Here is a 56,356-nt window from a genome sequence, read left to right as displayed (position 1 = left end):
TTGGCGCTGGGCGGACCGCTGACCGCCCTGCTCGGAGCGCTGCTGCCGGCCGGTTGGGCGGCCAGGACCCGGACCGCGACGGCCCTACGCACCGAATAGCACGACCTGCCGGCCCTCGTCCCGGCCGGATCGGGGACCGCCTAACCTGGGCCGATGCCCGTCGAGTTCCACGTGGCCGGCTTCGCCGACCTGGACGCCCGCACCTTCCACGACCTGCTCCGGCTGCGCATCGACGTGTTCGTGGTGGAGCAGTCCTGCCCGTACCCGGAACTCGACGGCCGGGACGTCGAGCCCGACACCCGCCACCTCTGGCTGACCCGCGACGACGCCGTCCTGGCGTACCTGCGGATCCTGGCCGACCCCGACGGCGTGGCGCGGATCGGCCGGGTGGTGGTGGCCCCGACGGCCCGGGGCGCGGGCCTGGCCGGCGCGCTGATGGCCGAGGCGCTGGCCGCGGTGGGTGACCGGCCGTGCGTGCTGGAGGCACAGACGCACCTGGTCGGCTTCTACGCCGCTTTCGGCTTCACGGTCAGCGGCCCCGGGTACGTCGAGGACGGCATCCCGCACACTCCGATGCGCCGCGACCCATCTCATTGACGTTTGTCGCTTTTTGTGGCAGTGTGCGGGCCGAGCCGCCACGCGGGAGAGGGCAACTCCCGCCAGTCCGGGCGTCGTGATCGACATTCCCCTTCCCGGAGGCTTCACATGTCCACTCCGTACCGCCGGCGTGTCCCGCTCGCGGCGGCGATCCTCAGTGTCTGCGCGGTCGTCGCGGCGCTGCTCACCACCGCGTTCTCCGGCCCGGCCTCGGCGCACGGGTCGGTGGTCGACCCGGCCTCACGCAGCTACAGCTGCTGGCAGCGCTGGGGCGGTGACTTCCAGAACCCGGCCATGGCCACCCAGGACCCGATGTGCTGGCAGGCGTGGCAGGCCGACCCGAACGCCATGTGGAACTGGAACGGCCTGTTCCGCGAGGGTGTGGCCGGCAACCACCAGGGCGCCATCCCCGACGGGCAGCTGTGCAGCGGCGGCCGCACCCAGAGCGGCCGCTACAACGCGCTCGACACGGTCGGCGCGTGGAAGACCGTCCCGGCCACCACCAACTTCCGGGTCAAGCTGTTCGACCAGGCCAGCCACGGCGCCGACTACATCCGGGTGTACGTGAGCAAGCAGGGTTACAACGCGCTCACCTCGCCACTGCGCTGGAGCGACCTGGAACTGGTCGGCCAGATCGGCAACACCCCGGCCAGCCAGTGGACGCGCGAGGTGGACGGCGTGTCCATCCAGATCCCGGCGAATGCGCCGGGCCGCACCGGCCGGCACGTCGTCTACACCATCTGGCAGGCCAGCCACCTGGACCAGTCCTACTACCTGTGCAGTGACGTGGACTTCGGCGGCGGCGGCACCACGCCGACCGCGTCCCCGACGGCGTCGCCGACCGCGTCGCCGACCGTCTCCCCCACCACCAGCCCGAGCACCCCGCCGACCAGCCCGCCGCCGACCACGCCGACCCCGGCCGGTGGCTGCACCGCCACGTACTCGATCACCGGTTCGTGGGGCGGCGGTTTCCAGGCCGAGGTGAAGGTCACGAACGGCGGCTCGGCGATCCGCGGCTGGTCGGTCAGCTGGAACTACCAGAACGGCCAGCAGGTCACCTCGGCGTGGAACGCCACGGTGACCAGCAGCGGGTCGCTCGTGACGGCACGCAACGCCGCCTACAACGGCGCGCTCGCGTCTGGGGCGAGCACCTCGTTCGGCTTCACCGGCTCGTCCGGTGCCACGAACCCGGTGCCCGGCATCCTGTCCTGCACCACGAGCGCCTGAGCAACACCCGCCCACCGCACCGCACCGCCCGCACCCCGCCGCCGAGGCGGAGCGGGCGGTGCGGTGCGCGGCGCGGCGTTAAAAGGGGGCCCTTCCTCTACCGGAGGCGTTAAGAAGGGGCCCTTCCTTTCACACCAGGCAGTTGACGATGTCGGCGACCGGGCGGCGGCGACCGGTGTAGAAGGGGATCTCCTCCCGCACGTGCCGGCGCGCCCCGGAGGCCCGCAGGTCCCGCATCAGGTCGACGATGCGGTGCAGCTCGTCGGCCTCGAACGCCAGCATCCACTCGTAGTCGCCGAGCGCGAACGAGGCGACCGTGTTGGCCCGCACGTCCGGGTAGCCCCGGGCCATCTTGCCGTGCTCGACAAGCAGCTCCCGCCGCTCGGCGTCGGGCAGCAGATACCACTCGTAGGACCGCACGAACGGGTAGACGCACAGGTAGGGGCGCGGCTCCTCGTCGGCCAGGAACGCCGGGATGTGGCTCTTGTTGAACTCCGCCGGCCGGTGCAGCGCCATCTGCGACCACACCGGGGTCAGCGCGCGACCGAGCGTGGTCCGGCGGAACCGCAGGTACGCGTCCTGGAGCGCGTCGCTCGACGACGAGTGCCACCAGATCATCACGTCCGCGTCGGCGCGCAGCCCGGCCACGTCGTACGTGCCCCGGACGGTCACGTCCTTGCCGGCCAGCTCCGCGAAGAGCGACTCGACCTCGTCGACGACGTTGTCCCGCAGCGACGGCAGCGGGCTGCTCGCCCGGTACACCGACCACATCGTGTAGCGGATGCTCTCGTTGAGTTCCCGCAGCCGTGCCGCGTTGGTCTGCTCGGTCATGCTGCCGATCCTTCCAGTGCCGTGATGATCTCTTCGGCCGCCGTCTCGCCGGACCGGACGCAGACCGGGATACCCACCCCGTCGTAGCCCGCCCCGGCCAGGGCCAGCGTCGGGTGGGCGGCGCACAGCGCCGCCCGGACCGCCGCCACCCGGTCGGTGTGTCCCGGGGTGTACTGCGGCAGCGCCCCGCCCCACCGCTGCACGTGCCGGGCGACCGGGGTGGGCAGCGGCGCACCGAGCACCGCCGACAGCTCCCGGTGCACGGCGGCGGCCAGGTCGTCGTCGGTGAGCTGGAGCGAGGTCTCGTCGCCGTAGCGGCCCACCGAGGCGCGCACCAGCGCCAGCCCGTCCGGCCGGCGCAGGTGCCCCCACTTCGTGGTGAAGAACGTGGACGCCTTGATCATCAGACCTTCGGTGGCCGGCACCAGGAAACCGGACAGCTCCGGCAGGGCCGGGCCGGGCAGGGCCAGCGTGATCAGGGCGACGCTCGCGTAGTCCAACGCGCCGACCGGGTCGGCCACCTCGGGTGCGGCGCCGGCGAGCAGCCGGGCGGCCGGGCGGGCCGGCACCGCGAGCAGCACCGCGTCCGCGTCCACGTGCTCCTGCGCGCGGGTCGGCCCGACGGTGAGCCGCCAGCCGGTCGGGGTGCGACGCAGCTCGCGTACCGCCGCGTCCCGGCGGATCGTCGCGCCGCTGCCCGTGGCGGCCGCCTCGACGAGCGTGCTCAACCCGCCGGCCAGGGTGCCGAAGACCGGGGCGCCGGGGGCGCGCGGCGCGGCGGCCTGCGCGGCGCGTACCGCACCGACGAGCGTGTGCTCCACGCGCGCGGCGCGGGCCAGCGCCGGCATGGTCGTGACCAGCGACAGGTCGTCGGCCCGCCCGGCGTAGACACCGCCGAGCATCGGGTCGACCAGCCGCTGCACCACCGCGTCGCCGAACCGCTCGCGGACCAGCTCACCGACCGAGGTGTCCGCGCCGGGGGCCAGCAGCGGGCGACCCGCGTCCCGGTCGGCGTCCGCCGCCGGCCGGGCCACCGCCGCCGCCTTCGCCAGATCCCCGGGTACGCCGACGAGCGTGCCGCCGGGCACCGGGCGCAACGTGCCGTCGACGAGCAGGGCGGCCTGCCCGACGGTCGGGTGCACGATCTGGTCGGCCAGGCCGAGGCGGCGGACCAGTGTCACCGCCGCCGACTCACCGCCGGCCGGGTCGCGCATCAGGAACGACTCCGCGCCGAACTCCACCGGGCCACCGGCCAGCGCACCTGTGTACAGCTTGCCGCCGAGCCGGCCGGACTGCTCGTACACGGTGATCTCGGTGCCCTCGGGGGCCCGGTCACGCAACCGGACGGCGGCGGCCAGCCCGGTGATCCCGCCACCGACGATCGCCACCCGCCACGCCACGGTCTCCTCCTAGCCGGCCCGTCGCGCGGACAACTCGTGCACCAGCGCGACCACCCGGGTCAACACGTCGGGGTCGGTCTCCGGCAGCACGCCGTGACCGAGGTTGAACACATGCCCCGGGGCGGCGCGGCCCTGCTCGACGATGCGCCGCACCTCGGTCTCCACCGCCGGCCACGGTGCGAGCAGCACGGCCGGGTCGAGGTTGCCCTGCACCGCCTTGTCCGGCCCGATCCGGCCGGTGGCGACGTCGAGCGGCGTACGCCAGTCCACGCCGACCACGTCGGCGCCGGCCTCGCCCATCGCGGCGAGCAGTTCGCCGGTGCCCACCCCGAAGTGGATCCGGGGCACGCCGGCGTCGGCCAACCCACCCAGCACGTACGTCGAGTGCGGCAGCACGAAACGGCGGTAGTCGGCCTCGGAGAGCGCACCGGCCCACGAGTCGAACAGTTGCACCGCGGACACCCCGGCGTCGACCTGCACCCGCAGGAACGACAGCGTCACCTCGGCCAGCCGGGCGCACAGCGCGTGCCACAGTTCCGGGTCGCCGTACATCAGCGCCTTGGTCTTCGCGTGGGTGCGCGACGGCCCGCCCTCGACCAGGTAGCTGGCCAGCGTGAACGGCGCCCCGGCGAAGCCGATCAGCGGAGTGTCGCCCAGCTCGACGACGAGCTGACGGACCGCCTCGTCCACGTACGACACCTCGTCGCGGCCGATCAGGGCGATCCGCTCCACGTCGGCGGCGGTGCGCACCGGCTCGGCCACCACCGGGCCGGTGCCGGGCACGATGTCCAGGTCGATGCCGGCCGCGGCGACCGGCACCACGATGTCGCTGAACAGGATGGCCGCGTCCACGCCGTGCCGGCGCACCGGCTGGAGCGTGATCTCGGTGACCAGGTCGGGGCGGCGGCAGGACTCCAGCATCGGCACGTTCGCCCGGATCTCCCGGTATTCCGGCAGCGACCGGCCGGCCTGGCGCATGAACCAGACCGGGGTGTGCGGACCCGGCTCGCGCCGGCAGGCGCGGACGAACGGCGAGTCGGCCGGCCCGCCGCGGCGGGGTTCTCCGTCTCGGGCGGCAGTGCCCGTGGTGTCGGTGGTCATCGCGGCAATCGTGCCACGCCCTCGGGCACCGTCCACGCCCACCGTCACCTTTTGTGACGCAGGTGGAAGGAAGGGCCCTCTCTTAACGCCTCCGGTAGAGGAAGGGCCCCTTGTTAACACCCCAGCCGGTGGCAGCCGGCGCCGCGCCGGGTGCCGCGCACCCGCCGCGCGACGCGCCCGGCGCGCCCTCACGCGCCACGCGGCGGCGGCGGCATAGGCTGCCGGCATGGCCCCCCCGATCGCGCTCCCGGAAACGTTCGCTCGCGCGGTCGCGGGGCTCCGGTCGGTGACACCCCGCCCGGAGATCGTGCTGGAGGAGGTCGGCGCGCCGAAGCGGCTGGCCCCGTACGCGTTCGCGCTGTCCGCGGCCGTCCTGCGCGACGACGACGACGAGGTGGCGACCGGGCGGCTGATCCTGCTGCACGACCCGGCCGGACACGAGGCGTGGCAGGGCACGCTGCGGCTGGTCACCTACGTGACCGCCGAGCTGGAGGTCGACCTGGCAAGCGATTCGCTGCTGCCCACGGTCGGCTGGACCTGGCTGACGGACGCGCTGGATGCGCAGGGCGCGGGACACCGGGCGATCGGCGGCACCGTCACCCAGACGCTCTCCACCCGGTTCGGGGAACTGGCCGGGCCGCCCGCCGCCGGGGACATCGAGATCCGCGCCTCCTGGACGCCGCTGCGCGCCGACCTGGGCCCGCACCTGCTCGGCTGGTGCACGCTGCTCGCCTCGACCGCAGGCCTGCCCCCGCCCGGTGTGACCGCGCTGCCCACCCGCCGCTCCGCCGGCGCCGCCTGAACCCCGCTCGCCCGAACCGGCTCGTCCGCCGCCGGATACACGTCGGCCGCCCCGGGGTGAGCGGGACGGCCGGCGCGCGGGTTGTCAGAGGTACCGCTCGGCCTCGTTGCAGATCTTGTCCAGGCCCTTGCTGGCCGCGTCGAACGCCGCCTTGTCGCCACGTGACGCGGCGGACAGGGCCGTGGTCAGCTTCTCCAGGCAGTTCGCGATGATCCGCTTCTGCCGGGTCTGCTCGTCCCGGTCGTTCTTGGTGCCGGACAGGTCCTGCTCGGTGGTCGACAGCCGTTCCCGGACGGTCTTCAGCTCGCCCTTGAGCTTCTCGATCTCCTGCTGGTTCGTCGCGATGGTCCCGTTGCGCTGGCTGACCTGCTGCTTCGACCGGTCCAGGTCGCCGTTCGTGCTGACGTAGAGGAAGGTCATCACGCCGCCGAGCACGAACAGCAGCCCGGCGACGATGCCGAGGACCAGCGCGGCCCGGCCCCGGCCGCCACCGGTCGGGGCGGCGGACGGCCCGTACGGGGGCATCGCGCCGGGCGGCGCGGACATCGGCTGCTGCCCGTAGCCGGGCGCGGGCGGGACCGAGGTCGGCGGCGCGGACATCGGCTGCGGGTAACCGGCACCGGGCGGCGCCGACATCGGCTGGGTGTAGCCGGGGCCGGAGACCGGCGGGACGGACGCCGGCGGCGGTGTCGGGGCGGCGCCGGGGTGGTAACCGTGCTGGCTCGGAGCGGGCGGGTAACCCCCCGACGTGGGCTGCTGGTACGGGTGGGACTCGGGCTGGGGCGGGCCGTACTGCTGGGGCGCGGGTTGGCTGCCGTACTGGCCGCCGTAGACCGTGCCCCCCGGTGCCGGGGGATGCTGGTTGTCACCCGCTCCGTACGGTGGCTGGGACATGTCGTTCCTCCAGTTGTGCGGGCTTCGCCGCTGGACCGGCCCGGTGGGCCGGGGTCGAGACGCCGGTCAGCAGAGCCGGAACCGGTCGCAGGCGGTCTTGATCGGTACGGCCAACCCGATGCCCTCGGCGTTGCGGGCCTTGGCCGTGGCGATGCCGACGACCTCCTTGGCGCCGTTGATCACCGGACCGCCGGAGTTACCGGGGTTGATCGGTGCGTCGAACTGGACCACCGGGCCGGAGCCCCGGTCGTCCTCCCGGAACGCGCTGACCACGCCCGTGGTGACGCTGTCCTGCAACCCCAGGGGCGCGCCGACCACCACGATCTGCTGACCGGCCCGCACCGGGGCGGTGGCCGCGGTCAACCCGGTGAACTTGGCGGTGGTCCGCAGCTGCGCGATGTCCTTCTCCTTGTCGGTGTCGATGATCGTCGCCTCGAACCGCTGGTCCTTACGCTCCAGGAAGACCTTGCGCTCGCCGGCGGTGACGACCGCCTCCACCACGTGGAAGTTGGTGAGCAGGGTGGTGCCGCCGCCGGCGGGTGCCTTGCCGATGGCGAACGCGGTGCCGGTGAACTGGCCGGCCCGGACCCGGAACACGCTGGGCAGCACCGCGCTGGCCACCGCCTCCGGCTTGAACTGCGCGTCGGCCTGCTTCTCCAGGCTGCCGGCGCGCTGCTCCAGGCCGTCGAGCCGGCCGGCGTCCGCGCCCTGTCCCTCGGCGAGCCGCTTGTCGGTGGCGGCGAGCTGGTCGTCGAGCCGGTAGATCTGGTACGCCTGCAGGCCGGTGAGCAAGGTCAGCACGCCGGCCAGGACCAGCGCCACCACCGCCACCACGCTGCGCGGGCCGGTGCGCTGCGCTGGCCCGGCGGGCGGGGGGAAGCCGGCCGGGCCGGACTGCCCCGGGTACGCCGCGGCCGACGTCCCCTGGCCGGGGTGCGACGACCCGCTGCCCGGCTGACCCGGGTAGGTCGGGCCCGAGCCCGGCCGGGCGGCGTATCCGGTGCTCTGGGTCGGCACGACGGGGGCGGACGACGGGGCCGGGCCGAAGGGCGACGGCCGCGACTGGGGCGGCGCGGAGGACGGTTGCGCCGGATAGGCCGCGAGGCCGGACGCCGCCGCACGGCCCGAGTTCGGGTACGCCGGGTCGGGCCGGCCCGGGTAGGTCTGGCCGGCGGGCGGCGCGCCGCTGTCCTGAGCCGACGGGTAGCCCGGGCCGGTGGAGTGACCGGGGCCCGTGGAGTGACGCGGGCCCGACGGCGCCGGGTAGTTCCCGCCCGGGGACTGGTAGCCACCGGCGTTCGGCTGGCCGGCACCCCACGCCGGGGCGCCGCCGGCGGCGGGGGCGCCCCAGGCCGGGGCGGTGCCACCGGGCTGGGTCCCGGGTACCGGGGCCGATCCGCCGGGCGGGGCGAAGCGCGGCGGCAGCGGCCCTGGACGGTCGGCCGTCACGTCGCCGTCCTGCCCGGGGGTCCCGTCGCCGGTTCCGTACCCGCCTGCCATGCTCTACCGTCCTCCCCGTCGGCTTCGCCGACGCCCTGCCGCTGTCCGGCGGCCCGCCGCGTACGGCCCGCACGCCGCTTCGCGGCCCGATGGACCGTACCGGTGGGAACGGCCTTTGTCGCCCCCGTTGTCCCGACCCTCTCACGGGCGCGCAAGGGGACCCGCCGGGCGCCTGCGACGGTCCCGCCGACACGCACCGGACCGGCTGCGCACACCGGATCGGTTCGGCGCACTAGGGTTGTCAGGTGACCGACGAACCACCCCTGCGCCGTCGGGCCGCGGAAAGCCGTACGGCAGAGGTGTCCCCGCACCCGTCGTCGGCCGTGCCGGAGCCGGCGGACGCGGGGCCCGAGACCGATGCGGGGGCGGCCATGCCGCTGACCGCCCCGCGCGACGGCACGCCCGCGCCGGTGGCGACCCCCGCCGAGCTTGACCAGATCGTGGCCCGTTTCGGCGGCGGAACCGGCCCGGTGGCCCTGGACGCCGAACGCGCTTCCGGCTACCGCTACAGCCAGCGCGCCTATCTGGTGCAGTTGCGTCGGGCCGGCGCCGGCACCGCCTTGATCGACCCGCTGCCGCTGCCCGACCTGTCGGCTCTGGACGCGGCGATCGCCGACACCGAGTGGGTGTTGCACGCCGCCAGTCAGGACCTGGCGTGTCTGGCCGAGCTGGGGTTGCGCCCGCGCCGGTTGTTCGACACCGAATTGGCCGCGCGGTTGGCGGGGTTCGAACGGGTCGGCCTGGCCGCGCTGACCGAACAGCTACTCGGTTTCAGCCTGGAGAAGCACCACTCCGCCGCGGACTGGTCCAGCCGGCCGCTGCCGGAGTCGTGGCTGACGTATGCCGCGCTCGACGTCGAACTGCTCGTGGACCTGCGCGACGCCCTCGACGAGGAACTGCGCCGGCAGGGCAAGTCCGGCTGGGCGGCGGAGGAGTTCGCGGCGCTGGTGCGCGGGGGCGCCCGCGCACCGCGGGTCCGCCCCGAGCCGTGGCGACGCACCTCCGGCATCCACCGGGTGCGCGGCGCCCGCGCCCAGGCACGGGTCCGGTCCCTCTGGTACGCCCGGGATCAGATCGCCGCCCGGCGGGACGCCGCCCCGGGTCGGGTGCTGCCCGACTCGGCCATCGTGGCCGCCGCCGAGTTGGATCCGAAGGACGAGAAGACGCTGCTCACGCTGCCCGGGTTCGGTGGCCGGTCGGTGCGCCGGCTGGCGCGTACCTGGTTGGCGGCGCTGGACGACGCACGGCAGCTGCCGGACGACGCGCTTCCGGCGGGTCCGGTGGTGGAGGGGCCGCCCCCGCCGCACCGGTGGGCCGAGCGCGACCCGGTCGCGGCGGGTCGGCTGGCGCGGGCGCGTGAGGTGGTGGTCGGCACCGCCGGGGCGCACCGGCTCCCGGCGGAGAACCTGATCGCGCCGGACTCGATCCGCCGGCTGGCCTGGCAGCCGCCGGAGGAGATCACCGACGACACGGTCGCGGCGGCGCTGCACGCGCTCGGTGCCCGTGAGTGGCAGATCGGCCTGTTGCTGCCCGCGCTGGCGGAGGCGCTGCGCGTCCCGCCGTCCTGATGTCCCGTGTTCCGGACGCCCGGGTGTGGGACGGGCCACACTCGAGGTGGTGACGCGTTTGGTTACTGACGAGTAGCATCCGGAGAAATGCCCGTGCCGAGGGAGGCTCCAAGTGCCCCGTGAAGTCCGGGATGTCGTCTTTGTCGACGGCGTCCGCACCCCGTTCGGCAAGGCGGGTGGGATGTACGCCAACACCCGCGCCGACGACCTGGTGATCCGCTGCATCCGCGAGCTGATGCGCCGCAACCCGCAACTGCCGCCGGAGAAGGTGGAAGAGGTGGCCGTCGCCGCCACCACCCAGATCGGTGACCAGGGCCTGACCATCGGCCGCACCGCCGCCCTGCTGGCCGGCCTGCCCAAGACCGTGCCCGGCTTCGCCATCGACCGGATGTGCGCTGGCGCGATGACCGCCGTCACCACCGTGGCCAGCGGCATCGCCGTGGGCGCGTACGACGTGGCCATCGCCGGAGGCGTCGAGCACATGGGCCGCCACCCGATGGGTGAGGGCGTCGACCCCAACCCGCGCATCGTCGCGGAGAAGCTGGTCGACCCGTCCGCCCTGGTGATGGGCTCCACCGCGGAGAACCTGCACGACCGGGTCCCGCACATCACCAAGGAGCGCACCGACGCGTTCGCGCTGGCCTCCCAGCAGAAGACCGCCAAGGCGTACGCCAACGGCAAGCTCCAGGACGACCTGGTGTCGGTGGCCATCCGCGACGCCGACGGCGGCTGGGGTCTGGCCACCGTGGACGAGGCGCCCCGGGACACCTCGATGGAGAAGCTGGCCGGCCTCAAGACCCCGTTCCGGCCGCACGGCAAGGTCACCGCGGGCAACGCGGCCGGCCTCAACGACGGCGCCACCGCCGCCCTGCTCGTCGCCGAGGAGACCGCCCGCGAGCTGGGCCTGCCCATCGGCATGCGCCTGGTGTCGTTCGGCTTCGTCGGCGTCGAGCCCGAGGTGATGGGCGTGGGCCCGATCCCGTCGACCGAGAAGGCCCTGCGCATCGCCGGTCTGAGCATCGACGACATCGGCCTGTTCGAGCTGAACGAGGCGTTCGCCGTGCAGGTGCTCGCCTTCCTCGACCACTTCGGCATCGCCGACGACGACCCGCGGGTCAACCCGTGGGGCGGCGCCATCGCCATCGGCCACCCGCTCGCGTCCTCCGGCGTCCGGCTGATGACCCAGCTCGCCCGCCAGTTCGCCGAGCACCCCGAGGTCCGCTACGGCCTCACCGCCATGTGCATCGGCATCGGCATGGGCGGCACCGTGATCTGGGAGAACCCGCACTGGGAGGGTGGAGACAAGTGAGCCTCGCCGCACCGAACGAGGTCGTCACCAAGGCGCTGCTGCGCCAGGTGAATGTACCGGGGCTGGACCGCCCCGCCGCCCTGATCACCCTGGACAACGGCTTCGACCACACCAAGCCCAACACCTTCGGCCCGGGTGGCCTGACCAGCCTCGACGAGGCGATCACCGCCGCCCTCGACGCCCAGCCGGCGTTCATCGCGGTCACCGGCAAGCCGTACATCTTCTGCGTCGGCGCGGACATCACCAGCCTGCCCGCCCTGGAGAACCGGGAGCAGGCGCTGGAGATCGGCCGGCTCGGCCACCGGGTCTTCGCCCGGCTCAAGGACAGCAGCGTCCCCACCTTCGCGTTCGTCAACGGCGCGGCGATGGGCGGCGGTCTGGAGCTGGCGCTGCACTGCCAATACCGGACGCTGTCCGCGGGCGCGGCGGCCCTGGCGCTGCCCGAGGTCTCGCTCGGCCTGATCCCGGGCTGGGGCGGCACCCAGCTGCTGCCGAACCTGATCGGCATCCCGGCCGCGACGCAGGTCATCATCCAGAACCCGCTGATGCAGAACAAGATGCTCAAGCCGAAGCAGGCCGCCGAGATGGGCATCGCGGACGTGCTGCTGGAGCCGGCCGACTTCCTGGAGCGCTCGCTGGAGTGGGCCGCCGGCGTGGTCCGCGGCGATGTCACCGTCACCCGCCCCGAGGTCGACAAGGACATGTGGGCGGGCGTGCTCTACTTCGCCCGGCAGACCCTGGACCAGCGGCTGCACGGCGGGGTCCCGTCCGCGTACAAGGCGCTGGACCTGCTGGAGACGGCGAAGGACGCCGACTTCGCCACCGGCACCGCGGCGGAGGACGAGGCCCTCGCGGACCTGATCTTCTCCGAGGAGCTGCGCAGCGGCCTGTACGCCTTCGACCTGGTGCAGCGGCGGGCCAAGCGCCCGGCCGGCGCGCCGGACAAGGGCCTGGCCCGCCCGGTCACCAAGGTCGGCATCGTCGGCGCCGGCCTGATGGCCAGCCAGCTCGCGCTGCTGTTCGCCCGTCGGCTCCAGGTGCCTGTCGTCATGACCGACCTGGACCAGGGCCGGGTGGACAAGGGTGTCGGCTACGTGCACGCCCAGATCGAGAAGGCCGTCAGCAAGGGCCGGATGGACAAGGGCACCGCGGCCAAGCTGTACGGCCTGGTCAGCGGCTCGGTCGACAAGGCCGTGTTCGCCGACGCCGACTTCGTCATCGAGGCGGTCTTCGAGGACCTGGGCGTGAAGAAGCAGGTCTGGTCCGAGCTGGAGAAGATCGTCAAGCCGGAGGCGGTGCTCGCCACCAACACCAGCTCGCTGTCCATCACCGAGATGGCCGCCGACCTGGAACACCCGGAGCGCGTGGTCGGTTTCCACTTCTTCAACCCGGTCGCGGTGCTGCCGCTGCTGGAGATCGTCCGCGGCGAGCGGACCGACGACGTCACGCTGGCCACCGCGTTCGCGGTCGGCAAGCAGCTCAAGAAGTCGTCGGTGCTGGTGAAGGACGCCCCGGCGTTCGTGGTGAACCGGCTGCTGACCCGCTTCCTCGGCGCCGTGTTCGCCGCCGTCGACGCCGGCACCCCGCTGGAGGTGGCGAACAGCGCGCTGGACCCGCTGGGCCTGCCGATGCGCCCGCTGGCGCTGCTGCAGCTCGTCGGCCCGGCCGTGGCGTACCACGTGGGCGGCACCCTGCACGAGGCGTTCCCGGACCGGTTCGGGGTGAGCGAGAACCTCAAGCGCATCGCCGACTCGGGCCAGCCGATCGTGGTCGACGACCAGATCAACGACGAGGTGGCGAAGCTGCTGGTGGTCGGCGACCAGCCGCTCACCGGCGAGCAGGTCCGGCAGAACGCGCTCGACGCGCTGGCGCAGGAGATCCGGCTCATGCTCGACGAGGGCGTCGTCGCCGAGGCGCAGGACATCGACCTGTGCATGATCCTCGGCGCCGGCTGGCCGTTCCACCTGGGCGGCGTCACGCCGTACCTGGACCGGACCGGCACCTCCGAGCGGGTGACCGGCAAGCGGTTCCTGCCGCGCGGCGTGGCCAGCCTGCGCTGACCGATCCCGCCCCGATCGCGGTGGTCGGGCCGTCCATCCCGGACGGCCGGGCCACCGCGATCGGCTTTTCCGGCAGGTCACGGCTGGGTCGCGGTTTCGCCGGGGCCACCGAGGCGGGGCAGCGGCGAGCCGGTGACCCTGGCTACGATCACTCGTCCGGTCTTCACCACAGGAGCTGCCTCTCATGTCCCAACCGCCGTCCAATCCCCACCCCGGCAGCTATCCCCCGCCGCAGCAGGGCGGCTACCAGCCGCCGCAGCAGCCGCAGTACGGGGGTGACTACCAGCAGGGCCCGCAGCAGCCGCAGTACGGCGGCGCCCAGCTCGGCGCGCCGGTGCCGCCGAAGAAGTCCGGCGTCGGCAAGATCCTGCTGATCGTCCTCGCGGTCGTTCTGGTGCTCTGCGTCGGTGGCGGCATCGCCGCCTGGGTCTTCACCAAGGACACGGTCGACGATGTGGTCACCGCCACCAAGACCCGCGTCGTGGAGCCCACCACGCTCGGCGGTCGGCCGAAGATCACCGATTCGCAGATCCAGAGCACCGCGGCTCAGATGAAGTCTCAGCTCGCCAGCGACGTGCCGAAAGCGAGCAGCACGGCGGGCGCCTTCTACGGCGATCTGACGAAGAAGGATCTGGTCATGATCGCCGGTGTGTCCGGCGTGATCGCCGACCCGAAGAAGGAGCTGGACGACGCCGCCGCGGCGATCACGCCGAGCCTGGCCACCAACAACTTCAAGACGGTCGATGCCGGTCCGCTGGGCGGCGACGCCAAGTGCTCCGACGGCAAGGCGTCGGGCGAGCCGGTCGCCGTCTGCCTCTGGGCCGACCGGGGCAGCCTCGGCATGGTGGTGCTCTACTTCAAGTCCGCGGCCGAACTCCAGTCGCAGTTCGTGAGCCTGCGCGGCGAGGTCGAGAAGCAGGACTGACCCGTCGCACACCGGGCCCCCGCCGTCGGCGGGGGCCCGGTGTCGTTTCCGGATCAGGCGGACGCGGCCCGTTCAGCCGCGCTGCGGCAGACGCAGAACTCGTTGCCCTCCGGGTCGGCGAGCACGACCCAGCCGGTCCCGTCCGGCCGACGCCGGTCGGCGACCAGGGTCGCGCCCAGGTCGCGCAGCCGCGCCACCTCCTCGTCCCGGGTGCCCTCGGCCGAATGCAGGTCGATGTGGAACGCGCCCTTGCCGTGCCGCTCACCCACCTCCACGAAGAGCAGGTCGGGGCCGTGCCCGGCGGGCGCGACGAGGACCGCCTCCGGGTCGCCCGGGTGGTCGTCGTCGGCGCGCCGGCGGTCGAGCACGCGGCCCCACCATCCGGCCAGGGCGTACGGGTCGTCGGCTTCCACGGTCACGCAGTGGACATGTGCACTCACGGTGCTTCCTCCTGTGGGGAACGCGCCCCGCCGGAGTGGAGAGGTCAGCGGGGAACGCGGGGCGCGGGACGGTTCACGACGGACATCGACCACACCCCCTTCCACCTGTCGGGCTGACCCGGCGATCTTGCCACCCCACCCGCCCTCGGTGCAAGGAAGGGCCCCTTGTTGACACCTGGTGTTAACAAGGGGCCCTTCCTCTACCGGAGGCGTTAAGAAGGGGCCCTTCCTTACGGGCCGGGGAAGACGGCCTTCGCGCGCCAGTCGGTGCCGTCCACCGACGGGCCGCTGCGGACCGTGAACGTCGTCGACGGTGCGCCGCCGGCCCAGGCGGTGGCGGACAGGTCGCCGGTGTTGCGGTTCACCTTGTAGAGGGTGGCACCCGCGACGAAGACCGCACCCGCGTCGGCGAACCCGCTCGCCCCGGCGACGGTGAACCGGTCCGCGCCGACCACGCCGCTGTCCGGCGTGAACCAGCGCCAGAACAGTCCGTTCTGCCCGGTGAGCGTGTAGTAGAGCCGCCCGTCGGAGTAGAACATGCCGGTCACGTTCGGGATCTCCGCGTAGAAGCCGGTGGTCGACCCGACGTAGGTCTGCCCGGCCGGGCCGGAGTTCGTCACCACCGTGTCCCAGTAGGCGTCGTGGTAAGGGTCCACAAGTGCGGGCGTGCCGAAGGTGGTCCCGTCGAACGTGCGCCGCCACAACGCGCCGCCGGTGCCGTAGAACAACGTGCCGCCGACCCAGAAGGCGCCCCGCGCGGTGGACCAGGCGGTGCCGTCCGGGTTGGCCACCGGGTTCGGTGCGCCGACGCCGGTCAGCCCGTCGTACGAGCGGGACTGCACCTCCTCGCCCGTGCCGGCGGGCGGCGGACCGGTCCGCAGCACCTCGATGGCGCCGACAAGCGGGTTCTCCTTCACGTGCCGGAACTCGATGTCGATCGAGCCGTCACTGACCACCGTGAACTCCCGCATGGTGCCCACGTTGTGCCCGACCGTGGCGGACAGGTCCAGGTCGTCGAGGACCGTGCTCCCCTCCAGCGCCACGTCGAAGACGCGCGAGCCGGGGGCGGCGGTGCCGTCGTACCGGTTGGCCAGGTAGAGGCGTACGTGCACCTCCGCGCCGGCGGGCACCGGGAACTGCCAGGTCATCTCCGTCCCGCCGGCCGGGTCGTACCGTTCGTCGCTGTAGAGCGCGGCCGGGGTGCCGGCCGGCACGGTCGCGTCCAGCGACCCGACCGTGGGGAAGCTGGAGACGGAGCTGCCGGTGTTGTGGTACGGGCTGGGACTGGCGTTGGTGTCGGCCGCCCAGTCGGGTCCACCGTCGGTGGCGGCGACGGCCGGTCCACCGGCGTTGACCCGGTGGAGCACGTTCGTGGACTTCGGGACGCCGGCCTGGTAGATGGTGCCGGGCAGGGTGGCGGTGGTGGTGGGGTGCGGCGCCGCCCCACCGGCCAGCGGGAAGAACGCGATGCGCTCGCGGCGGTACTGGAAGTTGCCGATCCACAGCGTGTCCCCGCCGATCCACAGGCCATCGGGGGTGACCAGCATCTCGGAGGCGCCGATGCCGCGCGGATGCCGGCCCGGGTTCCAGGACAGCGGCAGGCCGTTGACCGGGTCGAGCGCGGCGATGCTGGCCCGGCCGACCGCGCCCGCGCGGGCGTTGTCGGTGCCGGCGGTGTTGTTCAGCCAGCGCAGGTGGCCGCCGACGTAGACCGCCTGCGCGCTGATGCCCACGGACAGGAAGGTGTCGCCGCCGCTGTAGTCGACCCAGGTCGGCTGCTGGTTCGCCCCGGTCGCGCCGGCTTCCCAGCGGGCCGCGGTGTCGCAGAGCGTGCCGCTGTACGGTGCGCCGGTGGTGACCACCACGAAGTAGCTGTTGTCCGGGGAGAACGCGACGTCGCGGACGTACGAGTCGAACGACTGCCACTTGCAGCGCGGCGTGTAGCGGGTGGTGTTCCAGTCGGCGACGGTGGCGGCGGTGGCGCCCAGGTCGAGCTTGACGATCTGGTCGTGCACCACCCCGTCGGCCTTCTTGAAGTTGCCGATCACCACGAGTTGCGTGCCGTCCGGGGAGACGGCCAGCTTCTCCGCGCCGACGCCGGCCTTGGCGCCGCTGACCCCGTCCCAGTTGTGGTTCTCGGTAAGCGTCGTGGTGAGGTAGCCGTCCACCGCGCCGGTGGTGGCGTTGAGCGAGGCGAGGCCGCCGCGCGGGTTGGGGTTGCCGGCGGTGGTGAAGATGCCGCCGACCAGCAGCCGGTTGCCCACCAGGGCGACGTCCTTGATCAGCCCGTTGAACGCCGGCGGGGCGAAGCTGGTGACGACCGCGCCGGTGGCGACGTTGAGCAGTGCGACCTTGCGCCGGGTCACCCCGTTGACGGTGTTGAACCTGCCGGCGACGAAGACGGTGCCGGCGGTGGGACCGGCCACGACCGCGGTCACCTCGTTGTCGAACGTGGGCGCGAACGCGGTGTCGACCTCGCCGGTGGCCTTGTCGAAGGCGAGCAGGTAGGTGCGGGGGATGTCGACGTCGGAGTTGCGGTTCTGCACGGCGGTGAACGAACCACCCGCGATGATCTTCGTACCGGCGTCGTGGATCGCAGCGACCGAGCCGTTCTGGATGTCCGGCGACGCGGCAGAGGGAACGGTCCGCACCACCGCGTCGTGGTCGGGTGCCGCGGCGGCCGGAGCGGCCGGGGCCAGCCCGGCTGCGGTGAACGCGACGGCGGTGAGGGTCACGAGGAGTCGACGGCCCCGCGGGGCCGGATGGTGTATCACGGGCAGCTCCGGTGGGTCGGCGGTGGGCTGGCTGCGCCCACTGTCCGTCGGCCACCGGCCCGGCGTCCAGCGTGCGCGGCGCATTGTGCCCGGCCACCGCCCGACCTGAGCCCGACCTGCGCCGGAGCCGGTCGGGACAGCCGAGGCGGACCATACGAAAAGGTGGGTCGGACCCGCCGGTCAGGTGGCTGCCGGCGGGTCGGTCGACGGAAGCGTGACGGTGACCTCCAGACCGCCGCCGGGCTGGGCGACGGCCTTGACCGTGCCGCCGTGGGCGTGACACACCGCCCGTACGATCGACAGGCCGAGGCCGGAGCCGCGCGCGCCGGTGCGTTCCTGGCCGCCGCGCCGGAACGGCTCGAACAGTCCGGGTACCTCGGCCGGGACGACCTCGAACCCGGTGTTCCCCACCACCAGCCACGACCGTTGCCCGTCGGTGCCGGTCCGCACCCAGATCCGGCCCTGCAGGTGGTTGTAGCGGACCGCGTTCTCGATCAGGTTGCCGGCCAGCCGGTCGAGCAGCCCGGGGTCGCCGACCACCGGCGCCGGACGCAGCGAGGTGTGCACCTTCAGGCCGATCCGCTCCACCTCCCGGGCCACCGCGGACAACGCGTTGGCGGTGCCGACGGCCAGGTCGGACTCGGCGCGGCGGGCCAGGAGCCGGCCGGCCTGCGCCTCGCTGCGGGCCAGCACCAGCAGCGCGTCGACCAGGCCGTTGGCCCGTTCCGAGGCGTCGCGCACCACACCGGCCATGCGCCGGTACTCGGCCAGGTCCGCCTCGTCGTCGCTGAGCGTCACGTCGATCTCGGTACGCATGACCGCCAGCGGCGTACGCAGCTCGTGGGAGGCGTTCGCCACGAACCGTTTCTGCGCCTCGAACGCGCCGGTGATCCGGTCCAGCATCGCGTCGAACGTCTCCGCCAGCTCGGCCACCTCGTCGTCGGCGCCGGACCAGCCGATCCGCTCGTCGAGCGTGGTCTCGCCGAGCCGGCGGGCGGTGGCGGTCACCTGGTGCAGCGGGCGCAACGCCCGACCGGCCAGCAGGTACGCCCCGGCCACCCCGACCACACTCGTCGCCAGCAGCGCGAGCAGCCCCTTGAGCAGCAGCTCATCTGCGGCGGCGTCGATGAGCTGCCGCTGCCACTGCCCCGCGTCGAGGGCCCGGCCGTCGGCGAGGATGACGGTGGTGCCGGGCCGCAACTCGTCGGTGGGACGCAACGCGTCGCGGACCAGCAGCCAGGCCAGCAGCACCAGGATCGCCCCGGCGCCGACCAGCAGGACACCGTTGAGCAGGGTCAGCCGTAGCCGCAGCGTCGGCCGCAGCCGACGCGCAGCCGGCTCACTCCTCGCGCTCACTGGACCATCTCCGTTCGCGACTGCGGGGCTCGCAGAACCGGCTCACTCCTCGCGCTCACTGGTGAACGCCGGCGATGCGGTAACCGGCGCCGACCACGGTGTCGATGAGCGGCGGGTCGCCGAGCTTCTTGCGCAACGTCATCACGGTGACCCGCACGATCGTGGTGAACGGGTCGGTGTTGGCGTCCCACACCCGTTCCAGCAGTTCCTCGCTCGACACCACCGCGCCGCGGGCCTTGAGCAGTTCGGCGAGCACACCGAACTCCTTGTTGGTGAGGTCGAGCGTCGCGCCGCCGCGGCTCACCACCCGACGGGCCGGGTCGAGCACCAGGTCGGCGACCGCCAGCACCGGTGGCGCGGCCGGGGTGGCCCGCCGGCCCAGCGCCTGCACCCGGGCCACCAGCTCGTCGAAGGCGAACGGCTTGGCCAGGTAGTCGTCCGCGCCGAGTTGCAGTCCCTCCACCCGGTCGGCGACCGTGCCGCTGGCGGTCAGCATCAGCACCCGGGTCAGCGCGCCGGAGGCGGCGAGGTCGGCGCAGATCTGGTCACCGTGCACCCCGGGCAGGTCCCGGTCCAGGATCACCACGTCGTAGCGGGTGACGAACGCCGCCTCGTGCCCGGCGTGGCCGTCGTAGGCGACGTCCACCGCCATTCCCCGCTTACGCAATCCGCGCGCGACCGCGTCGGCGAGGTTGCGCTCGTCCTCGACCACCAGTACCCGCATCCCGGCCTCCCACCTCGTGACCTCCCACAACCTAGTGCGGGCGACCAAACCGCCGGCACCGGCCGGCGTTGCAGAAATTCTTCGGGTAGGCGATGCTCGCCGGCAACGACCGACAACCCGCTCCGGCCGGCGGCCGGGGTCCAGCGAGCGGAGCCGCGATGACCGTCGTCGACCCAGGGCGCGACATCGCGTACCGGCGCTTCCGCTTCCCGGCCGACCAGCGGTCGGGCCGCAGCGACGGGCTGCGCGCCACGCCGGACGGGCTGAGGCTCGACGGTACGGCCGCGCCCCGCACCCACGGCGACGCGCACGCGCCGGCCACGACCGGGTACGCCACCGGCACGTGGACGTCCCCGGTGACGCCCGCCGGTTTCGCCGCCACCGAGCTGGTGCCGTCCTGGACGGCGGACACCCCGCCCGGGTGTTGGTTGACCGTGGAGTTGCGCGGCTGGCATGCCGACGCCGCCTCCACCGGCTGGTACGAGCTGGGCCGCTGGGCGGCCGACGACAGCGTCGTGCGTCGCTCGTCCGTGCCGGGCCAGGCCGACGACCGGGCGCGGGTGGCCGCCGACACGCTGCGGGTGACCGGCGCGACGGTCACCGGCTGGCAGGTGCGGGTGACGCTGCTGCGCCCAGTCGACACGCCCACCGGCCCGACGCTGCGTTCGGTGGGCGTGGTCGCCGCCACCGACCCGCCAGCCGACGCCGACCCGCCAGCCGACGCCGACCCGTCCGCCGACGCCGATCCGCCCGCCGACGCCACCGGCCCGCCCGCCGCCACCGACCCGGTGCCGGTCGACGCCCGGCGTGGTGGGAGCGGGGTGGCGCACGGTGGCGGGCTGGTGCTGGACGTGCCGCGTTACGCGCAACGGCTGCACGTCGGCGGGGAGTCCCGCTGGGGTGGCGGCGGCGACTCATGGTGCAGCCCCACCTGCGTGGCGATGGTGCTGGACTTCTGGGGCGCCGGCCCCACCCCGCAGCGGTACGCCTGGGTCGACCCGCCCGGTCCGCGCCCGCAGGTGGTGCACGCCGCCCGGCACTGCTACGACCACGCCTACGACGGAGCCGGCAACTGGCCGTTCAACACCGCGTACGCGGCGACGCACGGGGTGGACACGTTCGTCACCCGGCTGCGCTCGCTGGCCGAGGCGCAGCGGTTCCTGGCCGCCGGCATCCCGCTGATCGTGTCGGCGGCGTTCACCGCCGGGCAGGTGCCCGGCCTGGACTACGACACCCGTGGGCACCTCATGGTGCTTGTCGGCTTCACCGCCGACGGCGACCCGGTGCTCAACGACCCGTACGCCCCGGACGACGAGCGGGTCCGCCGGACCGTGCCGCGCGCGCCGTTCGAGACGGCCTGGCAGCGCGGCAGCGGCGGGATCGCGTACGTGCTGCGACCGGAGTCGGTGCCGCTGCCGCCCGCCCCGGCGCAGGCCAACTGGTGACCGACGGCCGCCAGGCCGACCAGCAGGGGTGACCGACGGCCGCCAGGCCGACCAGCAGGGTGACCGACGGCCGCCAGGCCGACCAGCAGGGTGACCGACGGCCGTGCCTCGCGACGAGTTCACCGCAGCCGCCACAGCTCGACGTCGGCGTCGCGGTTGCGGCAGGCCAGCAGCGTCGTGCCGGACTCGCAGTCACTGCCGGAGAACACATCGCGGGGCCGGGGTGGGTCGCCGGAGGTGTCCGCCTCGGCCAGGAGCAGCCGCCCACCACTGAGCGATCGGGTCACGAACAGCGGTCCGCCGACCTCGTACCCCGGTATCACCGACCATTGACCGAGGTCGGCGACCACCCGCCCGTCCGCGGCGTCGAGCACCGCCAGACCACCGCCGGCATCGGTGGCGCCGACGAGCAGCCGACCGGCCCCGGCCGTCACCACCCCCGACCAGCGGGCGACGGACCAGCGCACCGCCCCGGTCGCCGGGTCGAGGCCCCACATCCCGCCGGACTGCCGGACGGCACAGAGCAGGGCACCGCACGGGTCGACGTAACCGACCGACGGCAGCGTCACGGTCCAGCGGGGCCGCAGGGTGGTCAGGTCGTAGGCGTTGACCACCCCGGTGAGGGCGCCGAACTCCAGCAGCAGCCCGTCGGCGACCACCACCCGCCGCCGGCCGAGCGGTCCGCCCAGACGCAGGTCGCGGGCGGCGAGTCGGGTGCCGTCGTGAACGTCCAGCACCACCGCCCGCCCGGCCTCGGCGGTCAGCAGCAGCCGGTCCAGGCCCGCCGAACCGGAGCCGAACTGCAGCTCGCCGGTGGTGGGTGCGGTCCACAGGGTACGGCCGTCGACCGGGTCCACCCGGCGCACCGGCTGGCGGGCCGCGCCGGCGACCGGCTGGATCAGCAGCGCCTCCCCGACGCTGATCGCCGCGCCGGGCTGGCGCCAGGCCGGCGCGCCCGTGCCGGCGTCGTACGCGACCGTGTCCCAGGCCTGGTCGTCGCCGGTCTGCCGCAGGACCAGCACCCGTCCGGCGTACTCCCACACCGACACGACGGTGCCCGGCCCGGGCAGCCGGCGCCGCCACCGCTCCCGGTCGGCCCGGTACGCCACGATCTCCCGGGTGGCGTCCGCGCTCGGGCCGAGCAACCGCACCACGAACACCCCGTCGCCGGAGATGAAGACGGCGGCCCCGAGGCCGCCGGGCAGCGTCGAGACGCGGGGCCGGGCCGGCGGTGCCCCGGCGGTGAGCGTGGCCAACATCACCACAAGCGCCAGCAGGATGCGGAACGGCCGGCCGACGCTTCGCGGCGGCCGGCTCGCCTCGGGCGCGGGCTCGTCCCGCAGCTCACCGAGATCGATGAGGGTCACGCCCGTCCTCTCCCGCGCACCGGGCCGCCGCACGGCCGTGACCGGTCGGGTGCCAGCCCGCCTGTACGATGGCCCGTCGTGGCCGTGCCCGTGGTGGACCCTTCGCTGAACTCCTCGTCCGTCGAGGCGGACGCCGTCGTGGCGGATCCGCCCCGTCGGCCCCGTCGCCGACCGGCCCGCGCCGACGTGCTGGCCATCGGAGCCTATGTGCTGCTCGGCGTTCTCGTCTGCCTCAACTACTGGGTGGACGTGCAGCACCGCGTGTCCTCGCACCTGCCGACCGACCACAGTTGGTTCGAGTGGTTGTTCGCGCACGGGGCCTACTCGGTACAGCACCTGGAGAACCCGCTGTTCACCACCCGGCAGAACGCGCCGGACGGGGTGAACATGATGGCGAACACCTCGCTGCTCGGGGTGACGCTGCCGTTGGCGCCGCTGACCATGCTGCTCGGCCCGCAGGTGATGTACGCGCTCTACCTGGGGGCGGCGCTGTCCGCGACCGCCGCCACGTCGTACTGGATGCTCTCCCGGCACCTGGTCCGCTCCCGGGCCGCCGCGTTCGCCGGCGGCGCGTTCCTCGGCTTCGCGCCGGGCATCGTGCACCACGCCAACGGGCAGCCCAACTTCGTGTCGAACTTCCTGCTCCCGCTGATCGTGGTCCGGGTGCTGCGGCTCGGCGAACCGGGACGCTGGCGGCGCAACGGGCTGGTGCTGGGGTTGCTGGTCGCGTACCAGGTCTTCGTCAACGAGGAGATGCTGCTGCTGACCGCGCTGGCGTGCCTGGTCGTCGTGGTGGCGTACGCGGTGCAGCGGCCGCGCGCGGCGCGGGAGCGGGCCGGTGCGTTCCTGGCCGCGCTCGGCGTCGGCGGCGGGCTGGCCCTGCTGTTGACCGCCTACCCGATCTGGTTCCAGTTCAACGGCCCGCAGGCCTACCGGGGCCTGCAGGGCGGGGTGTTCCACAGTTGGGGCGAGGACCTGATGGCCTTCGTCACGTTCGCCCGGGACACCGTCGCCGGCACCGAGGCGGTGGAGAAGACCATCGGGCTGACCGAACAGAACACCTGGTTCGGCTGGCCGCTGGTGCTCGTCGCGCTGGCCGCGTTGGTGCTGCTGGTCCGCCGCTCCGTGCCGGCCCGGATCCTGGCCGTGCTCGTCGTCGTCTTCACGGTCGCCTCGATCGGCCCGACCGTGCGGTTCGACGGGCGGGAGACCGACCTGGCCGGGCCGTGGGCGTACCTGCCGGACGACCTGCCGCTTGTCGAGATGATGATGCCGACCCGGTTGAGCCTGGTGGTGGTCGCCGCCGTGGGTGTGCTGATCGCCCTGGCCTGGGATGCCCTGGCCCGCGACGGCCGACCGCCGGTGCCCGCCCCGCGCACCGGTGACGACACCGACACCGCCGCCGCCCCCGCCGGGCGGGCGACGGCCGGGCCGCGTCGCCGGGCGCTGCGCCTGGTCGGGTACGTCGCGATGGTGGCCGCCCTGCTGCCGCTGTTCCCCCGCCCGCTGCCGGCCAAGGAGATCGACCCGCCGCCGCGCTTCATCACCGCGGGCGGCTGGCGACCGTACGTGCCGGAGGGCCGCACCCTGGTGCCGGTGCCGATCCCGAGCAACGTGCACGGGCTGTCGACGCTGCGCTGGAGCGCTCTGACCGGCCACGAGTTCCCCGTCCCGGGCGGTTACTTCATCGGCCCCAACGAGCGCGGCGAGGGCGTCTTCGGCGCCCCGAACCGGCCCACCAGCACCCTGATCTACTCCACCATGGACGCCGGCACGCTCCCGGAGATCACCGACGAGAACCGCCGCCAGGCCGTCGACGACATGCGTTTCTGGCGGGCGTCGGTGGTGGTGCTCGGAGCCGGCCCGCGCGAGGCGGTGCTGCGCGACCTGATGACCGCGCTGCTCGGCCCCGCCCAACGGGTCGACGACGTGTGGCTCTGGGACGTCCGCGACCGGGTCTGACCACGCCGGCCCGGCCCGCGCCCGTCAGGTCCGCGCCCCGTCAGGCCGAGCGGTAGGTCAGTTTCCGCACGTCCCACAGCCAGACGTCCAGTTCCTGGCGACCCGGCCCGACCAGTTGCTCCACCGTGCGGCGCAACGGTTCGGCGTTCTGCTCGTCCACCGGCAGCACCAGGATCGCCGCGTTCCAGTGCCGCAGCTCGTCCAGGAAGCGGCGCCGCTGCCGGTCGTCGAGCTTCGGCGTACGGCCGGTGGACGCCACGTCCTTCAGCAGCTCACCGATGCCGCTGGGTCGGCCGCCGAAACGTCCCGGGTCGCCTGTGACACCGTTGCGCGGGGCCAGGAAGTAGCCGCCGGGGATCTTGAAGTCGAGGTTGGTGCTCGCCGCCCAGCGCATCGGGTCGGTGTTGCCCATCGCCGGCACCGGCACCGACACCAGCGTCTGGTCCGGGCCGAGGTACTGCCGCCACCGGTCGGCGGTGATGAACTGCGGCACCGGCTCCCGGGTGGTGACCCGCAGCGGCATCGGCGCGATGGGCAGCAGCGCGAAGGCCAGGCCGGCGACGGTGAGCTTCCGGGCGGCGGCGCGGTCCACGCCCGGCAGCGTCCAGGCGCGCCGCACCGCGTACGCGAGCAGCACCGCGACCATCACCCCGGTGATCAGGCCGAAGCGGGTCGGCACCACGGCGTCCAGCAGCGGCAGCCGTACCAGCAGCTCCCACGGCCCGGTGGCCAGTTCCCGGTCCCACCAGGAGATCCGCTCGCCGAGGGAAAGCACGGCGAAGAACAGTCCGGTCGCGGCCAGCGCCCGGACGATCACGTCCCGCCGCAGCCAGATCACGATGCCCACGGTCAGCAGGGACAGGCTCCAGCCGAAGAAGGCGTTCTCCTCCGAGTAGTTCGGGGCGAGGTTGACGTTGGCCCGCTCGTTGCCGCCGAACGTGGGCGAGCCGGGGGCGAAGAACGCCGCGATGTCGTTGCCGTAGTCGCGCACCGCGTCGCTGAGCCCGTGGTACGCCATCGGCCCGGCGAACTGCACCCACAGCGGGTACGCCAGCAGCGCCCCGGCGAGCGCCGCGCAGACCGCCAGCCCGGCGCCGAGCGGCCGCCAGGCGGCCTTCCACCGCCGGCGCTGCTGCACCAGCACGGCGAGCAGGAACACGCCCAGCGCCATCGCGGTGAACAGCAGGATCTCCTCGTTGATGAACGCCTGCGCGGTGACCAGCAGCGCCAGCAGCACTCCGTCGCGTACCGGCCGGGTGGACCGGGTCAGCACCAGCACCCGCCACACGATGAACGGCAGCAGGAACTGGCTGATGATGTTGGGATGCCAGTTGGCGTGCGACAGCATGGCCGGCGAGAACCCGCAGAACCAGGCCGCGACGGCGGCGGCCGGGCGGTGGCGGATCAGGTGCCGGGAGAGCACCCGGTACCAGGCGGCGGCGGTGCCGGCCAGGCCCAGCGTGACGAGCGTGACGAAGGAGACCGCCGGCCCGAACAGCAGGGTGATCGGCACCATCGGGATGCCGAGTGCCAGGATGGCGGTGTTCGCCATCAGGTTGACCCCGTCGGGGTAGTTGAACTGGTCGGTGAAGAACGGGAACTCCCCGTGCAGCACCACCCGCACCGAGTGGGCCAGGAAGAACTGCACCTGCGCCGGGTCGCTGCTGTAGAGGGCGGCCACCCGGCCGGCCGGGTCGACCCAGATTCCGCTGGTCACCCAGGTGGCGGCGAGCAGGAAGGCGGCGTACACGGCCAGGTCGGTCCGGCGGCGGGTCCACCGCCACCGGCGGCGCGCGCCCTCCCCCGGCTCGGCGGGGGCCCGCGGGGCGCGTGCCGGCTCCGGATCGCGTACGGGCGGCGGTTCGAGCGTGCCGACAGATGCGGTCAGGGTGACGGAGCGGTGGCCCGTCGGGGCGTCGGCGTCCGGCGTCGAGGCGCCGCGGGTCTCGGCAGGCGTCACAGTCGGCGGAGTCTACCGGAGCCGGGTACCGGCGCCCGAATCGACGGTCACGTTCCGCAGCGGCAGCCCGGCCGAATGGGTGAGCCGGGCGCGGCCGAGTGACCTGTCGTCTCGTACCATATGGGCTTCCGACCGACGACCGGCGAGGGGATCAGGGTGCTTTCAGCCCGCCGAGGCGCTACGACGGGCACCGCGCTGGTGGCTCTGCTGCTGGCCACCGTCGGCTGCGGACCGGTCACCGAACGGCGGCCGGCGGACCTGCGCAGCGGCTACGACAGTCGGGACGGCGACCTCGTGGTCTGGCCGCCGCGCGGCAGCCTGGCCGGGGACGCCGCGGCGACCGCCGGGATCACCACCGCGGTACGCGACTGGCGGTCGCCGGTGGACGACCGGGTGCACGTGCCCACCTCCGGGATCCTCTTCTCCGGCCGGGTCGCCGGCTCCGCGCTGGCGCTTGTCGCCGCGGACGTGCCCGGCGCGGGCGCTTCCTGGCTGCTCCAGCTCGACTCGGACGGGCAACGCTGGCGGGTGGCCCACGCCACCGAGTACACCGACCCGGGCTACCTGGTCTACTCCGACGTGCTGCCGGTGCGCGAGCCCACCGGCCGCCGCTATCTCACCTCGGTCCGGGTGGAGCGTCTGCTCGCGCCGGACGGCACGGCGCTGGGCCGCACCGACGGGCTCACCGATCCGGTCGCGGTGCCGACCTGCCGGGCCGTCGAGCTGACCGCGACGCTGCGGGCCACCTCGTCGCTGCCGCGCGGGCAGGCCGCGGACCGCATCCTGGACCTGGGTACGGCCATCGAGGCACCCCGGTACCCCCTGGTCCGCGACGAGACGGGCGCCGGCAAGCGCGCGCTGGCCGGGTTGGACACCTGCGTGCTGGCCGGTGACCGGGGCCCGTTCGGCAGCGAGCCACGGCGCAGCGGCGACCGGAAGGCGCCCCGCTCCGCGCCCGAGTCGTGGCCGATGGCGAAGATCGCGACGCGTTCGCTCGGCGAGGTGGCCCTCGACGGCGACGAGCCGGGAGAGCTGGAGCAGCTCACCTGGGAGAGCCGCGGCGGGCCGATGACGGCGGTGCTCTACCGGCCGGCGGACGGTGGCCCCCCGGTGGTCTCCCCGGCCGACCGGTCCACCACGCTCCAGGCCTACCACCTGCCGATGCCCGGACGGCCGCTCGCGGTGCTGACCTGGCGCACCCGGGACGCGTCCTTCTCCGCCCCGCCCGGCACCACCCGGCTGGTGGACCGGCCGGGCATGGTGGTGGTCGAGCAGACCGACGGCAAGCAGACCTTCAGCCTCGCCGACACCGAAAAGACCTGGTACCGCTCCCTCCCCACCCCCTGACCCCACGTCCGGCAGGCCGGCCGGGGACGCCAGCGGGCGGCCCCGCGGGAAAGCGGGACCGCCCGGTGCGGGGATCAGTTCCGCGCGCGCGCCTCGTCGCCGGCCGGGTCGACCGGGGCGGCGTCCAGGCCGGAGATCCAGCCGGTGACGTCACGCGCCACGTCCTGCGCGGTCAGCCCCAGGTCGGCGAGGATCTGCGCGCGGGTGCCGTGCGGGTGCCAGTCGGCCGGCACGCCCAGGTCCTTGACCGGGACCCGGACGTCGGCGTCGCGCATCGCCTGGGCCAGCGCCGAGCCGACACCGCCGACGCGTACACCGTCCTCGACGGTGACCACGAGCCGGTGCCCGGCGGCCAGCTCGACCAGCTCGGCCGGGACCGGGCGCACCCAGCGCGGGTCGACCACGGTGACGCCGTAGCCCTGCTCGGCGACCCGGGTGGCGACCTCCATCCCGAGGCCGGCGAAGGAGCCGACCGCGACGAGCAGCACATCGGTACGCGCCGACTCGGCCAGCACGTCCACCGGGCCGACCCGGCGCACGGCCGGCAGGTCGGCGGCGACGGTGCCGGTCGGGAAGCGCAGGATGGTCGGGCCGTCGTCGACGGCGATGGCCTCGCGCAGCTCCTCGCGCAGCGTGGCCGAGTCGCGGGGCGCGGCGATGCGCAGGCCGGGCACCACCCCGAAGACCGACATGTCCCAGATGCCGTAGTGGCTGGGCCCGTCGGGGCCGGTGATGCCGGCCCGGTCCAGCACGAACGTGACAGGCAGCTTGTGCATGGCCACGTCCAGCAGGACCTGGTCGAAGGCGCGGTTGAGGAAGGTGGCGTAGACCGCGACCACCGGGTGCAGGCCGCCCATGGCCAGGCCGGCGGCGGAGGTGGCCGCGTGCTGCTCGGCGATGCCTACGTCGTAGACCCGCTCCGGGTACTTGCGGGCCAGCGTGGCGATGCCTGTGGGCTCGGCCATGGCGGCGGTGATGCCGACCACGTCGGGCCGCTCGTCGGCGATCGCCACCAGCTCGTCGGCGAAGACGTGGGTCCACTTCACCGACGGTACGGCGACCAGTTGGCCGGTCTCCACGTCGAAGGCGCCGGGGCCGTGCAGGCAGTCGGCCTCGTCGTCCTCGGCGGGACGGTAGCCGTAGCCCTTGCGGGTGACCGCGTGCACGATCACCGGGCCGCCGAAGTTCTTGGCCGCGCGCAGCGCCGCCTCGACCGCGGCCACGTCGTGGCCGTCGACCGGACCGACGTACTTGATGCCCAGGTCCTCGAACATGGCCTGCGGGGCGACCGCGTCCTTGATGCCCTTCTTGACCGCGTGCAGGACCTCGTACATCGGCTTGCCGACGAACGGGGTGTTGCCCAGCGCGTCCTTGACGGTGTCGAGCACCTTCTCGTAGCCGGGGTTGAGCCGCAGCGACGACAGGTGGTCGGCGAGGCCGCCGATGGTCGGCGAGTAGGACCGGCCGTTGTCGTTCACCACGATGATCAGCGGGTTGCCGGCGGTGGCGATGTTGTTCAGCGCCTCCCAGCACATGCCGCCGGTGAGCGCGCCGTCGCCGACCACGGCCACCACGGACCGCTTCTCGCCGCGCAACGAGTACGCCTTGGCCAGGCCGTCGGCGTAGGACAGGGCGGTGGAGGCGTGCGAGTTCTCGATCAGGTCGTGCTCGCTCTCCGCCTGGCTGGGGTAGCCGGAGAGGCCGCCGCGCTGGCGGAGCTTGTCGAAGCCCTCCTGCCGGCCGGTGAGGATCTTGTGCACGTACGACTGGTGGCCGGTGTCGAAGAGCAGCCGGTCACGGGGGGAGTCGAAGACCCGGTGCATGGCCAGGGTCAGCTCGACCACACCCAGGTTGGGGCCGATGTGGCCGCCGGTGCGGGAGACCTTGGCGATCAGGAAGTCACGGATCTCGGCGGCGAGGATGTCCAGTTGCTCGGCGGTCATCCGCTTCACGTCCTGCGGGCCGCGGACGGCACCCAGCAGCCGACCGTGGTTGGCCGTGCCCTCTTCAACACTCATGACCGCAGAGTCTATCCACCGTGTGACAGACCGCAGCCCGACCGTGCAGCCCCGCGGGTCAGGCGTCCACCACCAGCCGGCGGGGTGCCGGCGGCCGCGACGCCGCCCAGGACGGGCCGGCCGGCGTCCACGAACCGAGCACGGCGGCCCGGGACGCGCCGGTCACCGAGGGCACCGCCGCGGGCAGCCCGTGCCAGCTCAGCCACCCCAGCACCGCGAACGCGTACGCCTCCTTGGCCTGCGCCGGCACCCCCAGCTCGTCGGTGGTGCGCAGCCCCCACCGGCCGGCTCCGAGCGCGGCCAGCCGCGCCCGGAGTGTGGGATTGCGCACTCCCCCGCCGGCGGCGACCACCTCGGTCACCCGGTGCCGGTCGCAGGCGTCGGCGACCGTGCGGGCGGTCAGCTCGGTGAGCGTGGCCAGCACGTCGTCGGCGGCCACCGGCTCGCCCAGGGCGGCCAGCGCGGCGTCCAGGTAGCCGCCGTGGAACAACTCCTTGCCCGTCGACTTGGGCGGCGGCGCCGCGTAGTAGGGCTCGGCGAGCAGCCGGGCCAGCAGCGGCCCGTGCACCCGCCCGGCCGCGGCCCGCGCCCCGTCGACGTCGCACGACCGGCCCAGGAAACGCCGGGCAGCGGCGTCCAGCAGCGCGTTGGCGGGGCCCACGTCGTACCCGAGGACCGGGGCGCCCGGCGCGACCACGGTGAGGTTCGCGATCCCGCCGAGGTTCAACGCGGCCCGGGCACCGGCGGCCGGGTCGAGCAGCAGCGCGTCGAACGCCGGCACCAGCGGCGCGCCCTGCCCGCCGGCCGCCACGTCCGCCGAGCGCAGGTCGTGCAGCACCGGTACGCCCACCCGGGCGGCGACCCGGGCCGGCGCGCCGAGCTGCAACGTGCCGCGCACCCGCCCCCCGTCGACCCAGTGGAAGACCGTCTGCCCGGGTGACACCACGAAGTCGGCGGTGCCCCCGGCCAGTTCCACGCCCACGGCCGCCGCCTGCGCGAACACCTCACCGAGCCGGTTGTCCAGCCGGCAGACCGCCTCGATGGTGGTGGCCGCCGGGGGCAGCAGCGCGCCGATCTGGGCCCGCAGGTCCTCCGGGTACGGCAGCTCCCGGTGCCCGAGCGGCCGCAGCCGCAACGTCTCCCCGTCGGGGGTGAACTCGGCCGCCGCCACGTCCACCCCGTCGTACGACGTGCCCGACATCAACCCGACGACGCGCAAGGAAGGGCCCCTCTCAACGGATCCGGCAGTAGAAGGGCCCCTGTCAACGCTGCGGGGGCAGGAACAGGCCGACCAGTTCCACGTGCTGGGTCATCGGGAACAGGTCGAAGCCACGCAGCGCGGCCAGCCGCCAGCCGGCGTCGGCGAACGTGCGCACGTCGCGGGCGAAGGCGGCCGGGTCGCAGGCCACGTACGCGACCGCCCGCGGGCCGGCGGCCACCACGCCGCGCACCACCGGGGCGCCCGCCCCGGAACGCGGCGGGTCGAGCACCACCAGGTCGACCGGCCCGGTGATCCGGCGCCGGGCCAGCGCGGCCTCCACCCGCGCCGCGACCACCTCGACGGCCCGCAGGTCGGCCAGGTTCGTCCGGGCCGCGGCCACCCCGTCCGGCGCCGACTCGACGAGCGTCACCCGGGCGCCGTCGACCCGGCCGGCGAGCGCGGCGGCGAACAGGCCGGCCCCGCCGTACAGGTCCCAGGCCGTCTCGCCGGGCCGCGGGTCGAGCAGGTCGAGCACCGCGCCGACCAGGGCGTCCGGCGCCGCCGGGTGCACCTGCCAGAAACCCGGGGCGGGCAGCGTGAACGACCGCCCGGCCGCCGTCTCCCGCACCCGCTGCGGCCCGCTCACCGTCGTGGCGACCCCCTCGGCGTACGCGACCACGGCGACGTCCCCGCCGGTGCTGGCGACAGTCTCCACCGCGTCGGCGTCGGGCCAGCGGACGCCCGTGACCGGCAGCACCGGCAGTTCCTGGATCGCCGGATGGGCGATCAGGCACCGCTCGATCGGCACCACCTCGTGCGAGCGGTGCTTGAGCAGCCCAGCGCGGCCGGTCGCGTCGACCGTGTAGCGGACCCGGGACCGCCAGCCCAGCGACCCGCCGGGCAGCGCCTCGACCCGGACGCCGAGCGCGTCCACCTGCGCGGCGGTCAGCCCGCCCAGCCGGGTGAGCTGCTCGCGCACCACGGCGAGCTTCCAGTCGAGCTGGGCGGCCGGGGCGACGTGCTGGAGGTCGCAGCCGCCACACCGTCCCGGCCGGGCGTACGGGCAGGGCGGGGTGACCCGGTCCGGCGACGCGCTGAGGATCTCCACCGCGTCGGCGCGGGCGAAGCCCCGGTGCAGCTCGGTCACCTCGGCGACCACCCGCTCGCCGGGCAGCGCGTGGCGGACGAAGACCACCTGTCCGTCGACCCGGGCCACGCAGTGCCCGCCGGGGGCCACCGAGTCCACGGTCAGCTCGACCCGCTCGGCCTCCTCCAAGCCGGGACGGGCCTGCGCCGGCCCCGGGTGTGCTGGTGCGGTCACTTGCGCTCCTCCGGCTCGGTGGACGTGGTGGGCGTCACCAGCGGCGGCAGGGTGCTCTGCGGCGCCACCCGGGGGCCGCGCGCCGGGCCGCGGCTGAGCGTGGCGTCCAGCCGGTCCAGGTTCTTGCTGGCGGTGGAGGCGAGCTGCCACGGCACGCTCGTCACCATCACGCCCGGCTCGAACAGCAGTCGCCCCTTGAGCCGCAGCGCGCTCTGGTTGTGCAGCAGGTTCTCCCACCAGCGCCCCACCACGTACTCGGGGATGAAGACGGTGACCACGTCGCGGGGCGACTCGCGGCGGACCGACGCGACGAAGTCGAGGATCGGGCGGGTGATCTCCCGGTACGGGGAGTCGACCACGGTCAGCGGCACCGGCAGCTCCCGCCGCTCCCAGTCGGCCTGCAACTCGCGGGTGTCCTGCTCGTCCACGTTGACGGTCACCGCGGTGAGCGTGTCCGGCCGGGTCGCCCGGGCGTACGCGACGGCCCGCAGCGTCGGCTTGTGCAGCTTGCTGACCAGCACGATGGCATGGTTGCGGGCGGGCAGGACGGCCCGCTGCTCGGTCGGCTCCAGTTCCGCGGCGATCCGGTCGTAGTGCCGGCGGATGCCGAGCATCACCACGTACATCACCGCCATCGCGACGATGGCGATCCAGGCGCCGAGCAGGAACTTGGTCGCCAGCACGATGATCAGCACCACACCGGTCATGGCCATGCCGAACGTGTTGATCGCCCGGGAGCGGATCATCCGCCGCCGCGCCTCCGGGTCCCGCTCGGTGCGCAGGTGCCGGTTCCAGTGCCGGATCATGCCGGCCTGGGACAGCGTGAAGGAGACGAACACCCCGACGATGTAGAGCTGGATGAGTTTGGTGACCTCGGCCTGGAAGCCGACGATCAGCACCACCGCGAACACGGCCAGGAAGATGATGCCGTTGGAGAACGCCAGCCGGTCACCGCGGGTGTGCAGCTGGCGCGGCAGGTAGCGGTCCTGCGCCAGGATCGAGCCGAGCACCGGGAAGCCGTTGAACGCGGTGTTGGCGGCCAGGAACAGGATCAGCGCGGTCATCCCGGCGACCACGTACAGCAGCACCGAGCCGCCGCCGAACACGGTCTCCCCGAGTTGGGTGGTGACCGTCTTCTGCACGTAGCCGGCCGGGCCGGAGACGATCTGCGTGCCCGGGTCCTCGACGAACTGCAGGCCGGTGAGCCGGGCCAGCCAGATGATGCCGATCAGCATGGCCACCGAGATGCTGCCGAGCAACAGCAGCGTCGTCGCCGCGTTCTTCGACTTCGGCGTCTTGAACGCCGGTACGCCGTTGGAGATCGCCTCCACGCCGGTGAGCGCGGCGCAGCCGGAGGAGAACGTGCGCAGCAGCAGGAAGACGAGCGCGAACCCGGTGACGCTGTGCTCGGCGTGGATCTCCAGGCCGGCGCTCGGGGCGCGCAGGTCGTCACCGAGCACGAAGATCCGCACCAGTCCGGTCAGCAGCATGCCGCCGATGACGATGACGAAGCCGTAGGTGGGGATGGCGAAGGCGGTGCCCGACTCGCGCAGGCCGCGCAGGTTGATCGCGGTGAGCAGCACCACCGCGGTGACCGCGATGAGCACCTTGTGTTCGGCCACGAACGGCACCACCGAGCCGAGGTTCGCCACGCCGGAGGAGACCGACACCGCCACGGTCAGCACGTAGTCGACGAGCAGCGCGCTGGCCACCGCGAGACCGGCGCGCGGGCCCAGGTTGACCGTCGCCACCTCGTAGTCGCCACCGCCGGAGGGGTAGGCGTGTACGTTCTGCCGGTAGCTGGCCACCACGGTGAGCATCACCACGACGACCGCGAGCGCGATCCACGGTGAGAAGAAGAATGCCGAGGCGCCGGCGATGGACAGCGTCAGGAGGATCTCGTCCGGCGCGTACGCCACGCTGGACAGCGCGTCGGAGGCGAAGACCGGCAGCGCGATGCGCTTGGGCAGCAGGGTGTGCTGCAGACGGTCGGACCGGAACGGTCGACCGAGGAGGAGTCGCTTCAGCAGCGAGGTGGGTCGGGCCACAACGGCCTAGCGTACGGCCACCGGCGGCCGACCGTGAGGGTGGCCGATCTTCCCCGCGCGGTACGGTCGGTGCCCCGTTCGGGGCGGGGACGTGGCAGGCTCGCAGACGACGGGTCGGCGGGCGGCACCGTGGGAGGAGCGACACCGTGCATGTGGTGATCATGGGCTGCGGCCGGGTCGGGTCGACCCTGGCCCACGGCCTGGAGTCCCGGGGACACTCGGTGGCGGTGATCGACCAGGACGCGGACGCGTTCCGCCGCCTCGGGCCCGACTTCGCCGGCACCACGGTCACCGGCGCCGGCTTCGACGGCGAGGTGCTGCGCCAAGCCGGCATCGAGCGCGCGGACGCGTTCGCCGCGGTCTCCAGCGGCGACAACTCGAACATCATCTCGGCCCGGCTGGCCCGGGAGACGTTCGGCGTGTCCCGGGTCGCGGCCCGCATCTACGACCAGCGCCGCGCCCAGGTCTACGAGCGGCTCGGCATCCCCACCGTGGCGACCGTCCGGTGGACCGCCGAGCGGATGCTGCGCCACCTGCTTCCCGAGGGCAACGTGGAGATCTTCCGCGACGCGACGAGCACCGTGTCGATCATCGAGGTGCCGGTGCACAAGGACTGGATCGGCCGCCGGCTGCGCCAGTTGGAGGAGGCCGTCGGCGCCCGGGTCGCCTACCTGACCCGGTTCGGGATCGGCACCCTGCCCACCGCCTCCACCATGGTGCAGGAGGGCGACCAGGTCTTCATGCTGGTGACCGACGACATCAGCTCCGCCGTCACGTCGGTGGCGTCGGCGCCGCCCGAAGGGGGGCACTGAGCCATGCGGATCGCCATCGCCGGCGCCGGCAACGTGGGGCGTTCGATCGCCCAGGAACTGATCGACAACGGCCACCAGGTGATGCTCATCGAGCGGCAGCCCAAGATGCTGCGGCCGGACCGGGTGCCGACCGCCGACTGGGTGCTCGCCGACGCGTGCGAGCTGGCCAGCCTGGAGGAGGCCGACCTGGCCGGCTGCGACGTGGTGGTCGCGGCCACCGGCGACGACAAGGCGAACCTGGTGGTCTCGCTGCTGGCCAAGACCGAGTTCGCGGTGCCCCGCGTGGTCGCCCGGGTCAACCGGGCGGAGAACGAGTGGCTCTTCACCGAGCAGTGGGGCGTGGACGTCGCGGTGAGCAAGCCGCGGGTGATGGCCGCGCTGGTCGAGGAGGCGGTCACCGTCGGCGACCTGGTCCGGCTGATGACGTTCCGGCAGGGCGAGGCGAACCTGGTCGAGATCACCCTGCCGCCCACCGCCCCGTACGTGGGGCAGCCGATCCACGCCGTGCCGATCCCCCGGGACGCGGCGTTGGTGGCGATCCTGCGCGGCAAGCGGGTGCTGGTGCCCACCCCGGACGACCCGATCGAGGCCGGCGACGAACTGGTCTTCGTGTGCACCGCCGCGGTGGAGGACGACGTGCGCTCCGTGATCCTTGGCCCGACCAGCCCGGCGAGGCCCGCGCCGACCCGCCCGTGAACCGGCGGCGGGTCAGGAACCCGGCAGCGGGGTGGGTGCGGTTTCCCGGGTGACCCGGCGCACCACCCAGACGGTGATCAACAGCAGCAGCGCGTACGGCGGGTAGCCCAGCGCGAGCCGGGCCACGCCGAGCGCGGTGTCCTGGTGGGCCAGGTAGAGCGCGGCCTGCACGCCGACCTTGGCCAGCCACACCACGCCCCACAGCACGGTGAGCTGCGTGAAGGTGCGCACCAGGCGGGGGTCGTCACGCCACTCGGAGCGGCCCTTGGCGACAAGCACCGACCAGATCCAGCCGACCAGCGGCTGCCGGATCGCGGCCGACAGCAGCAGGGCCAGGCCGTAGCCGATGCCGTAGAGGATGCCGGGCAGGTAGAAGTCGCGTTCGTCGCCGGTCCGCCACGCGATGGCGGCGCCGACGGCGATGCCGAACAGGCCGTTGACGGCGTGCCGCACCGGCTTGCGCTGGGCCAGCCGCAGCCCGGCGATCAGCAGCCCCACCGCCACCGAGGCGATCACCGCGGGGCGCAGCTCACCCACCACGTTGGCGATCACGAAGACCACCACGGGGATGCTCGACTCGACCAGCCCGCGCCAGCCGCCGAGTTGGTCGGCCATCTGCTCGGCGAGGCTGGGCAGCGGCTCCTCCTCCTGCGGGTCGAGCCCCGACGGGGTGCGCTGCGCTCCGGTCGTCACTTCGGCGACTCCAGCTCGTAGTACGGGTTGTAGATCACCTTGCGGTCGTCCCGCACGGCGACCCGGCCGCGTGCGGTGAGGTGCCGGCCCGGCTCGATCCCGGCGATGTGCCGGCGGCCCAGCCAGACCAGGGTCACCACGTCGCTGCCGTCGTAGAGGTCGGCCTCCAGCGTGGGCAGGTTGGTGCGGGGCGTGTAGACCACGGTGCGCAGCCGGCCGGCCACCGAGACCACCTGACCCCTGGTGCACTGGCGGGCCGGCGTGCCGCCCGACTCGGCGCTCTCCCGGCGCAGTTCCTGCGCCTCGATCTCGGCCTCGCTCGCGGTGAGCCGGTCCAGGAGCCGCCGCAGCGACCCCCGACTCTGGTCGGTCGTCATGACCTCCGCGTCACCCTCTCCACAGCGGGGCCCCGCCGGTGGCGGAACCGTGCGGCCAGCGTACGCCGGTCCGGCCCGCCGGAGGGAGCGCGTCCGGCGCGGGCCGGCCCGCGGTGGGACCGGCCGGCGCGCTCGCGTCACACCTCCTGCGAGTCGTCCGCCTGCTGCTCGGAGATCTCCCGGGGCAGCCGCAGCGGCAGCGGCTCACGGACCGGCTTGGCCTCCAGGCCGCGGTCGACCACCAAGCCGTCCAGGCAGGCGGCCAGCGGGCCGGCGGCGGCCGGGTCGACGGCCACCCGGCCCTGGAAGACGCCGCGCACCATCCAGCGGGGCCCGTCGATGCCGACGAAACGCAGGTCGGTCGGGCCGTCCGGGGTACGCACCTGGGCGCGCAGCTCGGGGCCCCGCTCCCCCTCGACGTCCTGGGTGGTGGCACCGTCGTTGACCAGCGACTGGCGGATCTCCTCGCGGACCTCGTCCCAGATGCCGTCGGAGCGGGGCGCGGCGAAGACGCCGAGCTGCAGCGCGTTCTCCCCGTGCACCAGCACCACCTGCTGGATCACGCCCTGCGGGTCGGCCTGGACCCGCACCTCCACGTCCGGCACCGCCGGGATCTGGAGGCTGCCCAGGTCGAGCCGGGGCGCGTCGGGGGCCTCGCTGACGTCGTACGGGCCGCGGGACTCCGCCGGGGTGTCCTCGTCGAGCACCTCGTTGTCACGCGCCTGCCGCGCCTCGTTGGCCCGCTTCCGGGAGAAGATCACTGCGCCCACCCTCCGCTGTTCGCACTCACCCTGCCACCTCTTCGCGCTGCCCGCCGGCCGGCGCCGGGACCAGCCCGGCGTGCCCGCCGGTGGACCCGTGCCCGCCGGTGCCGCGCCGGGACGCGGGCAGCTCGGCCACCGGCCGGAAGTCGGCCCGGGCGACCCGCTGGACCACGAGCTGCGCGATCCGGTCGCCCCGGCTGATCCTGGCCGGTGTGTCCCGATCATGATTGATCAGGTTGACCAGGATCTCACCCCGGTAGCCGGCGTCGACCGTACCGGGCGCGTTGAGGACCGTCACGCCGAGCCTGGCCGCCAACCCCGATCGGGGATGGACCAGCCCCACGTACCCCTCCGGCAGCGCCACCGACACCCCGGTGGGCACCAGGGCCCGGCCTCCGGGCGGCAACTCCACGTCCGCGGCGGCCACCAGGTCCGCACCGGCGTCGCCGGGATGGGCGTACGCCGGCAGCGGCAGCTCCGGGTCGAGCAGCCGCACGGGCACGGGTACGACATCTGTCACGGTCATCCTCTTCCGTCCGGTCCATGCGGGGTGACCTTGTCATCCTGCCGGTTGCCCGGTCCGCGACGCGCCGTACCCTCGTCAGTGTGCGTCAGTCGTCATCTCCGGCCGCCCCGACGGCCACCCGCGCGCGGTACGCGGAGCGCCTCGGGCTGCCCTGGTGGGCCTGGCCGGCCGCGTTGGCCGTGGCCGCGCTGGTCGCCGTCGAGTTGTGGCTGGGCGCGCCCGGCGTCCGGGCCTGGCTGCCGTTCGTGCTGCTGCTCCCCGCCACCGCGGCGGCCCTGTGGTGGCTGGGCCGCATCCGGGTCGAGGTGCGTGACGACGAACTGCGGGTCGACGACGCCCGGCTGCCGGTGCGGTACGTCGCGGACGTGGTGCCGTTGGACGCGGCTGGCCGGCGCGAGGTCCTCGGCGTCGGCGCGGACCCGCTCGCCTTCGTGGTGCAGCGCCCGTGGATCGGCGGCGCCGTGCAGGTGGTGCTGGACGACCCGGCCGATCCCACCCCGTTCTGGGTGGTGAGCACCCGGCACCCGGTGGAGCTGGCCACCGCCCTGCTGGCCGCCCGCGACGCGGCCTGAGCCCGGGGACCGGCGCGGCCGGTCAGGACGGCTTGCCGGGCAGGCCCCGGGCGACGTGCCGGAGGTCCTTGCGCAGGTGCTCGCCGAGGGAGCGGGTGGCTCGCCGGTTCAGGTAGCCGGCCACCGCGGCGCCGGTCAGGAACGGCCCCAGCGTGGTGAGGTTGCGCCCGAAGCGCCGCATCAGGCTGTCCCGCAGTTCGCGGCGGGCGGCGGTGCCCAGCACGGCGCTCACGCCGACGCCGGGCATCATCGGGTTGATCCCGCGCTGTCCGGTCCAGGACTGCACCAGGGCCAGGGCGCGTGCGGTGCCCCCGGCGGGCAGCGGAATGCGGTGCACCTCGTGCAGTTCGCCGATCAGTTTCAGCTCGATCGCCACCACGGCGACGGTCTCTGCGGCCAGCAGGACGGGCGCGGAGAGCAGGGTGGGGGTGATCGCCCACTCGACCGCGGCCACTCCGCCGCCGGCCGCGCCGACCCCGGCGGTGGCCCGGGACGCGTTGCGGACGAGCCGGTCGGCGAGCGCCTCGTCGTCCAGCCCGGGGAAGTGTCGGCGCAACGTGGCGAGGTCGCGGACCGGCACGTGCGGGGCGACCTCGGCGACGGTGTCGGCCATCCAGCGCAGCGCCGCCCGGGGCTTGAACAGGTCGGTGACACCGCGGGCTCGGGCCTGCCCGACCATGCGGGTCAGCAGTTGCCGCCGGCGGGCCGGGGCGATGTCGTCGGCGGTCAGGGCGGCGACTGTCGCACCGAGGTCCTCGGTGTCCGCGTCGGGCGTACCCGGACGGACCGCCGCCGCCACGCCCATCGCGTCCGGGTCGACCGCGTCCGGGTCGGTCGCGTCCCTGCCCGGGATCGGCGCCCGGTCCGCACCGGTGGGACCCTCGCTGCGCTCGCTCACCCGTCCGCCCTCCTGATCCGCCCGGCGTGACAACCGCCGATACGAGTCAAGCAGCTTCCGGCCACCGGCGCACGGCGGCTCGAACAGCGGCGGCCCCGTCGGGGAGGCCGCCGCCGGTGTCTGCGGTCGGGGTCAGACGCACTCTCGGCAGATCAGGTCGCCGTTGCGCTCGACCGCCAGCTGGCTGCGGTGATGCACCAGGAAGCAGCGGGCACACCGGAACTCGTCCTGCTGCATCGGGAGGACCTTGACCGTGAGCTCCTCGTCGGCCAGATCGGCGCCGGGAAGCTCGAAGCTCTCGGCCACCTCGGCCTCGTCGACGTCCACGGCGCCTGACTGTGAGTCGACCCGCCGGGCCTTGAGCTCTTCCAGGCTGTCCTCGCCGAGGTCGACCTCGTCGCGACGCGGGGCGTCGTAGTCGGTGGCCATCGGTTCACTCTCCAATATCGATATTGTCGCTGCCGGTTGTAACGCCGGACGACGCCGTTTCGGTTCCCCTGACCGGCCGCCATCTCTGTCGGGCACCCGACCCGACGACCGGCGGGCCGGGCTCGCCGGAGCGCAACCCCGGCGAGCGCGGAACCCTACCCCCCTGTGGGCGAGGCATGTATACCGCCCTCGCGGAGGAGATGTACGCCTCTGGGCCCGAAGTTGTTCCCAATGTGACTCAGGCGACACGAAGATAGGGGTAGTCCTACCCGTTCACCGCGTGGCGCGCCGGCATGTCGGGCTGTTTCCACGCCGGAGCCGGACAAGCGTTAACCTCAGCGGCGTACTGGACGGCCGACAGGTCGCGGCCCGACCGCGGCGGCCGCCGCCACCCAATCACTGTCCGGGGAGCGCCCAGGATGAGTTTTGCGCGAGTGCGGGCACTCGTCGTCGTCGGACTGCTGGCGGTCACCGCGCTGGTCGTCGTGATCGTCGCCGTGGTCCGCGACAGTCAGGGCACCGCCGGCACGGCCGCCTCCTGCCCGGACGGCTGGCCCCTGGTCGACCTGCGGCTGCGCGAGCAGAAGGACGTGAAGATCAACGTCTTGAACGCGACCGACGAGACCGGCCGGGCCACCAGTGTCGCCGACGACTTCCGCAACCGGAAGTTCCAGGTGAAGAAGGTCGGCGACGAGAAGAAGGGGTTCGACGGCGTCGCGGCGCTGCGCTACGGCCCCAAGGGCGCCGGCTCGGCGCACCTGCTGCGGGCGTACTTCCTCAACGAGGCCGACCCGCAGTTCGACCCCAAGCGCAAGGACGACGTCGTCGACGTGGTCCTCGGCACCAGCTTCCAGCAGCTCGCCACCACCACCGAGGTCAACCAGTCCCTCGGTGAGCTGGGCGCCCCGGAACCGCCCACCGAGACCTGCCCGATGCCGGTCGAGAAGTGACCACGGGCCGGCACGCCGGCCGGTAGCCACGCACAGGGCGGTCTCCCGCGGTCCGGGAGGCCGCCCTGTGCCTACCGGGCGACGACGCCCGGGCCCACGGGTACCGCGCCGGTCAGGGGCCGCCGTCGGCGTCCAGGTCGACCAGGCGGGCGTGCAGCGGCCCGTGCAGGGCCGGCGGCGCGGCCAGTACCAGGTCCGGCCCGGCCGGGCGGCCGGACAACCCGGTCACCAGCAGCCCCGCCTCCCGGGCGACCAGCCCACCGGCGGCGAGGTCCCAGGCGGCCAGGCCCTTCTCGTAGTAGGCGTCCACCCGCCCCTCCGCGGCCAGGCAGAGGTCGAGCGCGGCGGCACCCATCCGGCGGATGTCCCGGATGTGCGGGATCAGTTCGGCGACCACCCGGGCCTGGTGCGCCCGGCGGGCGGCGTCGTAGCCGAAGCCGGTGGCGACCAGCGCCTGCCCCAGGTCGGTCGCGGCGGAGCAGGTCAGCCGCTGCCCGTCGCGCCAGGCGCCGCCGTCGCGCGTGGCGGTCCACTCCTCGCCGGTGGCCACGTTGCGCACCACGCCGGCGACCACCTCGCCGGCCACCTCGGCGGCGAGCGACACCGCGTAGTAGGGCAGCCCGTAGAGGTAGTTGACGGTGCCGTCGATCGGGTCGACGATCCAGCGCACACCGCCGTCGGCGGCCGGGCCGGTCTCGCCCGCGCCGTACTCCTCGCCCAGCACCGCGTCGCCGGGCCGCCGCCGGCGCAGCGCGTCCAGCACCTGCCGCTCGACCGCCCGGTCGGCGGCGGTGACCACGTCGGTCACCGTGCTCTTGGTCGCGGCCACGGAGACACCCTCGGCGCGCATCCGTCGTGCGGTGGCGGCGGCGTCCCGAGCCACCTCGACCGCGATCGCGAGCAACTCCTCCGACGTGATCATGTTCGTCCCCTTCCCGCCTGATCCGGACCGGCCGGTTCACGCGCGGGTATCATCCTTCCAAAGTCCACATCTGCGCCGAATCTGCGGTCCCGGACCGCCGATACGCCGTGCGGCGCGGGATGATCGCCGCAGACGGCGTTACAATTCACCCTGCCCACGCGCCACGGACCGCCAGCCACCGGACGGGCCGGGACACGGGGGTCCTCAACGACTCGCCCGGCACGGCCGTTCACTGCTGCGCCGGACGACCCGGCCGTGCTCGCTCCTTCGCCTCCGGAAGGTCTTCGTGACAGATCCCCGCCAGACCGGCGCCGACGTTCGCTCGCTCACCGACACCCTGATCGCCCACGCGCAGAGCGCCGGTGGCCAGCTCACGTCGGCCCAGCTCGCGCGCACCGTCGAGTCCGCTGAGGTGACCCCGGCCCAGGCCAAGAAGATCCTCCGCGCGCTCTCCGAGGCGGGCGTGACGGTGGTGGTGGACGGCTCGGCGAGCACCCGCCGCCCGCGGGTCGCCGCGGCCCGTTCCGCCACCCCGGCCTCCCGCGCGACCACCGCCAAGACCACCAAGAAGGCCGCCGCACCCGCGCCGCAGCAGGCGCCGGCCGTCGAGGAGTCCGCCGCCGCCCCGGCGCCGCGTAAGGCGACCGCGCGCAAGGCCGCCCCGACCACCGGCGAGGTGGCCGCCAAGGCCGCCGTCCCGGCGAAGGCCAGCAAGGCGACCCGGGCCACCAAGGCCACGGTGGCCGCCAAGACCGCCGCGGCCAAGCCGACGAAGGCGACCGGCAAGGGTGAGGGAGCCGAGGGCGAGATCGACCCGGAGGCACTGGCCGCCGAGATCGAGGACGTCGTGGTCGAGGAGCCGGCCGAGCTGACCAAGGCCGCCGAGGCCGACGCCGCCAGCTCCGCCACCGACAACGACTTCGAGTGGGACGACGAGGAGTCCGAGGCGCTCAAGCAGGCGCGCCGCGACGCCGAGTTGACCGCCTCCGCCGACTCCGTCCGGGCGTACCTGAAGCAGATCGGCAAGGTGCCGCTGCTCAACGCCGAGCAGGAGGTCGAGCTGGCCAAGCGGATCGAGGCCGGCCTCTACGCCGCCGAGCGGCTGCGCGCCGCCGAGGAGGGCGAGGAGAAGCTCGTCCGTGACCTGCAGCGCGACCTGATGTGGATCTCGCGGGACGGCGAGCGGGCGAAGAACCACCTGCTGGAGGCGAACCTGCGACTGGTGGTGTCGCTGGCCAAGCGCTACACCGGTCGCGGCATGGCCTTCCTCGACCTGATCCAGGAAGGCAACCTCGGCCTCATCCGCGCCGTGGAGAAGTTCGACTACACCAAGGGCTACAAGTTCTCCACCTACGCCACCTGGTGGATCCGCCAGGCCATCACCCGCGCCATGGCCGACCAGGCCCGCACCATCCGCATCCCCGTGCACATGGTCGAGGTGATCAACAAGCTCGGCCGGATACAGCGCGAGCTGCTCCAGGACCTGGGTCGCGAGCCCACTCCGGAGGAGCTGGCCAAGGAGATGGACATCACACCGGAGAAGGTGCTGGAGATCCAGCAGTACGCCCGGGAGCCCATCTCGCTCGACCAGACCATCGGCGACGAGGGCGACAGCCAGCTCGGTGACTTCATCGAGGACTCCGAGGCGGTCGTCGCCGTCGACGCGGTGTCGTTCTCGCTGCTGCAGGACCAGCTCCAACAGGTTCTGCAGACGTTGTCCGAGCGTGAGGCGGGCGTGGTACGCCTGCGCTTCGGGCTCACCGACGGCCAGCCGCGCACCCTGGACGAGATCGGCCAAGTGTACGGCGTGACCCGGGAACGCATCCGACAGATCGAATCCAAGACGATGTCCAAGTTGCGGCACCCCTCGCGCTCGCAGGTGCTCCGCGACTACCTGGACTGACCGCCGCACGTCAACTCGTCGTGCCGGTTTGATCACCAACCGTAGAACACTCATCGGTGATCGGTCGGTTGCCTGTTTGTGATCGTTGACGTGGCACCCTTGGTGCACGGCACACTGTCCTCCACGCCAGGTGTGACCTCGGTCCCCCGTGGGCACACAGGGAAGGCAGGGCCCGAGATGGGTGTTGCACGATAGGTGAGCAACCGAAGAGAGTGTTCATCGGTGACGACCAGAGGAGGAAGGCGATGACCCCGACCCTCACGCCGCCGCCCGAGACGGTGAGCCCCCCGGCCGCCGATGAACGGTGCGACCGCTGCAACGCCGCCGGCAAACTCCGGATCACCCTCTCGGGTGGGAGTGAGCTGGTGTTCTGTGGGCATCACGCGAACAAGTACGCCGAGGATCTCGTGAAGATCACCGTGCGGTACGCGTCAGACCCGGAGTTCAGTTGGCGGGGCGCGGATTTGATGGCGAACTGAGGTCCGACAAGAAGTCCATATCTCGACGAAACCGGCCGGAGGCACCCGAAGGGGTGCCTCCGGCCGGTTTTCGTGCCACCACCGACCTCGATCGGGGCCCCGCCTGCTGCCGGAGGCGGTGGGCGGGGCCCGTTCTCTCACAGGGTCTGCACGGTGGCGATGCGCTCCTCGAGTTGCTCGATGGTCGCCTGGGCACTGGGCGGGCCGCCGCAGATCCGGCGCAGCTCGGCGTGGATCTTGCCGTGCGGCTGGCCGGTGCGGTGGTGCCGCGCGGCCACCAGAGCGTTCAGCTGCCTCCGTAGCGCCACCCGACGCTGGGCGGCGTTCATGGGTGGGGGCGCCGCCGTGAGGGCCGCAGCGGCCGGCTCAGCGGCCCCCTGGGCGACCCGGCGCTTCTGCGCGGCGAGCTGCTCGGCCTGCCGCTTGGTCAACAGCAGGGAGACCTGGTCGGCGGTGAGCAGACCCGGCAGGCCGAGGTATTCCTCCTCCTCCGGCGTACCGGCCTGCGCGGCGGTGCCGAACGACGCGCCGTCGAAGATCACCTGGTCCAGCTCGGCGGTCGCGGAGAGCGCGGCGAACCGCTTCTCCAGCTCGCCGCTGGCGTTGTCGGCGCGCTGGGCACGCTCCAGCAGGTCGTCGTCGAAACCGTCGCGCTCCTTCGGCTTGCCGAGCACGTGGTCCCGCTCGGCCTCCATCTCGCTGGCCAGCCCGAGCAGGTGCGGCACGCTGGGCAGGAAGACCGAGGCGGTCTCGCCGGAGCGGCGGGCCCGGACGAACCGGCCGATCGCCTGCGCGAAGTACAGCGGCGTGCTGGCGCTCGTGGCGTACACGCCGACGGCCAGCCGGGGGATGTCGACCCCCTCGGACACCATCCGCACCGCGACCAGCCACCGCTGCTGCGAGGCGGCGAACGTCGCGATCCGCGCGGACGCGCCCTGGTCGTCGGAGAGCACCACCGCGGCCTTCTCCCCGGTCACCTGCTCCAGCAGCTTGGCGTACGCCCGGGCCACCTGCTGGTCGCTGGCGATCACCAGGCCACCGGCGTCCGGCATGCCGTTGGCACGCAACACGCTCAGCCGGGCGTCGGCGGCGCGCAGCACCTGCGGCATCCAGTCGCCGGCCGGGTCCAGCGCGGTACGCCACGCCTGCGCGATCAGGTCCTGCGTCATCGGCTCGCCGAGGCGGGCCGCCAACTCCTCCCCGGCGTTGGTGCGCCACCTGGTCTCTCCGGAGTAGGCCAGGAACAGCACCGGCCGGACCACGCCCTCGCGCAGCGCGTCGGAGTAGCCGTAGACCGAGTCGGCGCGCGAGCGCAGCAACCCGTCCCCGCCCCGTTCGTAGCTGACGAACGGGATCGGGTTGTCGTCGGAGCGGAACGGCGTACCGGTGAGCATCAGGCGGCGTACCGCGGGTTCGAACGCCGCCTTGACGCCGTCGCCCCAGGTCCGCGAGTCGCCGGCGTGGTGGATCTCGTCGAGGATCACCAGGGTCCGCCGGGTCATGGTGCGCCGCCGGTGCACCTGCGGCGCCATGCCGACCTGGGCGTAGGTGACCACCGCGCCGTGGAAGTCGGCGGCGGAGTGCAGGTCGGCGTTGCGGAACGCGGAGTCGAGTTGGATGCCCACCCGCGCCGCCGCGTGCGCCCACTGGGTCTTCAGGTGTTCGGTGGGCGCGACCACGGTGACCGCCTCGACGGTGCCGTCGGCGAGCAGTTCCGCGGCGATGCGCAGCGCGAACGTGGTCTTGCCGGCGCCGGGCGTGGCGACCGCGGTGAAGTCGTCGGTCCGGCGGCGCAGGTATTCCACGAGAGCCTTGCGTTGCCAGGCACGCAGGGGCGGGAACGTGTCGAGCGCGGGCATCCGCGGTGGCACGCGTAGCTCCTCTCCGCCGCGGACGGCGGCGGGCCCGACCGGGGCCACGGGAGCCGCCGCCCATGAAAACGCCCTCGCGCATGCGGTACCGCGAAGGCCGACTCAGCATAACCAGCGCGGGCGGGCCGCCCCACCCGACGCCACGCTGGTCACATCGGGCCGCCCGGCGACCCGGACGGTCCGGGCAGCGTTCCCCGGGTGCCGGTACGCGGCGGGCGCAGCGCCGCCACCGGCGCCGACCACTGGCGGCGCAGCGAGATCAGCCGCAGCCCGAAGACGAGGAGTGCGGCGGCGGTCAGCGGTACGGCGGTGGCCTGTCCGTACGCCGACAGCAGCGCCACCATGATGGAGCCGGCCAGCGCGGCCACGGCGTAGATCTCCCGGCGCAGCACCACCGGGATCTCGCCGGTGAGCAGGTCCCGGCCCAGCCCACCGCCGATCGCGGTGAGCATGCCGATCATGCAGGCGCCGACGGCCGGCACGTGGGCGTCGAGCGCCTTGAGCGTGCCGGTGACGGTGAACAGGGCGAGACCGGCCGCGTCGAGCACCAGCACCGTGGTGCGTAGCCGGGCGAGATGGGGGTGCAGCCAGAACACGGCGGCGGCCGTGACGGCGGCGGTGACCGCGTACCGCCAGTCGGCGAACGCCAGCGGCGGCGCCTCGGCGATCACCAGGTCACGGAAGATCCCGCCGCCGAGCGCCGCGACCACGCCCACGAAGATCAACCCGAACAGGTCGAGGCGTTTGACCACCGCCGCGGAGGCGCCGGAGGCGGCGAAGACCGCCACGCCGGTGAGGTCGGCGAGGAGCAGGGCGGTGGAGGTGGTCACCGCCGCAGGTTACGTGCGCGGGCGGCCGAGCCGCCCACGATCACTCGCGCCAGGAGTCGTAGATCTCCTTGCACTTCGGGCAGACCGGTGCGCCGGGCTTGGCGGCCTTGGTCACCGGGAACGTCTCGCCGCACAGCGCGATGACGTACGTGCCCATGACCGCGCTCTCGGCGATCTTGTCCTTGCGCACGTAGTGGAACATGTCGGGGCCGGTGTCGGCCTCTTTCTGCTCCGGGCGCTCGAGAATCTCAGTACTCACGACCTCACCTCCGGCCATCCAGTTTCGCAGGCCTGGCGGAGCGGGTCCACCGCAGCCCCTCCCGGCGGCGGCCCGTACCGTAACGGAAGTGACCAACTTTCACATCAGTCTCGGTGGTGAGGTGGCCGACGCCCTGCGCGACGGGCGGCCGGTCGTGGCCCTGGAGAGCACGATCGTCTCGCACGGCCTGCCCCGGCCGCAGAACCTGCGCGTGGCGCGGCAGATCGAGCAGGCGGTACGCGACGCGGGCGCGGTACCGGCCACCATCGGCATGGTCGCCGGCGAACTGCGGGTGGGCCTGGACGACGCGCAGCTGACCCGGCTCGCCACGGTCGACGGGGTGAGCAAGCTCTCCGTGCGTGACCTGGCCCCGGCGGCGGCCACCGGCGCGGACGGCGCCACCACGGTCGCGGCCACCAGCGCGGTCGCGGCGGCGGTCGGGATCGGCGTGTTCGCCACCGGCGGGCTGGGCGGGGTGCACCGGGAGGCGGCGCAGACGTTCGACGAGTCCGCCGACCTGGTCACCCTGGCCCGTACGCCGATCGCGGTGGTCTGCGCCGGGGTGAAGTCGATCCTCGACGTCGGCGCGACCCTGGAACGGCTGGAGACGCTCGGGGTGGGCGTGGTGGGGTACCGCACCCGCCGCTTCCCCGGCTTCTACCTCACCGACGCCGGCTTCGACCTCGACTGGTCGGTGGACTCCCCCGAGCAGGTGGCCGACGTGCTGGCCGCGCGGGCCACCCACGGCGTGCACCGGGGCGGGCTGGTGGTGGCCAACCCGCTGCCCGTCGATGAGCAACTCGACCCGGCGCTGCACGACCGCACGCTCACCGAAGGGCTGGCCGCGCTGGCCCGGGAGGGTGTCACCGGCAAGGCGGTCACCCCGTTCCTGCTGTCCCACTTCCACGCCGCCACCGAGGGGGCGAGCCTGGCGGTGAACGTCCGGATCATCCTGCGCAACGCCGACCTCGCGGCGCGGATCGCGGTCGCCGCGGCGACCCGCCGGCCCACCGACGCGGCATGAGCGCCGTACCGCGCGTCGTGGTCGTGGGCGACGTGATCACCGATGTGGTCGCGATGCTGTCCGGCCCGCTGGCGACCGGCTCGGACACCGCGGCCGGGATCCGGTTCAGCGGCGGCGGCCAGGCGGCCAACACGGCTGCCTGGCTCGCCGGCCAGGGCGCGCCGGTGACGCTCGTCGCCGCCGTCGGCGACGACGAGACCGGCCGGGAGCGGGTGGCCGAGCTGACCCGGATCGGGGTCGACTGCGTGGTGCAGCGGCACGAGGGCTACCCGACCGGCACGGTCATCGTGCTCACCCACGACGGGGAGCGCACCATGGTCAGCCAGCGGGGCGCGAACCTGCGCCTGACCGCCGAGCACGTGGACGAGGCGTTGGCCGCCGCGCCTGACGCCGGGCACCTGCACCTGTCCGCGTACACGCTGCTGGACGTCGGGTCGCGCGGCGCCGGCCTGCGCGCGCTGGCCGCCGCCCGCGCGCGCGGGCTGACCGTCAGCGTCGACGCGGCGTCCGCGGCGCCGTTGCGGCGCGTCGGCGGGGCGTTCCTGACCTGGGTACGCGACGTCGACCTGCTGCTGGTCAACACGGACGAGGCGACGGTTCTGGCCGGCGGCCTGGACCCGGCGGCGCAGGGCCGGGCGTTGACCGCGGTGGCGCACCGGGTGGTGGTCAAGCGCGGTGCGGCGGGGGCGGTCTGGGTGCAGCGGGGCGGCGGCCCGGTGGAGTTCGCCCCGGCACCCGGGGTGGACGTGGTGGACGTGACCGGCGCGGGTGACGCTTTCGCCGCCGGCCTGCTCACCGCCTGGCTGGCCGGCGCCGACCCGCGGGCCGCCCTGGCACGGGCGGGTGACCTGGGCGCGCTCGCGGTGACGACCGTCGGCGCCCGGCCGTCGGCGGGTCAGCCCGGGTAGCGACCGTGCGGTCGCGGGAGCGCCGGTCAGGGTTCGCCGTCGATGACCCGGTGCGGGCGCTCCTGCGCGGTCAACGCGGTGGGGCCGGGTTCCTCGCGGTGCCGGGGGCGGAACCTGTTGGCCAGCCGGTGCTCCTCCTTGGGCGGCCGGTCGTTGGCGAGCAGCACGGCCAGCCACGGGACGAGCACCATGCCGACGGCGCACAGCGGCAGCCACAGCCACAGCAGCGGCGCGTCGACGCCGACCAGGATCGCGCCCCCGATCAGGCAGGCGACCCGGACGCTCATCATCAGGACATACCGCTTCTGCCGGCTGCTGAGCTGGTCGTCCTGGCTGCGCGGGGCGTCGGTGATCAGAATCGGCTGGTACGCCTGACGCTTCACCACGGACCTCCTACGAGGGGATACGGCCCATCCTGTCACTCCGGACGGATGATCGGCGAGAATCGTGACAGGCGAATGCGTGTTACGCGCGTGGTACGCTTCGCCGGTGGCCAACCGGTTCAGCTTCACCGACGAGGCGCTGGCGAACCTGCGGGTCTACGACGTCACACCGGGGGAAGTCTGGGAGGCCCTGCACGGCAACCGCCGGGTCATCCGGCACCTCGGGGACGACGTCATGGTGGTCTACGCGACCGACCACCGGGGCCGGCGCCTCGCGGTGCTGCTGGCCGAGGCCGACGGCACCGACAACGACTGGGACATCCTCTCCGCCCGCGAGCTGACCGACGTCGAGGCCAAGCGCTACGACGAGGCGGTGCGGAGGACACGCCGACGAGGAGGCGCACCCGATGCACCGTGACGAGGCAACCAAGCGGTTCCACGCCGGCGACGACGCGTTCGCCGACCTGATCGACGACACACCGCCGGCGCAGCTGCCCACCCCCGACTCCGACGTACCGATGGTCAGCCGGTCGGTGCGGCTCCCGATGGACACCTACGAACGGGTCCGGGCCGCCGCCGACGCACGCGGCATCGGGGTGACCACGCTGATGCGGCAGTGGATCGAGGCCGGCCTGGCCGACCTGGACGACTCGGCCACCGTGTCGCTCGCCGACGTGCGCCGCGCGCTGGCGTCACTGTCCCGCCCCACCGCGGCCTGACGCCTCAGCCCTTCGCGGCCTTCGCCTCCGCCTTCATCCGCTGCTTGAACTCGCGGACCCGGCGCAACGACTCCGGATCCGTCACATCCGCCACCGACCGGTACGCCTCGGCGTCGCCGTAGTCGCCGGCCGCCTCCCGCCAGCCCGCCGGTGTCACCCCGAACCGCTTGCCGAGCAGGGCCACGAAGATCTGCGCCTTCTGCCGCCCGAACCCGGGCAGCTCACCGACCCGGCGCAGCAGTTCCCGGCCGTCGGCCACGTCCGACCACAGCCGGGCCGGGTCGCCGTCGTACCGCTCGACAAGCGCCCGGCACACCTCCTGGGTGCGGGCCGCCATCGCCTTCGGGAAGCGGTGCAGCGCCGGCGGCCGGGCGAAGACCTCCACCAGCGCCTCCGGGTCGTACCCGGCCAACTCCCGGGCGTCCGGCTCGTGACCGAGCCGCTGCGCCAGCACGTACGGCGAGGAGAACGCCTTCTCCATCGGCACCTGCTGGTCCAGCACCATGCCGAGCAGCAGCGCCAGCGGGCTGCGGGCCAGCAACTCGTTGGCCTGCGCGTCGATGGGTAGGGAGAGCGTCATGCCCCCATCCTGCCGCCCCGCCCTCGGCCGCGCCGCCGACTCCGGCCAGGACGCGCGGCGGCCCGGTGGACCGTTTCGGGTCCACCGGGCCGCCGCGAAGGGCGCGCTCAGCTCACCGCGTCAGTTGACGACGAAGAGCAGCCGGTTCGGCGAGCCCGTGCCCGGGCTGGTCACCTTGCCGGTGGTGGCGTTGGAGGTCAGGGAGCTGGCCACCTGCGCCGGGCTGTAGGAGGTGTTCGCCGACAGGACCAGCGCCGCCGCGCCGGCCACGTGCGGGGACGCCATCGAGGTGCCGCTGATCGTGTTGGTCGAGGTGTCGCTGGTCCGCCACGCCGAGGTGATCGACGAACCGGGGGCGAAGATGTCGACACACGAGCCGTAGTTCGAGTACGAGGCGCGGGCGTCGGTGCTGGTGGTGGCGCCCACCGTGATGGCCGAGGCGACCCGGGCCGGCGACGAGTTGCAGGCGTTGGCGCTGGAGTTGCCGGCCGCCAGCGCGTACGTGATGCCGGAGCTGATCGAGTTGGCCACCGCGTTGTCGAGCGTGCTGCTGACGCCGCCGCCGAGGCTCATGTTCGCCACGGCCGGCTTCACCGCGTTCGAGGTGACCCAGTTGACGCCGCTGATCACGCCGCTGGTCGAGCCGCTGCCGGAGCAGTTGAGCACCTTCACCGCCACCAGGCGCACGCCCTTGGCCACGCCGTACTTGGTGCCACCGACGGTGCCGGCGACGTGCGTGCCGTGGCCGTTGCAGTCGGTGTTGTTGGTGTCGACCGTGTTGGTGCCCCAGGTCGCCCGGCCGCCGAAGTCACCGTGGGTGGTCCGGATGCCGGTGTCGATGATGTAGGCGCGCACGTTGCTGGCGGTGTTCGGGTAGGTGTAGGTGCTGTTCAGCGGCAGGTTGCGCTGGTCGATCCGGTCCAGACCCCAGGTGGCGCCGGTCTGGGTGCCCTGGACGGTCATCACGCGGTCCTGCTCGACGTACGCGACGTCCGGGTCGGCGGCGAGCCGCCGGGCCTGGCCGGGGGTCATCTTCGCGCTGTAGCCGGTGAGGGCGGAGCTCCACACCGTGCCAACGTCGCCGCCGTAGCGCTTCGCCAGGCCGGCGGCCCGGTCCGGCACGGCGGTACGGGCGGTGCGGCTGTTGGCGGCGCCGACCGCGTCGCCCTTGAGTACGACCACGTAGCTGCCGCTGACGGCGCCGGCGGCGCCGGCGTACCGGACCTCGCCGGTGGGCGCGGCGAGAGCTGGCGAGGAGGCGGCGGCCGCGAAGGCCGCGGCGGCGGCCGTGACGGCGAGCGCGCGCAGCGCACGCCGCCGGGGAAGGGACACGTCGGGCATCGTCTGGCTCCCTACCGGGCGGTCCGGCTCGTGGCCGGCGGACCACCCATCGGCGGATGTTGGCAGGAATGCTAGCCATCGATCGATGGTCATGAAAGAGATAGTTGCCGATAGATGGCGTCCACGTTATGGATCGGCGGGTGCGTGCCTCGCCGCGGCGGCGGCGAGGCAGGATGGTCACGTGGACATGCTGCTCTCCCCCACCGGGGTCGACGCGCTGCGCACGGCGCTGACCCTGGCCCGCTTCACCGCCAACGGCATCGCCGAGCGCCTCGGCCCGCAGGCCACCGGCGCGGTGGCCCGCAACGACCACCGGGCGGCGCTGCGCGCCACCGCCGAGCGGGACCGGCTCGCCACGCTCATCCGGGTGTTCATCTGCGACCAGACCGAGCCGGAGGCCTCGGTGGCCGCCGCGCTCGCCCCGCTGACCGTGGACGAGGCGCTGGCCGGCGGCCTCGTCGAACGGCACGGCGACGGCCTGCGCGCCGGCGTCGACCTGGAGCCGTACATGGACGACTGGTGGGTGCTCGCCGACGTGCCGGCCCGCGCCCGGCCGGGCCGGGCGCTGCACGCCGAACACGTGCTGGGCATCGGCGGGGCCACCCAGACGCTCATCGGCGCCGCCGTACGCCCGACCGTGGACACCGCGCTCGACCTCGGCACCGGCTCCGGCGTCCAGGCGCTGCACCTGGGCACCCACGCCCGGCAGGTCACCGCCACCGACGTCTCCGAGCGGGCACTGCGGTTCGCCGCCACCACCGCCGCCCTCAACGGGCAGGACTGGGAACTGCTGCGCGGGGACATGGTCGCCCCGGTGGTCGGCCGCCGCTTCGATCTGGTGGTCAGCAACCCGCCGTTCGTCGTCGGCCCGGGCACCACCACGCACGTCTACCGCGACTCCGGACGCGTCGGCGACGCGATCGGTGCGGAACTGGCCGCCGCCGCGCCGCACCTGCTGACCGAGGGCGGCACCATGCAGTACCTGGCGAACTGGGTGCACGTCACCGGCGAGGACTGGGCCGAGCGGGTCACCGGCTGGTTCGCCGGCACCGGCCTGGACGCCTGGGTGATCCAGCGCGAGGTGGCCGACCCGATGGCGTACGTGGACCTCTGGCTGACCGACGTCGGCGAACGCGCCGACCCGCAACGGATGGAGGCGTGGCTTGACTGGTTCGACGCGCACAAGGTGGAGGCGATCGGCTTCGGCATCGTCTCGCTGCGGCGGTCCGGCCACGACCAGCCGGCCGTCCGCGTCGAGGACCTGCGCCAGCGCGTCGAGCCGCCGCTTGGCGACCGGATCGGCGAGTGGTTCGACAGGCAGGACTGGCTGCGCGCCCGGGACACCGACGGCCTGCTCGCCGCCCGATACCGGGCCGCCGACGGGCTGCGGCTGCACCAGGAGGCCACCATGGGCGACGACGGCTGGGCGGTGGACCGGCAGGTGCTGACCATGCCGCGCGGGCTGCGCTGGTCGGAGGAGATCGACCCGCTGGTGCTCGCCCTGGTCGGGGGCGCGGACGGTCGGCTGCCGCTGCGCGACCAGCTCGCCCTGCTCGCCGCCGCGCACGACGTGACACCGGACGAACTGGCCGAGGCGGCCACGCCGATCGTGGCGCACCTGGTCGAGCGGGGCCTCGTCGAACCGGTGGTGGACTGATGCGGGCGGTGGTGCAGACCGTCGGCCGGGCGAGCGTGACCGTCGACGGCGCCGTGGTGGGTGAGATCACCGACGGTCTGCTGGTGCTGCTCGGCGTCACCCACACCGATACCCCGCAGGTGGCTGCCACCATGGCCCGCAAGGTGCACGAGCTGCGCATCCTCGACGAGGAGCGCAGCGCCGCCGACACCGGGGCGCCGCTGCTCGTGGTCAGCCAGTTCACGCTCTACGGCGACGCCCGCAAGGGCCGGCGGCCGAGCTGGACGGCCGCCGCCCCCGCCGAGATGGCGGAACCGCTCGTGGGGGCCGTGGTCGAGGAGCTACGCGCCCGGGGCGCGAAGGTCGAGACCGGCCGCTTCCGCGCCCACATGTTCGTGGAGAGCGTCAACGTCGGGCCGCGCACCCTGCTCCTCGACCTCTGAGCCGGCCTAGAAGAACAGCCCGCGCCGGGACAGGGACTGGCGCAGCCAGCCGTCGAGGTGGGCGGCCCAGTCGACGCGGTCGGCCGTGGCGTGGTCCATGGTGAACCGGCCGAACGCGTCCCGGCCCTCGGTGAACAGGCCACCGCGCTTGTCGAGCTCCAGCACCACGTGGACCTGGTGCGGGTCGGTGACGAACGTGACCTCGAGCTGGTTCATCGCGCCGGCGTACTGCGGCGCCGGATAGAACTCGATCTCCTGGTAGAACGGCAGGTGCTGGCGTACGCCGTAGATGTGCCCACGCTCCACATCGGCGCGCGCGAAGCGGAAACCCAGCCGCAGCAGCGCCTCCAGCAGCCGCTCGTGGGCGGGCAGCGGGTGCACCGCGACCGGGTCCAGGTCGCCGGTGTCCATCGCCCGGGCCACCTCCAGCTCGGTACGCAGGCCCATCGTCATGCCGTGCAGGTGCTGGCCGTACAGCTCGGTGAGCGGGGTCTCCCACGGCACCGCAAAGCGGAACGGGATGTCGTGGCGCTGCCCCGGCTCCAGCCGGAACGCGCCGGTCACCTGGGCCCGGCCGAACTCCTGGTTGACGTCGTACTCCGAATTGGAGCTCTCCACCTCGACCCGGGTGACCAGCCCGAGTGCGACGTAGGTCACATCCACCTGGTGGTCGCCGCCGAGCACCTGAATGCGGCCCTCCAGCACACCTCCCGGGCGACAGTTCGGGTTGGCCAGCACCGTCTGCACCGACGGTCCACCCACACCCATCGCCTGCATGAGCCGCTTGAAGACCACGACGTTCTCCGATCGTCCGTGCCGTCGACCGGCTCCGGCGGCCGGTCGACGGCACGGTAACCGGCTCGGGCAATCGGCGCGGGAAATCCCCCGCATCTCGCTGTCGGCTGCCCGATCGCCTCACTCCCGTTTCACGCCCCGCCCGCCAAGCTGTGTGTCATCGGCACCACCGCGCGACGGGGCACGGCGTCGGTACGGCACGCAGGACACGGGGCGGGGAGAACAGAGATGACCCAGCAGATGATCGAGCACCAGGACATGGATGTCACCGTCACGGACCTGGACGCCACCGACGAGCGCGGCGTCTCCACCGACCTGGTCCGGGCGTACCTGAACGGCATCGGCCGCACCAAGCTGCTCACCGCGGCGCAGGAGGTCGAGCTGAGCAAGCGGATCGAGGCCGGGCTCTTCGCCGAGGAGAAGCTGGCCACCTGCACCCCCGTCTCCGCCGAGCTGCGCGCGGACCTGACGCTGGTCGCGGCCGAGGGCCGCGCCGCCAAGGACCACCTGCTGGAGGCGAACCTGCGACTGGTGGTGAGCATCGCCAAGCGGTACACCGGTCGCGGCATGGCCTTCCTCGACCTGATCCAGGAAGGCAACCTCGGCCTCATCCGCGCCGTGGAGAAGTTCGACTACACCAAGGGCTACAAGTTCTCCACCTACGCCACCTGGTGGATCCGCCAGGCCATCACCCGCGCCATGGCCGACCAGGCCCGCACCATCCGCATCCCCGTGCACATGGTCGAGCAGGTCAACCGGATGGTCCGGGCGCGACGCGAACTGTCGGTGAGCCTGGGCCGCGAACCCACCGTCAGCGAGGTGGCGGTGGCGCTGGAGATCCCCGAGTTCCAGGTGATCGAGCTGATCTCCTACGACCGGGAGCCGGTCAGCCTGGACCAGGCGGTCGGCGAGGACGGCGAGAGTGCGCTCGGTGACTTCGTCGCCGCGGTGGACCCGCGTGCCGAGCCCGGCGACGCCGCCACCAACGGCGAGCTGCGCAACGAGGTCAGCATCGTGCTGGCCACCCTCTCGCAGCGGGAGCAGGCGGTGATCCGGCTGCGCTTCGGCCTGGACGACGGCCGGCAGCGCACCCTCGACGAGGTGGGCCGCGAGTTCGGGCTGTCCCGGGAACGCATCCGGCAGATCGAGAAGGTGACGCTGCTCAAGCTGCGCGACCCGGAGCGGGCGAACCGCCTGGAGGCGTACGCCTGCTGACCCGGCACACGTGCGACAGGCCCCGGCGGGTGGGCGGGGGGGGTCGGCCGGGGGGGGGGGGTGGGCCGGCGGGGGGCCAGCCCGGCGATGCGCCAGGCGGCGAAGCCGCCGATCACGTCGGTGGCGCGGTGCAGGCCGAGGTCCTTCAGTGCGG

The 56,356-nt window shown here is 73.5% G+C and carries 52 protein-coding genes; 23 read left to right on the top strand and 29 right to left on the bottom strand.

Features of this window, described 5'->3' with window-relative positions; genetic code table 11:
* Positions 1 to 153: 153 nt before the first annotated feature.
* Entirely contained in the window at positions 154 to 597 is a 444-nt protein-coding gene (locus ACLQ2X_RS22125; protein WP_425682985.1) for a GNAT family N-acetyltransferase, read from the top strand.
* A gap of 108 nt (positions 598 to 705) precedes the next feature.
* Entirely contained in the window at positions 706 to 1,824 is a 1,119-nt protein-coding gene (locus ACLQ2X_RS22120) for a lytic polysaccharide monooxygenase auxiliary activity family 9 protein (RefSeq protein WP_425682984.1), read from the top strand.
* A gap of 129 nt (positions 1,825 to 1,953) precedes the next feature.
* Here ACLQ2X_RS22120 and hemQ read toward each other — a convergent pair whose 3' ends face one another.
* Genes hemQ through hemE form a run of 3 tightly spaced genes read right to left on the bottom strand, consistent with a single transcriptional unit; the run spans position 1,954 to position 5,156 of the window.
* Entirely contained in the window at positions 1,954 to 2,655 is a 702-nt protein-coding gene (hemQ, locus tag ACLQ2X_RS22115) for a hydrogen peroxide-dependent heme synthase (RefSeq protein ID WP_425682983.1), read from the bottom strand.
* A complete protein-coding gene (gene hemG / locus ACLQ2X_RS22110; protein ID WP_425682982.1) occupies positions 2,652 to 4,055 on the bottom strand; it encodes a protoporphyrinogen oxidase in 1,404 nt (467 codons plus the stop codon). Before hemG ends, hemQ begins: the two co-directional genes overlap by 4 nt.
* 9 nt (positions 4,056 to 4,064) lie before the next feature.
* Complete coding sequence (gene hemE, locus ACLQ2X_RS22105; RefSeq protein ID WP_425682981.1) at positions 4,065 to 5,156, bottom strand: uroporphyrinogen decarboxylase; 1,092 nt, start codon at positions 5,154 to 5,156, stop codon at positions 4,065 to 4,067.
* 226 nt (positions 5,157 to 5,382) lie between these two features.
* On the opposite strand from hemE, the gene ACLQ2X_RS22100 reads away from it, so the two are divergent.
* Positions 5,383 to 5,958 carry a DUF3000 domain-containing protein gene (locus tag ACLQ2X_RS22100; RefSeq protein ID WP_425682980.1) on the top strand — a complete coding sequence of 192 codons (576 nt, stop codon included), beginning with the start codon at positions 5,383 to 5,385 and terminating at the stop codon, positions 5,956 to 5,958.
* 84 nt (positions 5,959 to 6,042) lie between these two features.
* Here the strand turns inward: ACLQ2X_RS22100 and ACLQ2X_RS22095 are convergent, their stop codons facing one another.
* On the bottom strand, positions 6,043 to 6,852 hold the full coding sequence (locus tag ACLQ2X_RS22095) for a hypothetical protein (RefSeq protein ID WP_425682979.1): 810 nt from the start codon (positions 6,850 to 6,852) through the stop codon (positions 6,043 to 6,045).
* Between the two features lie 66 nt (positions 6,853 to 6,918).
* On the bottom strand, positions 6,919 to 8,301 hold the full coding sequence (locus ACLQ2X_RS22090; protein WP_425682978.1) for a trypsin-like peptidase domain-containing protein: 1,383 nt from the start codon (positions 8,299 to 8,301) through the stop codon (positions 6,919 to 6,921).
* Between the two features lie 296 nt (positions 8,302 to 8,597).
* Here ACLQ2X_RS22090 and ACLQ2X_RS22085 point away from each other — a divergent pair, with 296 nt between their 5' ends.
* From ACLQ2X_RS22085 to ACLQ2X_RS22070, 4 genes are all read left to right on the top strand, one after another.
* The gene (locus ACLQ2X_RS22085; protein WP_425682977.1) at positions 8,598 to 9,920 is read left to right on the top strand and encodes a ribonuclease D; all 1,323 of its coding nucleotides are present in this window, start codon (positions 8,598 to 8,600) and stop codon (positions 9,918 to 9,920) included.
* A gap of 112 nt (positions 9,921 to 10,032) precedes the next feature.
* On the top strand, positions 10,033 to 11,229 hold the full coding sequence (locus tag ACLQ2X_RS22080) for a thiolase family protein (RefSeq protein WP_425682976.1): 1,197 nt from the start codon (positions 10,033 to 10,035) through the stop codon (positions 11,227 to 11,229).
* Positions 11,226 to 13,289: a 3-hydroxyacyl-CoA dehydrogenase NAD-binding domain-containing protein gene (locus tag ACLQ2X_RS22075; protein WP_425682975.1), complete on the top strand. Its 2,064-nt coding sequence runs from the start codon at positions 11,226 to 11,228 to the stop codon at positions 13,287 to 13,289. The genes ACLQ2X_RS22080 and ACLQ2X_RS22075 overlap by 4 nt, the downstream gene beginning before the upstream one ends.
* Before the next feature lie 184 nt (positions 13,290 to 13,473).
* Positions 13,474 to 14,214, top strand: coding sequence for a hypothetical protein (locus ACLQ2X_RS22070; protein WP_425682974.1), 741 nt, complete (start codon positions 13,474 to 13,476; stop codon positions 14,212 to 14,214).
* A gap of 53 nt (positions 14,215 to 14,267) precedes the next feature.
* Here ACLQ2X_RS22070 and ACLQ2X_RS22065 read toward each other — a convergent pair whose 3' ends face one another.
* From ACLQ2X_RS22065 to ACLQ2X_RS22050, 4 genes are all read right to left on the bottom strand, one after another.
* Positions 14,268 to 14,654: a VOC family protein gene (locus ACLQ2X_RS22065; protein WP_425682973.1), complete on the bottom strand. Its 387-nt coding sequence runs from the start codon at positions 14,652 to 14,654 to the stop codon at positions 14,268 to 14,270.
* Positions 14,655 to 14,884: 230 nt separating this feature from the next.
* Positions 14,885 to 17,389 carry a malectin domain-containing carbohydrate-binding protein gene (locus ACLQ2X_RS22060; protein WP_425682972.1) on the bottom strand — a complete coding sequence of 835 codons (2,505 nt, stop codon included), beginning with the start codon at positions 17,387 to 17,389 and terminating at the stop codon, positions 14,885 to 14,887.
* Positions 17,390 to 17,608: 219 nt separating this feature from the next.
* Positions 17,609 to 18,784 (bottom strand): sensor histidine kinase, encoded by a 1,176-nt coding sequence (locus tag ACLQ2X_RS22055; protein ID WP_425682971.1) that lies wholly within the window; start codon positions 18,782 to 18,784, stop codon positions 17,609 to 17,611.
* 55 nt (positions 18,785 to 18,839) lie between these two features.
* Positions 18,840 to 19,508 carry a response regulator transcription factor gene (locus ACLQ2X_RS22050; protein WP_425682970.1) on the bottom strand — a complete coding sequence of 223 codons (669 nt, stop codon included), beginning with the start codon at positions 19,506 to 19,508 and terminating at the stop codon, positions 18,840 to 18,842.
* A gap of 158 nt (positions 19,509 to 19,666) precedes the next feature.
* Between ACLQ2X_RS22050 and ACLQ2X_RS22045 the strand changes: the two genes are divergently transcribed.
* Positions 19,667 to 20,953, top strand: coding sequence for a peptidase C39 family protein (locus ACLQ2X_RS22045; RefSeq protein ID WP_425682969.1), 1,287 nt, complete (start codon positions 19,667 to 19,669; stop codon positions 20,951 to 20,953).
* 119 nt (positions 20,954 to 21,072) lie between these two features.
* Here ACLQ2X_RS22045 and ACLQ2X_RS22040 read toward each other — a convergent pair whose 3' ends face one another.
* Complete coding sequence (locus tag ACLQ2X_RS22040) at positions 21,073 to 22,320, bottom strand: PQQ-binding-like beta-propeller repeat protein (protein ID WP_425682968.1); 1,248 nt, start codon at positions 22,318 to 22,320, stop codon at positions 21,073 to 21,075.
* Positions 22,321 to 22,413: 93 nt separating this feature from the next.
* On the opposite strand from ACLQ2X_RS22040, the gene ACLQ2X_RS22035 reads away from it, so the two are divergent.
* Complete coding sequence (locus ACLQ2X_RS22035; RefSeq protein WP_425683043.1) at positions 22,414 to 24,282, top strand: hypothetical protein; 1,869 nt, start codon at positions 22,414 to 22,416, stop codon at positions 24,280 to 24,282.
* A gap of 40 nt (positions 24,283 to 24,322) precedes the next feature.
* On the opposite strand, the gene ACLQ2X_RS22030 is transcribed toward ACLQ2X_RS22035, so the two are convergent.
* Positions 24,323 to 26,170 carry a hypothetical protein gene (locus ACLQ2X_RS22030; protein WP_425683042.1) on the bottom strand — a complete coding sequence of 616 codons (1,848 nt, stop codon included), beginning with the start codon at positions 26,168 to 26,170 and terminating at the stop codon, positions 24,323 to 24,325.
* 228 nt (positions 26,171 to 26,398) lie between these two features.
* Between ACLQ2X_RS22030 and ACLQ2X_RS22025 the strand changes: the two genes are divergently transcribed.
* Positions 26,399 to 27,589: a hypothetical protein gene (locus ACLQ2X_RS22025; RefSeq protein ID WP_425682967.1), complete on the top strand. Its 1,191-nt coding sequence runs from the start codon at positions 26,399 to 26,401 to the stop codon at positions 27,587 to 27,589.
* A 74-nt stretch (positions 27,590 to 27,663) separates the two neighbouring features.
* Here ACLQ2X_RS22025 and dxs read toward each other — a convergent pair whose 3' ends face one another.
* From dxs to ACLQ2X_RS22005, 4 genes are read right to left on the bottom strand one after another with little or no spacing between them, the layout of a single operon-like run.
* The gene (gene dxs / locus ACLQ2X_RS22020; protein WP_425682966.1) at positions 27,664 to 29,607 is read right to left on the bottom strand and encodes a 1-deoxy-D-xylulose-5-phosphate synthase; all 1,944 of its coding nucleotides are present in this window, start codon (positions 29,605 to 29,607) and stop codon (positions 27,664 to 27,666) included.
* A 58-nt stretch (positions 29,608 to 29,665) separates the two neighbouring features.
* Entirely contained in the window at positions 29,666 to 30,826 is a 1,161-nt protein-coding gene (locus ACLQ2X_RS22015; protein ID WP_425682965.1) for an anhydro-N-acetylmuramic acid kinase, read from the bottom strand.
* Between the two features lie 43 nt (positions 30,827 to 30,869).
* Positions 30,870 to 32,129, bottom strand: a complete 1,260-nt coding sequence (locus ACLQ2X_RS22010) for a class I SAM-dependent RNA methyltransferase (protein ID WP_425682964.1) — start codon at positions 32,127 to 32,129, stop codon at positions 30,870 to 30,872.
* Complete coding sequence (locus tag ACLQ2X_RS22005) at positions 32,126 to 34,177, bottom strand: APC family permease (RefSeq protein WP_425682963.1); 2,052 nt, start codon at positions 34,175 to 34,177, stop codon at positions 32,126 to 32,128. The genes ACLQ2X_RS22010 and ACLQ2X_RS22005 overlap by 4 nt, the downstream gene beginning before the upstream one ends.
* Positions 34,178 to 34,323: 146 nt before the next feature.
* Here ACLQ2X_RS22005 and ACLQ2X_RS22000 point away from each other — a divergent pair, with 146 nt between their 5' ends.
* The gene (locus ACLQ2X_RS22000; protein WP_425682962.1) at positions 34,324 to 34,989 is read left to right on the top strand and encodes a potassium channel family protein; all 666 of its coding nucleotides are present in this window, start codon (positions 34,324 to 34,326) and stop codon (positions 34,987 to 34,989) included.
* Positions 34,990 to 34,992: 3 nt separating this feature from the next.
* The gene (locus ACLQ2X_RS21995) at positions 34,993 to 35,685 is read left to right on the top strand and encodes a potassium channel family protein (RefSeq protein WP_425682961.1); all 693 of its coding nucleotides are present in this window, start codon (positions 34,993 to 34,995) and stop codon (positions 35,683 to 35,685) included.
* A gap of 12 nt (positions 35,686 to 35,697) precedes the next feature.
* Here the strand turns inward: ACLQ2X_RS21995 and ACLQ2X_RS21990 are convergent, their stop codons facing one another.
* The 4 genes from ACLQ2X_RS21990 to dut all read right to left on the bottom strand — a co-directional run bounded on the left by ACLQ2X_RS21990 (position 35,698) and on the right by dut (position 38,039).
* Complete coding sequence (locus ACLQ2X_RS21990) at positions 35,698 to 36,378, bottom strand: DUF3159 domain-containing protein (RefSeq protein ID WP_425682960.1); 681 nt, start codon at positions 36,376 to 36,378, stop codon at positions 35,698 to 35,700.
* Positions 36,375 to 36,755 (bottom strand): OB-fold nucleic acid binding domain-containing protein, encoded by a 381-nt coding sequence (locus ACLQ2X_RS21985; RefSeq protein ID WP_425682959.1) that lies wholly within the window; start codon positions 36,753 to 36,755, stop codon positions 36,375 to 36,377. Before ACLQ2X_RS21985 ends, ACLQ2X_RS21990 begins: the two co-directional genes overlap by 4 nt.
* Positions 36,756 to 36,892: 137 nt before the next feature.
* Complete coding sequence (locus tag ACLQ2X_RS21980; RefSeq protein WP_425682958.1) at positions 36,893 to 37,516, bottom strand: DUF3710 domain-containing protein; 624 nt, start codon at positions 37,514 to 37,516, stop codon at positions 36,893 to 36,895.
* 25 nt (positions 37,517 to 37,541) lie between these two features.
* Entirely contained in the window at positions 37,542 to 38,039 is a 498-nt protein-coding gene (gene dut / locus ACLQ2X_RS21975) for a dUTP diphosphatase (protein WP_425683041.1), read from the bottom strand.
* 86 nt (positions 38,040 to 38,125) lie between these two features.
* Here dut and ACLQ2X_RS21970 point away from each other — a divergent pair, with 86 nt between their 5' ends.
* Positions 38,126 to 38,617, top strand: coding sequence for a DUF3093 domain-containing protein (locus ACLQ2X_RS21970; protein ID WP_425682957.1), 492 nt, complete (start codon positions 38,126 to 38,128; stop codon positions 38,615 to 38,617).
* Positions 38,618 to 38,639: 22 nt separating this feature from the next.
* On the opposite strand, the gene ACLQ2X_RS21965 is transcribed toward ACLQ2X_RS21970, so the two are convergent.
* The gene (locus tag ACLQ2X_RS21965; protein WP_425683040.1) at positions 38,640 to 39,422 is read right to left on the bottom strand and encodes a hypothetical protein; all 783 of its coding nucleotides are present in this window, start codon (positions 39,420 to 39,422) and stop codon (positions 38,640 to 38,642) included.
* Positions 39,423 to 39,647: 225 nt separating this feature from the next.
* On the bottom strand, positions 39,648 to 39,944 hold the full coding sequence (locus tag ACLQ2X_RS21960) for a DUF4193 domain-containing protein (protein ID WP_013284790.1): 297 nt from the start codon (positions 39,942 to 39,944) through the stop codon (positions 39,648 to 39,650).
* 434 nt (positions 39,945 to 40,378) lie between these two features.
* On the opposite strand from ACLQ2X_RS21960, the gene ACLQ2X_RS21955 reads away from it, so the two are divergent.
* Complete coding sequence (locus ACLQ2X_RS21955; protein ID WP_425683039.1) at positions 40,379 to 40,894, top strand: LytR C-terminal domain-containing protein; 516 nt, start codon at positions 40,379 to 40,381, stop codon at positions 40,892 to 40,894.
* 112 nt (positions 40,895 to 41,006) lie between these two features.
* Here the strand turns inward: ACLQ2X_RS21955 and ACLQ2X_RS21950 are convergent, their stop codons facing one another.
* Positions 41,007 to 41,816 (bottom strand): inositol monophosphatase family protein, encoded by an 810-nt coding sequence (locus ACLQ2X_RS21950; RefSeq protein WP_425682956.1) that lies wholly within the window; start codon positions 41,814 to 41,816, stop codon positions 41,007 to 41,009.
* A 286-nt stretch (positions 41,817 to 42,102) separates the two neighbouring features.
* Between ACLQ2X_RS21950 and ACLQ2X_RS21945 the strand changes: the two genes are divergently transcribed.
* Together ACLQ2X_RS21945 and ACLQ2X_RS21940 are read left to right on the top strand one after the other, a co-directional pair.
* Complete coding sequence (locus ACLQ2X_RS21945) at positions 42,103 to 43,719, top strand: RNA polymerase sigma factor (RefSeq protein ID WP_425682955.1); 1,617 nt, start codon at positions 42,103 to 42,105, stop codon at positions 43,717 to 43,719.
* A 245-nt stretch (positions 43,720 to 43,964) separates the two neighbouring features.
* Entirely contained in the window at positions 43,965 to 44,198 is a 234-nt protein-coding gene (locus tag ACLQ2X_RS21940; protein WP_089153815.1) for a DUF7455 domain-containing protein, read from the top strand.
* A 137-nt stretch (positions 44,199 to 44,335) separates the two neighbouring features.
* Here the strand turns inward: ACLQ2X_RS21940 and ACLQ2X_RS21935 are convergent, their stop codons facing one another.
* From ACLQ2X_RS21935 to ACLQ2X_RS21925, 3 genes are all read right to left on the bottom strand, one after another.
* On the bottom strand, positions 44,336 to 46,057 hold the full coding sequence (locus ACLQ2X_RS21935; RefSeq protein WP_425683038.1) for a DEAD/DEAH box helicase: 1,722 nt from the start codon (positions 46,055 to 46,057) through the stop codon (positions 44,336 to 44,338).
* A 161-nt stretch (positions 46,058 to 46,218) separates the two neighbouring features.
* The gene (locus ACLQ2X_RS21930) at positions 46,219 to 46,899 is read right to left on the bottom strand and encodes a trimeric intracellular cation channel family protein (protein ID WP_425682954.1); all 681 of its coding nucleotides are present in this window, start codon (positions 46,897 to 46,899) and stop codon (positions 46,219 to 46,221) included.
* 40 nt (positions 46,900 to 46,939) lie between these two features.
* Positions 46,940 to 47,176, bottom strand: a complete 237-nt coding sequence (locus tag ACLQ2X_RS21925) for a DUF3039 domain-containing protein (protein ID WP_425682953.1) — start codon at positions 47,174 to 47,176, stop codon at positions 46,940 to 46,942.
* Between the two features lie 70 nt (positions 47,177 to 47,246).
* Here ACLQ2X_RS21925 and ACLQ2X_RS21920 point away from each other — a divergent pair, with 70 nt between their 5' ends.
* Together ACLQ2X_RS21920 and ACLQ2X_RS21915 are read left to right on the top strand one after the other, a co-directional pair.
* A complete protein-coding gene (locus ACLQ2X_RS21920) occupies positions 47,247 to 48,182 on the top strand; it encodes a pseudouridine-5'-phosphate glycosidase (protein WP_425682952.1) in 936 nt (311 codons plus the stop codon).
* On the top strand, positions 48,179 to 49,090 hold the full coding sequence (locus ACLQ2X_RS21915; protein WP_425682951.1) for a carbohydrate kinase family protein: 912 nt from the start codon (positions 48,179 to 48,181) through the stop codon (positions 49,088 to 49,090). The genes ACLQ2X_RS21920 and ACLQ2X_RS21915 overlap by 4 nt, the downstream gene beginning before the upstream one ends.
* A gap of 26 nt (positions 49,091 to 49,116) precedes the next feature.
* Here the strand turns inward: ACLQ2X_RS21915 and ACLQ2X_RS21910 are convergent, their stop codons facing one another.
* On the bottom strand, positions 49,117 to 49,473 hold the full coding sequence (locus ACLQ2X_RS21910) for a DUF3099 domain-containing protein (protein WP_425683037.1): 357 nt from the start codon (positions 49,471 to 49,473) through the stop codon (positions 49,117 to 49,119).
* A gap of 106 nt (positions 49,474 to 49,579) precedes the next feature.
* Between ACLQ2X_RS21910 and ACLQ2X_RS21905 the strand changes: the two genes are divergently transcribed.
* Together ACLQ2X_RS21905 and ACLQ2X_RS21900 are read left to right on the top strand one after the other, a co-directional pair.
* The gene (locus tag ACLQ2X_RS21905) at positions 49,580 to 49,891 is read left to right on the top strand and encodes a hypothetical protein (RefSeq protein ID WP_425682950.1); all 312 of its coding nucleotides are present in this window, start codon (positions 49,580 to 49,582) and stop codon (positions 49,889 to 49,891) included.
* A complete protein-coding gene (locus ACLQ2X_RS21900; protein WP_425682949.1) occupies positions 49,881 to 50,192 on the top strand; it encodes a hypothetical protein in 312 nt (103 codons plus the stop codon). Before ACLQ2X_RS21905 ends, ACLQ2X_RS21900 begins: the two co-directional genes overlap by 11 nt.
* A gap of 4 nt (positions 50,193 to 50,196) precedes the next feature.
* Here the strand turns inward: ACLQ2X_RS21900 and ACLQ2X_RS21895 are convergent, their stop codons facing one another.
* Together ACLQ2X_RS21895 and ACLQ2X_RS21890 are read right to left on the bottom strand one after the other, a co-directional pair.
* A complete protein-coding gene (locus tag ACLQ2X_RS21895; protein WP_425682948.1) occupies positions 50,197 to 50,772 on the bottom strand; it encodes an HhH-GPD-type base excision DNA repair protein in 576 nt (191 codons plus the stop codon).
* 120 nt (positions 50,773 to 50,892) lie between these two features.
* Positions 50,893 to 52,113, bottom strand: coding sequence for a S8 family peptidase (locus ACLQ2X_RS21890; RefSeq protein ID WP_425682947.1), 1,221 nt, complete (start codon positions 52,111 to 52,113; stop codon positions 50,893 to 50,895).
* Positions 52,114 to 52,300: 187 nt separating this feature from the next.
* Between ACLQ2X_RS21890 and ACLQ2X_RS21885 the strand changes: the two genes are divergently transcribed.
* Together ACLQ2X_RS21885 and dtd are read left to right on the top strand one after the other, a co-directional pair.
* A complete protein-coding gene (locus ACLQ2X_RS21885; RefSeq protein WP_425683036.1) occupies positions 52,301 to 53,770 on the top strand; it encodes a DUF7059 domain-containing protein in 1,470 nt (489 codons plus the stop codon).
* On the top strand, positions 53,770 to 54,192 hold the full coding sequence (gene dtd / locus ACLQ2X_RS21880; RefSeq protein WP_425682946.1) for a D-aminoacyl-tRNA deacylase: 423 nt from the start codon (positions 53,770 to 53,772) through the stop codon (positions 54,190 to 54,192). The genes ACLQ2X_RS21885 and dtd overlap by 1 nt, the downstream gene beginning before the upstream one ends.
* Before the next feature lie 6 nt (positions 54,193 to 54,198).
* Here the strand turns inward: dtd and ACLQ2X_RS21875 are convergent, their stop codons facing one another.
* Positions 54,199 to 54,987 carry a sporulation protein gene (locus ACLQ2X_RS21875; RefSeq protein WP_425682945.1) on the bottom strand — a complete coding sequence of 263 codons (789 nt, stop codon included), beginning with the start codon at positions 54,985 to 54,987 and terminating at the stop codon, positions 54,199 to 54,201.
* Between the two features lie 228 nt (positions 54,988 to 55,215).
* Here ACLQ2X_RS21875 and sigB point away from each other — a divergent pair, with 228 nt between their 5' ends.
* Positions 55,216 to 56,202, top strand: a complete 987-nt coding sequence (gene sigB, locus ACLQ2X_RS21870) for an RNA polymerase sigma factor SigB (protein WP_425682944.1) — start codon at positions 55,216 to 55,218, stop codon at positions 56,200 to 56,202.
* Positions 56,203 to 56,356 lie beyond the last annotated feature (154 nt).

Source organism: Micromonospora sp. DT31, from assembly GCF_049841795.1.
GTDB lineage: Bacteria > Actinomycetota > Actinomycetes > Mycobacteriales > Micromonosporaceae > Micromonospora.
The sequence above is the reverse complement of the archived record's forward strand: the minus strand, read 5'-3'. Positions and strand labels throughout refer to the sequence as shown.

Bases quoted from the DNA above. Each gene is read 5' to 3' on its own strand.
- ACLQ2X_RS22125 (WP_425682985.1), top strand. From the start codon at position 154: ATGCCCGTCGAGTTCCACGTGGCCGGCTTCGCCGACCTGGACGCCCGC.
- ACLQ2X_RS22120 (WP_425682984.1), top strand. From the start codon at position 706: ATGTCCACTCCGTACCGCCGGCGTGTCCCGCTCGCGGCGGCGATCCTC.
- hemQ (WP_425682983.1), bottom strand. From the start codon at position 2,655: ATGACCGAGCAGACCAACGCGGCACGGCTGCGGGAACTCAACGAGAGC.
- hemE (WP_425682981.1), bottom strand. From the start codon at position 5,156: ATGACCACCGACACCACGGGCACTGCCGCCCGAGACGGAGAACCCCGC.
- ACLQ2X_RS22100 (WP_425682980.1), top strand. From the start codon at position 5,383: ATGGCCCCCCCGATCGCGCTCCCGGAAACGTTCGCTCGCGCGGTCGCG.
- ACLQ2X_RS22095 (WP_425682979.1), bottom strand. From the start codon at position 6,852: ATGTCCCAGCCACCGTACGGAGCGGGTGACAACCAGCATCCCCCGGCA.
- ACLQ2X_RS22070 (WP_425682974.1), top strand. From the start codon at position 13,474: ATGTCCCAACCGCCGTCCAATCCCCACCCCGGCAGCTATCCCCCGCCG.
- ACLQ2X_RS22050 (WP_425682970.1), bottom strand. From the start codon at position 19,508: ATGCGGGTACTGGTGGTCGAGGACGAGCGCAACCTCGCCGACGCGGTC.
- ACLQ2X_RS22045 (WP_425682969.1), top strand. From the start codon at position 19,667: ATGACCGTCGTCGACCCAGGGCGCGACATCGCGTACCGGCGCTTCCGC.
- dxs (WP_425682966.1), bottom strand. From the start codon at position 29,607: ATGAGTGTTGAAGAGGGCACGGCCAACCACGGTCGGCTGCTGGGTGCC.
- ACLQ2X_RS21995 (WP_425682961.1), top strand. From the start codon at position 34,993: ATGCGGATCGCCATCGCCGGCGCCGGCAACGTGGGGCGTTCGATCGCC.
- ACLQ2X_RS21985 (WP_425682959.1), bottom strand. From the start codon at position 36,755: ATGACGACCGACCAGAGTCGGGGGTCGCTGCGGCGGCTCCTGGACCGG.
- ACLQ2X_RS21965 (WP_425683040.1), bottom strand. From the start codon at position 39,422: ATGGGCGTGGCGGCGGCGGTCCGTCCGGGTACGCCCGACGCGGACACC.
- ACLQ2X_RS21960 (WP_013284790.1), bottom strand. From the start codon at position 39,944: ATGGCCACCGACTACGACGCCCCGCGTCGCGACGAGGTCGACCTCGGC.
- ACLQ2X_RS21950 (WP_425682956.1), bottom strand. From the start codon at position 41,816: ATGATCACGTCGGAGGAGTTGCTCGCGATCGCGGTCGAGGTGGCTCGG.
- ACLQ2X_RS21940 (WP_089153815.1), top strand. From the start codon at position 43,965: ATGACCCCGACCCTCACGCCGCCGCCCGAGACGGTGAGCCCCCCGGCC.
- ACLQ2X_RS21935 (WP_425683038.1), bottom strand. From the start codon at position 46,057: ATGCCCGCGCTCGACACGTTCCCGCCCCTGCGTGCCTGGCAACGCAAG.
- ACLQ2X_RS21925 (WP_425682953.1), bottom strand. From the start codon at position 47,176: ATGGCCGGAGGTGAGGTCGTGAGTACTGAGATTCTCGAGCGCCCGGAG.
- ACLQ2X_RS21915 (WP_425682951.1), top strand. From the start codon at position 48,179: ATGAGCGCCGTACCGCGCGTCGTGGTCGTGGGCGACGTGATCACCGAT.
- ACLQ2X_RS21900 (WP_425682949.1), top strand. From the start codon at position 49,881: ATGCACCGTGACGAGGCAACCAAGCGGTTCCACGCCGGCGACGACGCG.
- ACLQ2X_RS21895 (WP_425682948.1), bottom strand. From the start codon at position 50,772: ATGACGCTCTCCCTACCCATCGACGCGCAGGCCAACGAGTTGCTGGCC.
- ACLQ2X_RS21890 (WP_425682947.1), bottom strand. From the start codon at position 52,113: ATGCCCGACGTGTCCCTTCCCCGGCGGCGTGCGCTGCGCGCGCTCGCC.
- ACLQ2X_RS21885 (WP_425683036.1), top strand. From the start codon at position 52,301: ATGCTGCTCTCCCCCACCGGGGTCGACGCGCTGCGCACGGCGCTGACC.
- dtd (WP_425682946.1), top strand. From the start codon at position 53,770: ATGCGGGCGGTGGTGCAGACCGTCGGCCGGGCGAGCGTGACCGTCGAC.
- sigB (WP_425682944.1), top strand. From the start codon at position 55,216: ATGACCCAGCAGATGATCGAGCACCAGGACATGGATGTCACCGTCACG.